Source organism: Paenibacillus sp. YSY-4.3, from assembly GCF_054767475.1.
This window is the reverse complement of sequence record NZ_BAABMC010000009.1, coordinates 115,343-173,013: the sequence shown is the minus strand read 5'-3', so window position 1 is coordinate 173,013 and position 57,671 is coordinate 115,343. Positions and strand designations below refer to the sequence as shown.

The 57,671-nt window shown below is 47.5% G+C and carries 42 protein-coding genes (1 of these 42 cut by a window edge); 38 read left to right on the top strand and 4 right to left on the bottom strand.

Annotated features, from left to right (window positions below; genetic code table 11):
* Positions 1-250: 250 nt before the first annotated feature.
* From murA to ACYUJT_RS22195, 22 genes are all read left to right on the top strand, one after another.
* Complete coding sequence (murA, locus tag ACYUJT_RS22300; protein WP_460326474.1) at positions 251-1,600, top strand: UDP-N-acetylglucosamine 1-carboxyvinyltransferase; 1,350 nt, start codon at positions 251-253, stop codon at positions 1,598-1,600.
* Between the two features lie 697 nt (positions 1,601-2,297).
* Positions 2,298-3,872: a stage II sporulation protein D gene (gene spoIID / locus ACYUJT_RS22295; RefSeq protein WP_460326472.1), complete on the top strand. Its 1,575-nt coding sequence runs from the start codon at positions 2,298-2,300 to the stop codon at positions 3,870-3,872.
* A 76-nt stretch (positions 3,873-3,948) separates the two neighbouring features.
* The gene (locus ACYUJT_RS22290) at positions 3,949-4,692 is read left to right on the top strand and encodes a peptidoglycan DD-metalloendopeptidase family protein (protein WP_460326469.1); all 744 of its coding nucleotides are present in this window, start codon (positions 3,949-3,951) and stop codon (positions 4,690-4,692) included.
* A gap of 185 nt (positions 4,693-4,877) precedes the next feature.
* Positions 4,878-5,162, top strand: coding sequence for a sporulation transcriptional regulator SpoIIID (gene spoIIID / locus ACYUJT_RS22285; protein WP_055106095.1), 285 nt, complete (start codon positions 4,878-4,880; stop codon positions 5,160-5,162).
* A 229-nt stretch (positions 5,163-5,391) separates the two neighbouring features.
* Positions 5,392-6,390, top strand: coding sequence for a rod shape-determining protein MreB (gene mreB, locus ACYUJT_RS22280; protein WP_460326542.1), 999 nt, complete (start codon positions 5,392-5,394; stop codon positions 6,388-6,390).
* 84 nt (positions 6,391-6,474) lie between these two features.
* Positions 6,475-7,356 carry a flagellar hook-basal body protein gene (locus ACYUJT_RS22275; protein ID WP_460326467.1) on the top strand — a complete coding sequence of 294 codons (882 nt, stop codon included), beginning with the start codon at positions 6,475-6,477 and terminating at the stop codon, positions 7,354-7,356.
* A gap of 12 nt (positions 7,357-7,368) precedes the next feature.
* Entirely contained in the window at positions 7,369-8,187 is an 819-nt protein-coding gene (locus tag ACYUJT_RS22270; RefSeq protein WP_460326465.1) for a flagellar hook-basal body protein, read from the top strand.
* Positions 8,188-8,199: 12 nt separating this feature from the next.
* Entirely contained in the window at positions 8,200-8,400 is a 201-nt protein-coding gene (locus ACYUJT_RS22265) for a DNA-directed RNA polymerase subunit beta (protein WP_460326463.1), read from the top strand.
* Between the two features lie 282 nt (positions 8,401-8,682).
* Positions 8,683-9,105, top strand: coding sequence for a 3-hydroxyacyl-ACP dehydratase FabZ (gene fabZ / locus ACYUJT_RS22260; protein ID WP_155612498.1), 423 nt, complete (start codon positions 8,683-8,685; stop codon positions 9,103-9,105).
* Between the two features lie 80 nt (positions 9,106-9,185).
* Positions 9,186-10,904 carry a phospho-sugar mutase gene (locus ACYUJT_RS22255; protein WP_460326460.1) on the top strand — a complete coding sequence of 573 codons (1,719 nt, stop codon included), beginning with the start codon at positions 9,186-9,188 and terminating at the stop codon, positions 10,902-10,904.
* Between the two features lie 192 nt (positions 10,905-11,096).
* The gene (locus tag ACYUJT_RS22250; protein WP_460326458.1) at positions 11,097-13,118 is read left to right on the top strand and encodes a DUF5693 family protein; all 2,022 of its coding nucleotides are present in this window, start codon (positions 11,097-11,099) and stop codon (positions 13,116-13,118) included.
* A complete protein-coding gene (csaB, locus tag ACYUJT_RS22245; RefSeq protein WP_460326455.1) occupies positions 13,091-14,257 on the top strand; it encodes a polysaccharide pyruvyl transferase CsaB in 1,167 nt (388 codons plus the stop codon). Before ACYUJT_RS22250 ends, csaB begins: the two co-directional genes overlap by 28 nt.
* Before the next feature lie 8 nt (positions 14,258-14,265).
* Positions 14,266-15,024 carry a WecB/TagA/CpsF family glycosyltransferase gene (locus ACYUJT_RS22240; RefSeq protein WP_460326453.1) on the top strand — a complete coding sequence of 253 codons (759 nt, stop codon included), beginning with the start codon at positions 14,266-14,268 and terminating at the stop codon, positions 15,022-15,024.
* Positions 15,025-15,138: 114 nt separating this feature from the next.
* Positions 15,139-16,260: a glycosyltransferase family 4 protein gene (locus ACYUJT_RS22235; RefSeq protein WP_460326451.1), complete on the top strand. Its 1,122-nt coding sequence runs from the start codon at positions 15,139-15,141 to the stop codon at positions 16,258-16,260.
* 305 nt (positions 16,261-16,565) lie between these two features.
* Positions 16,566-20,510, top strand: coding sequence for an S-layer homology domain-containing protein (locus ACYUJT_RS22230; protein WP_460326449.1), 3,945 nt, complete (start codon positions 16,566-16,568; stop codon positions 20,508-20,510).
* Positions 20,511-20,647: 137 nt separating this feature from the next.
* The gene (locus ACYUJT_RS22225; protein WP_460326447.1) at positions 20,648-20,989 is read left to right on the top strand and encodes a hypothetical protein; all 342 of its coding nucleotides are present in this window, start codon (positions 20,648-20,650) and stop codon (positions 20,987-20,989) included.
* A 524-nt stretch (positions 20,990-21,513) separates the two neighbouring features.
* Positions 21,514-24,495 carry an S-layer homology domain-containing protein gene (locus tag ACYUJT_RS22220; RefSeq protein ID WP_460326445.1) on the top strand — a complete coding sequence of 994 codons (2,982 nt, stop codon included), beginning with the start codon at positions 21,514-21,516 and terminating at the stop codon, positions 24,493-24,495.
* A gap of 161 nt (positions 24,496-24,656) precedes the next feature.
* Entirely contained in the window at positions 24,657-27,176 is a 2,520-nt protein-coding gene (locus ACYUJT_RS22215) for a hypothetical protein (protein ID WP_460326443.1), read from the top strand.
* A gap of 129 nt (positions 27,177-27,305) precedes the next feature.
* Entirely contained in the window at positions 27,306-27,842 is a 537-nt protein-coding gene (locus ACYUJT_RS22210) for a hypothetical protein (RefSeq protein WP_460326441.1), read from the top strand.
* A gap of 141 nt (positions 27,843-27,983) precedes the next feature.
* A complete protein-coding gene (locus ACYUJT_RS22205; protein WP_460326438.1) occupies positions 27,984-28,259 on the top strand; it encodes a small, acid-soluble spore protein, alpha/beta type in 276 nt (91 codons plus the stop codon).
* Between the two features lie 248 nt (positions 28,260-28,507).
* The gene (metK, locus tag ACYUJT_RS22200) at positions 28,508-29,710 is read left to right on the top strand and encodes a methionine adenosyltransferase (protein WP_460326436.1); all 1,203 of its coding nucleotides are present in this window, start codon (positions 28,508-28,510) and stop codon (positions 29,708-29,710) included.
* 211 nt (positions 29,711-29,921) lie between these two features.
* Complete coding sequence (locus ACYUJT_RS22195; protein WP_460326434.1) at positions 29,922-33,332, top strand: SwmB domain-containing protein; 3,411 nt, start codon at positions 29,922-29,924, stop codon at positions 33,330-33,332.
* Positions 33,333-33,438: 106 nt separating this feature from the next.
* On the opposite strand, the gene ACYUJT_RS22190 is transcribed toward ACYUJT_RS22195, so the two are convergent.
* The 3 genes from ACYUJT_RS22190 to ACYUJT_RS22180 all read right to left on the bottom strand — a co-directional run bounded on the left by ACYUJT_RS22190 (position 33,439) and on the right by ACYUJT_RS22180 (position 38,983).
* On the bottom strand, positions 33,439-34,341 hold the full coding sequence (locus ACYUJT_RS22190) for a TetR/AcrR family transcriptional regulator (RefSeq protein WP_460326432.1): 903 nt from the start codon (positions 34,339-34,341) through the stop codon (positions 33,439-33,441).
* Positions 34,342-34,409: 68 nt separating this feature from the next.
* The gene (locus tag ACYUJT_RS22185) at positions 34,410-37,580 is read right to left on the bottom strand and encodes an efflux RND transporter permease subunit (protein ID WP_460326430.1); all 3,171 of its coding nucleotides are present in this window, start codon (positions 37,578-37,580) and stop codon (positions 34,410-34,412) included.
* Positions 37,577-38,983, bottom strand: a complete 1,407-nt coding sequence (locus tag ACYUJT_RS22180; protein WP_460326428.1) for an efflux RND transporter periplasmic adaptor subunit — start codon at positions 38,981-38,983, stop codon at positions 37,577-37,579. The genes ACYUJT_RS22185 and ACYUJT_RS22180 overlap by 4 nt, the downstream gene beginning before the upstream one ends.
* Positions 38,984-39,193: 210 nt before the next feature.
* Between ACYUJT_RS22180 and ACYUJT_RS22175 the strand changes: the two genes are divergently transcribed.
* The gene (locus ACYUJT_RS22175) at positions 39,194-40,498 is read left to right on the top strand and encodes a TolC family protein (protein ID WP_460326426.1); all 1,305 of its coding nucleotides are present in this window, start codon (positions 39,194-39,196) and stop codon (positions 40,496-40,498) included.
* Positions 40,499-40,917: 419 nt separating this feature from the next.
* Here ACYUJT_RS22175 and ACYUJT_RS22170 read toward each other — a convergent pair whose 3' ends face one another.
* Complete coding sequence (locus ACYUJT_RS22170) at positions 40,918-41,589, bottom strand: hypothetical protein (RefSeq protein WP_460326424.1); 672 nt, start codon at positions 41,587-41,589, stop codon at positions 40,918-40,920.
* 866 nt (positions 41,590-42,455) lie between these two features.
* Between ACYUJT_RS22170 and ACYUJT_RS22165 the strand changes: the two genes are divergently transcribed.
* The 15 genes from ACYUJT_RS22165 to ACYUJT_RS22095 form a co-directional block, all read left to right on the top strand.
* The gene (locus ACYUJT_RS22165) at positions 42,456-45,167 is read left to right on the top strand and encodes a stalk domain-containing protein (RefSeq protein WP_460326422.1); all 2,712 of its coding nucleotides are present in this window, start codon (positions 42,456-42,458) and stop codon (positions 45,165-45,167) included.
* Positions 45,168-45,216: 49 nt separating this feature from the next.
* On the top strand, positions 45,217-46,389 hold the full coding sequence (locus ACYUJT_RS22160; protein WP_460326420.1) for a sensor histidine kinase: 1,173 nt from the start codon (positions 45,217-45,219) through the stop codon (positions 46,387-46,389).
* Positions 46,382-47,110, top strand: a complete 729-nt coding sequence (locus ACYUJT_RS22155; RefSeq protein WP_460326418.1) for a response regulator — start codon at positions 46,382-46,384, stop codon at positions 47,108-47,110. The genes ACYUJT_RS22160 and ACYUJT_RS22155 overlap by 8 nt, the downstream gene beginning before the upstream one ends.
* Positions 47,111-47,384: 274 nt before the next feature.
* Entirely contained in the window at positions 47,385-47,810 is a 426-nt protein-coding gene (locus tag ACYUJT_RS22150) for a glycosyltransferase family A protein (protein WP_460326416.1), read from the top strand.
* A 753-nt stretch (positions 47,811-48,563) separates the two neighbouring features.
* Complete coding sequence (locus tag ACYUJT_RS22145; RefSeq protein WP_460326414.1) at positions 48,564-50,786, top strand: DEAD/DEAH box helicase; 2,223 nt, start codon at positions 48,564-48,566, stop codon at positions 50,784-50,786.
* Positions 50,787-50,855: 69 nt separating this feature from the next.
* Positions 50,856-51,716 (top strand): ComF family protein, encoded by an 861-nt coding sequence (locus tag ACYUJT_RS22140; protein ID WP_460326412.1) that lies wholly within the window; start codon positions 50,856-50,858, stop codon positions 51,714-51,716.
* A gap of 106 nt (positions 51,717-51,822) precedes the next feature.
* On the top strand, positions 51,823-52,239 hold the full coding sequence (locus ACYUJT_RS22135) for a TIGR03826 family flagellar region protein (protein ID WP_460326410.1): 417 nt from the start codon (positions 51,823-51,825) through the stop codon (positions 52,237-52,239).
* A 122-nt stretch (positions 52,240-52,361) separates the two neighbouring features.
* Positions 52,362-52,655 (top strand): flagellar biosynthesis anti-sigma factor FlgM, encoded by a 294-nt coding sequence (flgM, locus tag ACYUJT_RS22130; RefSeq protein WP_460326540.1) that lies wholly within the window; start codon positions 52,362-52,364, stop codon positions 52,653-52,655.
* The gene (locus ACYUJT_RS22125) at positions 52,652-53,152 is read left to right on the top strand and encodes a flagellar protein FlgN (protein ID WP_460326408.1); all 501 of its coding nucleotides are present in this window, start codon (positions 52,652-52,654) and stop codon (positions 53,150-53,152) included. Before flgM ends, ACYUJT_RS22125 begins: the two co-directional genes overlap by 4 nt.
* 23 nt (positions 53,153-53,175) lie before the next feature.
* Positions 53,176-54,741, top strand: a complete 1,566-nt coding sequence (flgK, locus tag ACYUJT_RS22120; protein ID WP_460326406.1) for a flagellar hook-associated protein FlgK — start codon at positions 53,176-53,178, stop codon at positions 54,739-54,741.
* Between the two features lie 11 nt (positions 54,742-54,752).
* Entirely contained in the window at positions 54,753-55,655 is a 903-nt protein-coding gene (flgL, locus tag ACYUJT_RS22115) for a flagellar hook-associated protein FlgL (RefSeq protein ID WP_460326404.1), read from the top strand.
* Between the two features lie 12 nt (positions 55,656-55,667).
* Positions 55,668-56,240, top strand: coding sequence for a DUF6470 family protein (locus tag ACYUJT_RS22110; protein WP_460326402.1), 573 nt, complete (start codon positions 55,668-55,670; stop codon positions 56,238-56,240).
* 79 nt (positions 56,241-56,319) lie between these two features.
* Positions 56,320-56,778: a flagellar assembly protein FliW gene (gene fliW / locus ACYUJT_RS22105; RefSeq protein ID WP_460326537.1), complete on the top strand. Its 459-nt coding sequence runs from the start codon at positions 56,320-56,322 to the stop codon at positions 56,776-56,778.
* On the top strand, positions 56,756-57,001 hold the full coding sequence (gene csrA / locus ACYUJT_RS22100) for a carbon storage regulator CsrA (protein ID WP_460326400.1): 246 nt from the start codon (positions 56,756-56,758) through the stop codon (positions 56,999-57,001). The genes fliW and csrA overlap by 23 nt, the downstream gene beginning before the upstream one ends.
* Positions 57,002-57,157: 156 nt before the next feature.
* Positions 57,158-57,671, top strand: partial view of a flagellin N-terminal helical domain-containing protein gene (locus tag ACYUJT_RS22095; protein WP_460326398.1) — the 5' portion only. It continues 329 nt past the right edge of the window; the window shows 514 of its 843 coding nt (coding positions 1-514); it begins with the start codon at positions 57,158-57,160; the stop codon falls past the right edge of the window.

The following is a 57,671-nucleotide window of genomic DNA, read 5'->3' as shown; positions in this document are numbered from 1 at the left end:
CGCAGCGTGAAGTTTGTCGAATAACATCAAAACATTGTGTCAACAATGGTGAATAAGGATTATGCCAAGGGGAACTAGTGATTGCTTGCAAATAAGACGGAATTCTCTATGATTCGTGTTATTTCTACATGATTAGAGCCTTGTGCGCCTCAAGCTACCGATGATATGATGAAATTTAGGGAAATGAGCGGGATACCTTTATTTTGCATCGAAAATAAGGGTGAAAATGAACGCGCGGAGGGAAACAAAGATGAGCAAATTTATCGTCCGCGGCGGCAATATTTTGTCCGGGAACGTTAAAGTTAGCGGAGCTAAAAATTCAGTGCTGCCGATCATCGCAGCATCGCTATTGGGGGAAAAAGGCGTAAGCGTAATTCGTGATGCCCCGCCGCTAGATGATGTGATGACCATTATAAAAGTATTGGAATCGCTCGGAGCGGCCGTTACATATGATCGTGAAGTAGTTACGGTCAATGCGCAGAAGATCGCGAATTGTGAAGCGCCGTACGAATGGGTACGGAAAATGCGGGCATCTTTTCTCGTCATGGGGCCATTGTTGACTCGCACGGGATACACGCGAATTTCTCTCCCTGGAGGCTGTGCGATCGGTACGAGACCCATTGATCAGCATTTGAAAGGCTTTGAAGCGATGGGTGCCGAGATCAACTTGGGACAGGGCTTCATCGAAGCCAAATCGAATGGACGCCTGCGCGGAGCGAAGATTTATCTGGACGTGGCTAGCGTTGGTGCAACGGAGAATATTATGATGGCGGCTACTCTGGCCGAAGGAACGACGGTAATCGAGAATGCGGCGAAAGAGCCGGAAATCGTTGACCTCGCGAATTACTTGAACGGAATGGGCGCGATCGTCCGCGGTGCAGGAACGGGCGTCATCCGTATCGAAGGCGTGGAGAAGCTGCGCGGTGTCGAGCATACCGTGATCCCTGATCGTATTGAAGCAGGTACGTTTATGATTGCTGCGGCTACGACAGGCGGTAACGTGTTTGTAGAAGGCGCGATTGCGGATCATCTTGGACCTGTCATTGCCAAACTTGAGGAAATGGGCGCAAAGGTTGAAGTACACGAGAATGGTGTGCGGGTCATAGCGGATAAGCCGCTGAAGGCCGTAGACGTCAAAACACTGCCTTATCCAGGCTTCCCGACTGACATGCAGTCGCAAATGATGGCGGTTTTGCTTGTGTCCGAGGGAACGAGCGTCGTGACGGAAACGGTGTTTGAGAATCGTTTTATGCATGTGGAGCAATTTGCACTGATGAACGCAGAAATTAAAGTAGAAGGACGTACTTCCATCATCACGGGCGGAGCTAAGCTGAGCGGGGCCAAAGTATGCGCTACCGATTTGCGTGCCGGGGCTGCACTCATTATTGCCGGGCTCGTTGCTGATGGTACGACTGAAGTAAGCGGAACGCATCATATTGATCGCGGATACGTGAATTTGGCCGAAAAGCTATCTGGCCTAGGGGCAGACATCTGGCGGATAACTCTTGACGAGAAAGAATCCGCTGTCCAAAGCGATCGGGTTCCTGTCAATAAGAAGGATGAGCTCCCGATGCTCAAAGTACAACCGACCTGGGCATGATTGCGAATTAATTTCATAACCTATTGCTGTATTCGAAGACCGTGTTCTAGAGCATGGTCTTTTTTGCGTTTTGCGGCAAAGGGGATGGCGGGGATTTGTTCGGCTTTGCGATTGTGTAACAACGTTCATGCTGGGCGAGGCGGCCGGTGTGGGCACGGTGCGCACTTGGGCGAACAGACCGTAGATCCGTTATTTTACATAAAAGCTGCAAAATCTGGTGCGTATGGACCGTGGTTGCGTTATTCTGCAAAATGACCTCCTATTTATAAGAAAAGAGTGCAAATAAGGGCTTCAGGGTCCGTTAAGTATTTCAAATCAGTCAAATAAGCAGAAATAGTCCGTTAGCAAGGGGTCGCTGTGTTGAGTAGTGCTGAATCAATGCATTGAGTACATGTGCAGTGCATTGATTCAGCACAAATCCAGTCTACTGAGGAGTAAGCACAGAATATTGAGCGACAAGTACAGTTTAATGAGGAGCAGATATTTTAGGTTATGCTGGTGATCATATCAAAACTATGCGTTTCTCATATATTCGGGCAGAGCATCTGCTTCTTCCGGTTCTAGCAGGCGCGTGCGGATCATATCTATAAGTATAGCGAACAAAAAGTATAACGAATTCAATCGCTAGGGTCGCTTTAATTCCTTGCATAGGGAAGCCAGGCGACTGCAGCATGAATCGGGATGGAGGTTGCTTGCTTTGGATATTGATTCTCATAAGGAACCAATGATCGTCAATCTATCGGCTCGTAAAAATAAAAGAGAACGAAGCTGTGCGTCGATCGGGGATAGCTTGGAAAGCAGCAGGGGGCAGAAAGCGGCAGCTGGACAAGAGCAATTTATAGCTGGTGCAGGCGGTTATACGTCCTTGGCGGGAAGGCAGGGAGCGAAACAGATATCGTTGGGAGTGAAGGGTACACCGCATGCAGAAGATGGTGTGAATATGGCGGGAGCGGAGCTTGTATCGGAGCTGCGTAGCGTGCCGGGCGGCATGACGGGCGCAGCGCGGCCTAACGTGCTAGGCGGCCCAGGCCCAGCGCACCAGCTGCTCAACGCGGCATCGGTGCCCGCGCATGGCGCGTCCGGGCCAGGCCGCGTGCCCAGCGCGCCGCGCGCGCTGCGCCCGGTACGCGTGCGCGTCCCTGCCGGCACGCGCGCGTACCGTTCCTTCCGCTACGCCGGAAGGAACGGCGCCAAGCTCGGCGCAGCGCTGGCCTCGCTGGCCGCGGCGGCCGTGCTGCTGGCTGCCCTTGTCGGCAGCCGCAGCGGCGCTGGGCCCGCTCCAGCGCCGCTGCCCAGCGTTTCCGGCCAGCCCGCTGCGCCCGAGCTGGCCAGCGGCGCTGTGGCGGTGCCGCCCGCGGCCCAGATTCCGGCTGTGCCGGCCGCCAGTGAGCTGCCCCCGGTCAGCGTCTACCTGACCAAGACCGGGGGCATCGAGACGCTGCCGCTCGAGCAGTACGTGACCGGTGTACTGGCAGCGGAAATGCCGGCCGACTTCGAGCTCGAGGCGCTGAAGGCGCAGGCGATCGCCGCGCGGACATTCATCGTACGCCGCCTGGCGGAAGCGGATCGCAGCGGCGTACCGGTGCAAGGGGCGGACGTCGTTGATTCGATCGATCATCAAGCCTATCTGTCCAGCAAAGAACTGGACAAGTGGACTGAGCTTCGCAAGAGCGAGCAGCTGGCCAAGCTGCGCCGTGCGGTGGAGCAGACGAAGGGGATTATTATGACCTATAAAGGCAAGCCGATCACCGCTACCTTCTTCTCTGCCAGCGGCGGGTATACCGAGAATTCAGAGGAATACTGGTCGCTAAAGCTGCCTTATCTGCGCAGTGTGGCTAGCCCGTGGGATAAAAGCGTCAATCCATCCTTCAAAGAGACGGTAAGCATTCCGCTGAAGGAGTTGTTCGCCAAACTTGGACTGGAGGCATCTGCGCTGCCTGCAGCGGCTTCCCTAACAGATAAAGCAACGTCGGCACTTTTTCAAATCAAATCCTACACGGCAGGGCATAATGTCAAGACGATGCTCATAGGTGGACAATCCTTTACCGGACGAGAGCTGCGGGAGAAGTTGGGGCTGCGTTCCGCCCAGTTTGCAATGACCTCGGATGGAGACGACGTAAAGATCACGACATACGGCAGCGGACATGGCGTCGGCATGAGCCAGTGGGGAGCTCAAGGGATGGCGAAGCAGGGATACACGACGACGCAAATTCTCAAACACTACTACACCGGTATATCATTTGCGCAGGCCTCTGCATTGTTAGAACGCTAATTATTTTTAAAAATATTACTATAGTGGAAGTATAAAAGAGTCGCCCTCGGTAACACTGGTTATTGAGGTGATACCAATGAATGAACAAAAACCAAAAAATCAACCCCATGAGGAATCTCCCAAAAATATAATGGGCGAACCGGAAGCTCCGGTATCCGCATGGAAAAAAGTATTGTCCAAGAGATGGGTGTATCCGGCAGCATATGTGGCGGCAGCGGCAATTATACTAACCTTAGTGTGGGTCTATCAGGATGCAGGCCGCAAGCCTATGGAATCGACCCCCGCCAGCGTAACGGATACCGTCCAGCTTCCCGATGACGAAATTGTGCGGGACAACGTTTCTGACAAAACGGATGCCGCAAAGACAGCCAACACCGGGGATCTGATCTGGCCTGTAGCTAACGTTACTGAAGTGTCTGTCGTGAAGCCTTTCTATGAGAAGGAAGGTTCGGCGGAGGACCATCAGGCCGCGATGGTCGAGTATAAGGATACATTTACGCCGAATACCGGCATCGATTTGGCTCGCGAGGATGATAAGCCATTTGAGGTCAAAGCCGCGCTCGCCGGAAAAGTAACTCGGGTCGAAGAGCATCCGCTGCTCGGCTATGTCGTGGAAATTACCCATGCGGATAACCTGAAGACCGTGTACGAGAGCCTGACTGACATTAAGGTGAAGCAGGGGGCCGAGGTGAAACAGGGCGATATCCTTGCCAATGCCGGCCGCAATGAGATGGAGAAGGATCTTGGCAACCACTTGCACTTCGCGGTATATGAGAATGGCGAATTGCTCAACCCGGTTAGTGTGCTTCCCAAAAATTAAATTCCGGTCTGCCGGATTTGAAAAAAGGCGGAGAGCTTTACAGCTCCCCGCCTTTTTTTGCCGCTGAGGCTCCCTTTTGCAAAATAAATGGCCTTGTCCGGGCTTGTCAGGCCTTCGAAACCGAGAATATATGGGCACGCCCCTCATATAATGTACCAAACTATCTCGAGTAGGGAGGCGGGAGCGTGCACGATTACATCAAAGAACGGACGATTAAAATAGGGCGCTGCATCGTGGAGACTCGGCACACGGTTCGGACGATTGCCAAGGAATTCGGCGTATCCAAGAGTACGGTGCATAAAGATTTGACCGAGCGTCTTCCGGAAATCAATCCGGATTTGGCAGATCAGGTGAAGCACATTCTCGAATACCATAAGTCGATCCGCCATCTCCGTGGAGGAGAGGCGACCAAGATCAAGTATAAAAAGAAAGGGCAGACGAAACGCGAAGCCATCGGCTCGGCAAAATAACCCGCCTGAAGGTCACGGAACAGCAGGAATAACATTGAACACTTCCCCCAAAGTATGGTATTTTTAAATATGGCATGGAAAAGCAGATTTTTATCTATAAATCCCGAAATATAAAGGAATAGTTGGAGTTTTTGTCGAATAATATCGGAGTAATGAAGGGAAACTTCTACCAAATATTGAACGCATCGTTTTCCATGATTTACAAAATACGCTTTGGGGGAGCATCGGAATAATGGGCAAGGATATCGGTATTGATTTAGGTACGGCAAATGTATTGATTCATGTAAAAGGAAAAGGAGTCGTTCTCGACGAACCGTCCGTCGTAGCGATAGAAAGCGACACGAAGCGGGTGCTAGCCGTTGGCGAGGATGCAAGACGGATGGTAGGACGAACGCCGGGAAATATCGTTGCGATCCGACCGCTAAGAGATGGCGTCATTGCTGATTTTGAAATTACGGAAACGATGCTGAAGCATTTTATCAACCGGGTTGGGGGAAAAAGTTGGTATAGTCATCCCCGTGTTCTCATTTGTGCGCCAACGAACATTACGTCTGTAGAACAAAAGTCGATTCGCGAGGCTGCAGAGCATAGCGGCGCCAGAGATGTATTTCTGGAGGAAGAGCCGAAGGCGGCAGCTATTGGCGCAGGCATGGACATATACGAGCCGAGCGGTAACATGGTGGTCGATATCGGCGGCGGGACGACGGATGTGGCGGTGCTCTCGATGGGGGACATCGTCACGGCTTCGTCTATCAAAGTTGCCGGCGACACTTTTGACACCGCCATTATTAAATATATTAAAGCAAAGTACAAGTTGTTGATCGGAGAACGCACGGCGGAGGATATCAAGATCGCCATCGGTACGGTTCACCCATCAGGAGTGCTGGCCGAGCTGGATATTCGCGGGAGGGACATGGTGTCCGGGCTGCCGCTTACAGTGACGATCACTTCGAAGGAGGTTCAGGAGGCTTTGTCAGATCCTGTCGCATCAATCGTTGCTGCAGCGAAATCGGTGCTGGAACGGACGCCGCCGGAGCTGTCTGCAGACATTATCGACCGGGGGGTAATCCTAACCGGGGGAGGCGCCCTCTTGAACGGATTGGACGAGCTGTTAGCCGAGGAACTGCGGGTTCCGGTGCTTATCGCTGAAGATCCGATGCATTGTGTCGTTAAGGGCACAGGCATGATGCTTGATAATTTGGATAAAGTCATTAAGAAAAAATTCTAATTCGCCGATATATATATGAGAAAAGTCATTTGGGTCTTATAGGAGATCCATGTAGACAAGCTAAACAAGTTTGGAGGTTGTCCCATGTTAAGAGGACTCTACACTGCTGCTTCCGGCATGATCACGGAGCAAAGACGCCACGATACGGTGACGCAAAATATAGCAAATATCAATACACCGGGTTATAAGCAGATGAACAGCGTATCGCGCGCTTTTCCCGAAATGCTTGTTTCCCTCGTAGGCGACAGCACGCTTGGCACACGGCGGATCGGGAAGCTGAACACCGGGGTTTTCGTGGAGGAGAGTCTGCCATCTTATATGCAGGGCGACTTGACGGAGACGGGGAAGAACTCGGATTTCGCCCTCATCTCTAACATTAGTCTGGAAGACCCTGCAACGGGAGAACCTATTCCTTTTGACGCCTCGGGGAAATACGTAACCGAGGACGGCGAGATCATTTATCGCCCATCGGCATTTTTTTCCGTCATGGACGCAGGCGGCAATGTTCGGTATACTCGTGACGGAAGTTTTTATGTCGATCCTGACGGCGCGCTGCGCACCATGCAAGGTTACCAGGTGCTTGATTCGGAAGGAAATGCGATTATTCTCGGCTACGATCAGCCGATCGAGTCGCTGCAGATCGACCCCCAGGGCAACCTGCAAATCAATGGCGAGGCGATTGAAGTTCAGATGGGCATTTCGGTCGTTACCCGGCCGCAGGCGCTATTTCGTGATGGAAACGGCGTGTACCTCGTTCAGGATGAAGAGGCGGCGGGCATCCGGGAACTTCAGGATGGCGATCTCGTACAGGTGCAGCAAGGCTATATAGAGGGCTCCAACGTTAATCTTGCCCAGTCGATGGTCGATATGATGGCTGCGCAGCGGGCGTATGAATCCAATCAGAAAATGATTCAGTTTTACGATAGAAGTCTGGAAAAAGCGGTTAACGAAATCGGCCGTGTATAATAGGAGGGCCACATGAATAACTCAATGATCAGTGCCATGGTATCCATGAACGGAATTCAGCAGCGTCTGGACATGATTGCCGACAATATGGCTAACGTCAATACTGCCGGGTATAAGAGGAAGGAAGCGGCTTTCCAAGATACGCTGAACAGCGTAATGCAGCAGTCTTCCGATTTTCAGCTTGGCGGACGCGCTACTCCGCTTGGATTGAGTATGGGATATGGCTCCCGTATGTCGGAGTTGTCGGTGAACTTTAAACAGGGTACCCTGAAGGAGACCGGCAACATGACAGATCTGGCTATTGAGGGCAATGCCATGTTCCAGGTGCTGACCCTGGATGGAGAAGTCGGATTCACCAGAGCGGGCAACTTCAATGTCCAGCCTAACCCTGAGGATCAGGCCATGGGATATCTCGTCACGAGTCTGGGGCACCCGGTGCTGAATGATGAAGGCGAGTTGATCGAGGTTCCTACCGGCTCGAAGCTGCACATTGACGGGGCTGGGAACATTATCGCTGTGGACGGTGATATTGAAACAGAGGTCGGCCGTATTGGACTGGTGACTCCACTGCGTCCCGATGCGCTGATCCAGAAGGACAGCAGTCTATTTGTACTTCCACCGGGAGTACGGGAAGGCATAATTGCCGCTACTTCCGATCTTCCTGAGGAGGAGCAGGCGACGATTCGGCAGGGTGTCCTTGAGAACTCCAATGTCGATTTGGCAAATGAAATGGCTGAAATGCTAAAGGTGCAACGGGCTTACCAGCTTGCTGCACGAGCGCTAACTTCCAGTGATACGATGATGAATTTGGCCAATAACTTGCGCGGATAGGTGGAGAATTTCATGAGGCAAGACAAGAAACCGGTTAAGAAACGTTCCGGCTGGATTATACTCCTGCGGATCTTTCTCATCCTGCTGTTCCTTGGCCTGGCATTGTTTGGAGGAGCAGTTGTAGGTTATGTCGTACTCGGCAAGCAGGATATCAACAGTGTCCTGGAATGGAGTACATGGAGACATGTGTTTGACTTGGTATTTGCTCCTTAACAAGGTGCTAAATCATGAGATAATTGCAAATAATGACGAAAAGCTCCCGGAAATCGGGAGTTTTCTTTTTTAAAGCGGAAAATGTATAATGATGGGGGTGCTGTATGCCAGAAGAATAATCAAAAGGGCTTGATCGCATTTCCGGCATTATGCCTTTATGGATCAGCCCCTTATCTTAACCCTCGCTTCTGCAGAGGCGAAGGATAATTACAGTTTGGCCGTCCCCTGTCGTTTTTATACGGCAAGGCGAATGAAAATAGAATAATGAAGGGAGCAGTACATATGTTAGACTCGAAGCAAATTCAAGAAATCATTCCGCACCGTCCCCCATTTCTGCTGGTGGACCGGATTATCGAAATGGAGGATGGCAAGCGGGCCGTCGGCATTAAGAACGTGACGGTGAACGAGCCGTTCTTCGCGGGACATTTTCCAGAGTATCCGGTGATGCCGGGCGTGCTTATTACGGAGGCGCTTGCCCAGGTTGGAGCGGCAGCGATTCTTAATGTGGAGAGCAACCGGGGGAAAATTGGTTTTCTTGCCGGGCTTGATGGCTTTCGTTTTCGCGGACAGGTCGTTCCGGGCGACACCTTGCGTCTTGAGGTAGAAATTATCCGCCTTAAAGGCTCCATCGGCAAAGGCCGGGCGGTAGCTTCGGTGGAAGGCAAGGTCGTGGCGGAAGGCGAAATTATGTTTGCGCTCTCCTAAGCAGGAGCTATTTGTTACATTAGTGGCCAGTAAGCGGCTGTATACTTTATAGAGATAAGTTTAAGGAGGAGTTTGTAACCATGGCTGAATTGAGTCATAGCGTTGAAGAGAAAGTGAAGAGTTGGCTGAACGATCCATCTATCGACGAAGCGACGAAAGAGGAGTTGAAAGGATTAACTTCTAATCCTGCGGAACTGGAGGATCGTTTCTATCGGGATCTGGAATTCGGGACCGGTGGGCTGCGCGGCGTCATCGGAGCAGGAAGCAACCGCATGAACCGTTATACAGTCGGGCGTGCGACGCAAGGGTTGGCTCAATATTTGCTTAAGGTGCATGGGAATCAAGAAGGACGTCCGTCGGTCGTCATTGCGCATGACAGCCGTCATTTCTCCCCGGAGTTTGCGCTGGAGGCCGCATTGGTGCTGGCTGGCAACGGAATCGAAGCGAAGCTGTTCCAATCCCTCCGCCCAACGCCGCAGCTATCCTTCACGGTCCGCCATGTCGGAGCAACCGGCGGGATCGTTATTACGGCGAGCCACAATCCGCCGGAATATAACGGCTATAAAGTATACAACGCTAACGGCGGCCAGCTTGTTCCGCATGAAGCGGAGCAGGTCATCGATAATATCAAAGGGCTTACTTCCTTTGAACAAGTACAGCGTCTTACGAAAGAGGAGGCCGAAGCTAAAGGTCTGCTCGTTTGGCTAGGCGAAGCGGAAGACGAAGCATTTTTCGATACGGTGGCTGGCATGAGCTTGAATCCGGAGCTGCTGGCATCGGGCGCTGCCAAAGAAGTTGTCGTTGTATTTACGCCGCTTCATGGAACGGGAAATATTCCTGTGCGCCGAGTGCTGGATAAGCTGGGCTTCACACAGGTCCATATCGTCAAGGAGCAGGAGCAGCCTGATGCGGAGTTCTCGACTGTGAAATCGCCAAACCCGGAAGAACGGGAAGCATTCAAGCTGGCGATTGAACTGGGGGAGCAAGTAGGAGCTGACATCCTGATTGGCACGGATCCAGACGCAGACCGAATGGGTGCCGTCGTTAAAAATACAGCCGGCGAATACGAAGTTCTCACGGGCAATCAATCCGGAGCGATCCTGGTTCATTATATTTTGAGCCAAATGAAAGAAGCTGGAAAACTGCCTGGCAACGGTGCGGTTGTCAAAACGATCGTTACCAGCGAATTCGGCGCGGAAATCGCCCGCCATTACGGGGCCGAGGTGTTCAATACGCTAACCGGATTCAAATATATCGGTGAGAAAATGGATCAATTCGAGCAGTCCGGGGACTACACATATTTGTTTGGTTATGAGGAAAGCTACGGTTACCTGGCTGGAAATTATGCCCGCGACAAGGATGCAATTGTTGCCTCCACACTCATTTGTGAAGCTGCGGCCTATTATAAGCAGCAAGGCAAATCGCTGGTCGATGTCCTGGAGGAATTGTACGCGAAATTCGGTTATTACCGCGAATCGCTGGTGTCCCAGACACTGAAGGGCAAAGACGGTGTGGCGCAAATCGTTGCGTTGATGGAGAAGTTCCGGAGCGAGCCGCCGCAAGTTATCGGGGATATTCGGGTAACCAAGGTAGAGGATTATTCCCTTGGCCTTTACGGGCTGCCGAAGGAGAATGTATTGAAATTTTCTCTTGAGGACGGTTCGTGGTTCTGCCTTCGTCCATCCGGCACGGAACCGAAGATTAAATTTTACTTCGCGGTGCGGGGAACTTCCAGTGCGGATGCCGCCGCTCGGTTGGAGCGCATCCAGGAAGAAGTGCTGAAACGCGTTAATGCCTAAATTTGAGGGTTGATGGCCTTAGGTGTACTGATGCATTATATGTACGGTAGCCTATAGAACTGTGCGTAAGAAATTCGTTTGAAATCAATCGCGATCGCTTCGCGAGATGTTTGATTTTGCCCTTTCCCGGGGAATTCGGCCAAGCGGGATTCAAACTGGGAGGGGCGGGATTCATATTGAGGAGGTACCTTTGTGATCCAAGGTTGGCCGCGGTGGAACAATGCTTCCCGCAAATGGTTATGGATATTAGTCGTAATTGGCATCGTTGCTTCTTTGCCAGTCATTTATCAGCGCATTCAGACGGAAGCGTCGGCGAAGAAGGTAGAGTTTGTATTTAATTATCGCGGATTACTGGAGGTAGCGTCGTATCAGCCGGATCCTACGGCCTTCATGAACGAGCAGCTTGATCGCTTGAAGGGGGCCGGCGTCGGTTCGATGGCCATGTTCGAGACGACTTTGGATGAGCTGTCCAAAGCGCGCCGGATCATGTTGTTTACGGCTGCAGATGTCGCTAAAATGAACCAGGCCGTGATTCCGGAGAATGGCAATTATACGTATATCGCGTTTACAAACGAGGAAAATGACCGTCAGCTCAGACCTTTGATTGAGAAAGGTCTGCGCAATTTGGATATTGCCGTTTCTCCATGGCAGTATGGAGAGCATGGCGGGATGATGATTGCAGCGGGACCGGAGGACGCCGTCCTCAAGCAGCTTCTGGAGACGGATCCCATCGCTTTTGCGATGCTGCGGGACAAAGGCTTCAACATCGTTCCACGACTTAGCGATAATGTGCCGTTTAATGAAGAAGATGTAGATAAGCTGCTGTCTTTTTATAAAGATAACGGAGTAAAACGGATTATGCTCGACGGTGAAGGCGTTAAAGGCTACCGTGAGGATGAGGAGAAGAACAGCGTCGAGACGATGGCAGCGCTGCTGAATAAGCATGAACTCGGCATCGTCGTGATCGAAAATATGAAGGCGCAGCCCAAGGGCTTTCAAAAGACCGCTTATTTGACCGATTACAATGCCGTCCGCCTGTTCTCGCTGTCCGATACCGACGTGAATTTGGATAGGATGATCGTTGCCGACAAGATCGCGCTTGCGACTAAAGACCGCAACATCCGTATGATTTATTTCAATGCCGCTCCAAGCAAAGATTTGCAGAAGGGTGCGGTAACGAACCCGCTCGACAATATCGTTCATACGCTTCTTGAGCCGGGGGATGCCGTGCAACGAGTATATGATAACGGATTTGAATTGGGACAGGCGGAAGCTTTTCAAGTCGTGGACAGCTCCTGGCAAACCTACTTGAAAGCCGTCGTCGTCGTAGGCGGCGTAGCGTTTGTGGCTCTTCTGGTATCCATCTTCGCCCCATCGCTGGCGTTAGGCTCATTCTTGCTCGGATTGGTCGGCTCGGCAGGATTATACGTCTTGAAGCCTACCTTGTTGGAGCAGGCTCTCGCTCTATTTGTGGCGATTAGTGCACCGACAATTGCGATGATTCTAGCTATCCGCAAGGTCAGAGACCTGGGTCAGACGATCCCGAACATGTCTGCGGGGCGCAGGCTGTCGCATTCACTGGTGCTGTATTTCAAAACGGCGGTGATATCGTTGTCTGCGGTGCCATTTGTCATTGCCCTGCTTAACAATATTACGTACAGCTTGGTGCTCAATCAGTTCCGGGGTGTCAGTCTGCTTCATTTAGCTCCGATCTTTTTGGTTGCTGTTTATATCATGTTGTATAAGGGTACTAACTTGGTGCAGGAGTTGCGGGCATGGGTGCGCATGCCGATCACTCTCGTGATGGTGGTGGGAGCTGTCGTGCTCGGCGCAGCCGCGTTCTATTATTTGTCGCGTACAGGGAACGCAGGTACTCCGCTTCCGGGAGAAGCGGCATTCCGGTCAATGCTGGAGAATACATTTGGCGTAAGACCGCGGAATAAAGAGTTTTTATTTGCCCATCCATTGTTCATAGTAGGTATCTTTGCGGCGTTCCGTTATCGCTGGGCTCTGTATACGATGATTATTGCGGTCATCGGTCAGCTGTCGATGGTGGATACCTTTGCTCATATTCATACGCCGGCCGTTCTTTCGCTGATTCGCGGCGTGCTCGGACTAGGCCTCGGCTTGATCTTTGGACTGTTGGCCTTGTTGGTTTGGTATATCCTTGAAAGGTGCTGGGAGAAATGGTCGCCACGTCTTCTCAAACCATAGTTATTTCTGGTTACTACGGTTTTCGGAATATCGGGGACGAAGCGGTGCTGCAATCGATTCTGGCTGCTCTTCGGGAAGAGAGCGAGGCGGCGGGGATCAGAGTCGAGCCCGTCGTCTTGTCGATCGATCCGGAGTGGACGGCCCGGACTTATGGAGTCAAGGCCGTACACCGGATGAAATTTGGTGAAGTAAGGAACGCTATCAAGAACAGCAGCGGCCTTATTAGTGGTGGGGGGAGCCTGCTGCAGGACGCGACGGGCTTGAAGACGATTCCCTATTATTTAGGCGTCGTCAAGCTGGCGCAGTGGCTCCGGAAGCCGACCTTCATTTATGCCCAAGGTATTGGACCGGTGAATCAGAAAATGTTCCGCCCCTTGATCGCTTCGGTATTTCGCCGCTGCGAGTACGTTTCCGTTCGCGATGTCGAATCTTCGGCATTGTTGCGCGATACCGGTGTTCCCAAGAACATGATTGAAATCGTCCCGGATCCGGTCATGGGATTATCCCTGCCTGGAGCAAATTCAGGGGAAGCAGCGAACACCGGTGAGGCGGCGTTACGTGGAGAAGTGGGAGTCGCCTCCGGGAAGCAAAAACTTCCCGTACTCGGCGTCTCTGTCCGCTTCTGGAACCCGCAGCGAACAGAGCTGATGAAGTTGGCTGAAGGTTTGAATGCGCTGATGAGCAGAATGGCTTTGCACATTCGGTTCCTGCCGTTTCATTATCCGGGCGATGATGAAGCTTCCCGCTTCGTGATGAACATGTTAAGTCATGCCGAGGATCATGGCAGTGAAATCAGCATCGCGCCTCAGAGCGAGACTCCGCTGGAGATGCTGGAGGAAGTAAGCCGGTGTGACCTGCTGATTGGGATGAGGCTTCATAGTCTCATATATGCAGCTTCGCAAAATGTGCCGATGCTGGGCATCTCGTATGACCCCAAAATCGACCATTTCCTCGGCCGGCTCGGCAGTGTGCCTGTAGGAAGCAGCGCTGATCTCGATCATCGCATTGTGGCCGCTGAGAGCGAGCGGCTGCTGTTCGACCGGGAAGGCTGGCTCGCATCGCATGCGGCACAGCTCGAGGCATTGCGGCGGGAGGCGCAGCTTCCGGCAAAACGAATCGTGGAATATCTACGAAAGTAAGGGAGAGCATGGGCGTGGAAGGCGATAACAACATCGTAACGATTTTTGGGATTCCTTTTTCCAAATGGGGGATGCAGGAGACCGTTCAATATTTGGCCGGGGCGATTTCCGACCGTAAACCGCATCAAGTCATCACCGCGAATCCGATTATGGTCATGGCTGCTCTAGAGAACCCATCCTATAAGAAGATGATGCAGCAAGCGGAGCTGATCGTGCCTGATGGCTCGGGTGTAGTGTGGGCTTCACAGGTCGGCGGTGATCCGGTCGTGGAACGGGTAGCGGGCTTTGACCTTCTGCATGAGCTGATGAAGGAAGGGGAGCGCCGTCGCTGGAAGGTCTATTTGCTCGGAGCGAGCCAGGAGGTTGTGCAGGAGACGGCGAATCGGCTCAAAACGCAATATCCGGGAGCGGAAATCGCAGGATATCGCGACGGATTTTTCGGTCCGGAGCAGGACGATGAGGTTATAGAGGAAATACGCAGGACCAGCCCGGATCTCCTGTTCATTGCCCGTGGGGCTGAAACGCAGGAGCCGTGGATCGCTAAATACAAGCAACGTCTTGCCGTGCCTGTCATGATGGGCGTGGGGGGCAGCTTCGATGTCATATCCGGCCGGACCAAACGGGCCCCAAAGGTGTTCCAGAAGCTTCGGCTTGAATGGTTATACCGCTTGATAAAGGAACCAACCCGGTTCCGTAGAATGCTTGCGCTGCCGAAATTCGCAGTACGCGTGCTGCGTGAGAGAGAAAATCTTACGAAAACGCGGTAAACAAGTGACTTTTGGAGGAAATAGGCGCTATATTGCTCTTTTACGGACTTGGTGATTTGCTTTTAAACAGAGTATAATTCATTCCGGGTATAACAATTGGGGGTTGAATTTTACATGTGGCTTATATACATCATCGGGTTTGTCATGTCGCTCGGCCTTGCGCTGGGTTTGACGCCGCTCGTAAAGAAGTTTGCTTTTAAAACGGGAACGGTAGACGTCCCTAATGCGCGGAAAGTGCATACAAAAGTCATGCCGAGATTGGGCGGGCTGGGAATATATTTGGCATTTATTGTTGCTTTTTTTATCGTATTTCCGTTTATTCCGGATGCTTTCACCGTACGTGAAGCGAACTTTATTAAAGCGTTTCTTGTTGGCGGGACGATGATTCTGCTGCTTGGCGCGCTGGACGATCGCTTCGATCTGTCGGCCAAATTGAAATTTCTTGTGCAAATTGCTACGGCGTGCGTCGTCGTATTTGGTTTTGATATCAAGCTGGAATTCGCCAATATTCCGTTTCATTCGTATTCTTCGGTCGAGAGCTGGATCGCAATCCCGTTCACCATTCTCTGGATCGTGGGCGTGACGAACGCCATTAACTTGATCGATGGCCTGGACGGCTTGGCGGCAGGGGTGTCAGCGATTGCTATCGGCACGATTGCGGTCATGGCCTTCCTTATGGGCAATGACGTTGTGGCGCTGCTGTGCCTGCTGCTTCTTGGCAGTATTATGGGATTTCTGTATTTCAATTTTCATCCGGCCAAAATATTCATGGGCGATTCGGGCGCGCTCTTCTTAGGATTCAGTCTGGCGCTGCTCTCGCTCCTCGGCTTTAAGCAGATTGCGATCGTGTCGTTCTTGACGCCGCTCATCTTGATCGGTGTGCCCTTGTCCGATACGCTGTTTGCCATCGTGCGCCGCTGGGTGCAGAAGAAGCCGATATTCTCACCGGACAAAGGCCACTTGCATCATTGCCTTCGCGAGCTTGGATTTTCCCATCGTCAGACGGTGTTAATCATCTACGGTATCGCGGCTTTTTTCGGTGTGCTGGCCGTTATTCAATCGTCGGCAGCTATGTACAACGCGAACTGGGTGACGTTCGTGGTCATCTGCATTATGGTCTTCTTCTTGCAAATCGGCGCCGAAGTTATCGGGCTGATCGGCAAGACCAAGCGCCCGCTGCTTGATTTCTTTGCCCGCCTTCGCATGAAGGCGAACGCAGAGCGAGGCTCGAAGTGACGAGGGAATTGCTATTTTCGAGGCAATAGAAATTATATATCGATAAACGATTATTGATTGGACAACCTTGCACATGCAATGACGCATGGAAAGGTTGTCTTTTTTTATTGTGAATTATGTTCTTGGAGACTTCTTCTATGGCCGTAGAGTGGATAATTTGTAGAAATGAGAGAAAGTGTAAAATACTTTTTGCCTATTTTCTAAATATTTAAGTGATAGACACCGATAATTAAAATATGTGATGAATAGGGGCGATTCCAGCACTATTTACAAATGCAAAACCAAAGCAAAGGAGAGATTAATGAATGCAGCGCTTTAAAAAGCCATTCGTGTGGCTGGCCTTAATGTCTTTAATCATCGGACTTGTTCCGGTAGGCCTGACACAAACTGTGGAGGCGGCGACGCCACCATCCTACTTTATTCCAGATGACCTTAAGCTTCAAAGCACGAACTCGCTAGATTTGAACAGTACTGACCCGGTACTCGGATTAAGCAGACAAAGTGTCCGCGTTTCTTCTACCGAAAACTTTTTAGTAGATGGGACTTATAATCAGGTAAGCGCCGACCTGGAGGTAACGGTTCAACAATTGAACTCGACGACTTCCGGCGGTTGGGCTCCTGACAGCACGCGGATCATTACGGATAGAATTACGGATAACGGGAATAACCGTTTCTCGGTTAACCTCCGTCTATTCTCTGGATACAACAAGGTTACATTCTCCGGGAGCCAGGGCAATAATAAACGTTCCGATACGTTCTATGTTTTATATGACCGGGTTCCAACTTTGGTGAGTGCCAATGTCTTGTATCCGGGCGGCGGCTCCGCTCCGGTTAGCTTGAATGAAGATGCAAGAGCGGTCGTCTCTAACAGCCGGATTATCGTAAGAGGTAATTATGAAAATGCTACGAAGATCACACTTGACATCGGCGATGGCAATGGCGGTCAACAAGCGACGCTGATCGATAGCCAAAAGGAGTTTTTCTCCAGCTATATAGATCTTAAACCAGGGCTGAATACGTTAACGATTGCTGTCGAGAACGAGACGAGTAAAGTTACGGTAACTAGAGAGCTGTATTTCTTTGACGAGAATCAGCCTTTTGTAGAGCTCGGTTTGAGCCACTCAGCTTATGCTAGCCCGATTGACCTGTTGAGCCAGACTATCCCTACGGTTGCCCAGGCACCAGATAGCTCAGCCCTGACCGGTCAAGTGCTGATTCCATATAAGTCTGTTCCGTTTAACGGAAACAATGAATTGATTGTGGAAGTAAACGGGACCGCCTCAGTTTCTTTGACGGCAACGGCTTCGGAGGATTTAATCATTCCAGGCCCAGATGGGCAAACGCCAACTTATCGCTTGGTCACGTTTACGACAAACGGTGATTTTCAGTTTGACGGAACAGGCCTGCAAAATATTGAAGTAGCAATTACTTACGGGCCTTCTCCAGCGGACAGATATGAAGCGAGCAAACGGGCTTCATTTAAATATCTGCCAGGACAAATGATCATTAAGAACATGTATTTGCTGGAAGGCTATGATGGCAATACTGCAAACTATGGGATGGCTACCAAGAAGCCGCTTAACAATTCCCAGGTAAGTTCTTCCGAGTTCTACATTCTGGTTGAAAGCGATGCGCCGATTGGAAGCACGCCGGCACTGAAGGGAACTTATCTTCCACTAAGCACGAGAGATGTCACTTTAACTTATGCAGCTCAACCAGGCGGTTTGACTAACCAGGCTGTTTATAGGGTGTCAGGCTTCTCGAGCGGTACACAGCAAGTACGCTTTTATTTTGACGGTTCTGTAGATGCTTACTACAACGCATATATTTCCTATGTTTCAAGAAGCAGAATTTACGTGACAGATTTGCTTGACGGCCAGACGATTCAACTGGATTCAAGCTCGTCTACAGGCAGAGTCATTTCGTTAAACGGTCAGTATATCGGTTTTGGAAATGACGGGACATCTGCACATAACTTCTACAACCAGGTCTTTGTTAACGGCGTGGAACAACGGCCAAACAATCAAGGAGGCTGGCTTCAAAATTCGGGTCAGTTTACGCTTGATTTTAATGTAGATAATAACGGGCCGCTTTATTATGGTCAGAACACTATTGTGCTAAAAGGTAAAACGACGGGAGCGAACCCTACAGGAACTACCCCAACGGAAATTACCGAGACGATCCGCTTCTTTATTATCGATACGAACGTCTCCACGATAGAGAAATTTATCCCTGTTGCCGCTCCAGTGGTCAGCTCGGATCGTCCTGTATTCTATGAAAATTTCGGCAGCAACAATTTAAGCAAAATTTTTGAGCAGGCTACGGACTTTACGCCAACGGATGAAGGATTTGCCACAGGCAGAACGAGCTATGATTTAGTTCTTCATGGAGGCGGCGCTGACAGAGTCGAGCTTTATAATGGGTCGACGCTCATGTTCAGCTTTGATATTGATACGAATCAAGCTAACAATCACCATGTTGGTTCTACTTATGGCAGCAACGGCTTGATTTACGACTTCTCCGGTGACCAGAACAACTTTATTTTCCGGATCCGGGACATCAAGTTTGATAAGGATATTTCGGCAGCGCATATTTACAACTTGGATTTGATTAACAGAACAGGCTCGCGCACGTCACAAAAGCTGGAAGTAAAACGCGAAGTATCAGCGTTCCGTATTCTGGCGCCTCAACCTACCGTAGGCAATGATGTTATCGTGAATCGCAACTTCGTTCGCTTTGATATCGAGGCAGAGGGTGCGACGAGTGTGAAAATCGGCAAGGAACAAGCGATGAAGCGCACAGATTTGCCAGCTGATGCAACTAGCCGTTTTGTCCTGGATTATGTAGGCTTGAAGAAAGACGGCTGGACCACGATTAAAATTGAGATTGATCGTAGCGGCGTTAAGTCAAGCACGAACGTTAGGGTCTATTACGCAAGTGCTGTTGCCGTAGATTCGCAGTTTATGGCCGAGAAGGTAAGCAATAAATACAGTGTCTTTAATAAAAAATTGGAACTGTCTTTCCCTAAAGGAACAGTGCTTCAAAATGCTGTGATACCAAAAAATACGGTTGTGAAGTTCTACCCAGACAACAAGCTGTTGTTCGGAATCGCAGATCCGACTGACGGCGTTGTCGAAAGAAGGAACGACTACGGCAACGTGATCTTCGACCCGCTCAGCGGAGAGGATAGCGGATACCGCAAAATCGGTAAGCCTGATTATGAAGTAAGCTTGTTTAACATGAATGCAAATACGTTCAACTTTATCAGAGTATCCGATATTTATTGGATCAGCGGCGGAATCGGCGAGCAGGGCAATTCTCCTTCGATGAACGGATTGCCTCCATACTCCTCATGGTATTCATATCCATCAACGGATAGCCATGAACCGATCAGCTTCATGGGGGTAGATGCAACCCGTAGATTGAAGCCGTCTCAACGTGGTCAACTGACTCTAGCGTTCGATCCTAACGTAGTTGATGCTGCCGGTACTGCTATTACTGTTTTCCGTTTGTCGGACGGCGGTATATGGGAGAATATCGGAGGTGAAGTTGATACGAAGAAAGGAACGATCACCGTTCCATTCGATCAATTTGGCTACTATAAAGTCATGAAGCTTAGAAGCAGTTACAAGGATATTACTAACCATGGCTGGGCGCGTGAAGTATTGAATGCCCTGTACTCCAAAGGGATCATGATGAACAATGGATTGCGTTCCGATTCGTTTGGTACGGACGATACGATTAAACGCGGCGAATTCGCTACGCTGTTGGTTAAGGGATTGAATCTTCCACTGAACTATGATGACAATCAAACGTTCTTTGACGTCGTTCCAGCGGCGAAGACGAATACTTGGTCTTATGCCTATATTGAGACGGCTGCAAGAGCGGGAATCATCTCCGGCCTTGGCGAGGGATATTTCGGTGTAGATGAAGACCTGACTAGAGAGCAGGCAGCGATTATGATTGCCAGAGCACTGAGACTGAAGCTTGACGCTAATGACACGAAGCTGCAGTCGTCCCTGGCGAAGACATTTATGGATTCGTCGAGAATCGACGTTTACGCACGCCCGGCAGTACAGGCTGTTTATAAAGCCAAAATTATGACGGGGACACCGGTCACGGTTCCAGGACAGAAGAAGAATTCGCTTAACTTCAATCCTAAGAGCCCGATGACTCGTGCTGAAGCCGGGAAGATTACGGTAGAGCTTCTTAAGAAGAGCACGAACATTTTCCCTAAGAACTTAAGCTAGTTATTTAAAGAGCCTTGCCCGTGATAAGCGGGAAGGCTCTCTTTTTTCCAATTACAACATTTTGTAATTTGTTGGGGATTACGATACAATAGCAAATGAAGTAGTAGACATTTTAGCAAAAGGGTGAATATGGACAGATGAAACCGATCCTATCGAAGGCTCAGCTAGGCTATATGAAAGCAAAGACAAAATTCGAGGATAAATCGAAAGTTTTGGAGAAAAGAATCGAAGAAACGGCTAAAGTCCAAGAGGTAACTCAGGAAGTGATGGAAACGCTAGTAGTAGAAACCGGATTCCATGAAGCATTCAACGCGCTGCGCAATGCTGAGAATGAGCTGATCGATTGGTCGCATATGACGATGAAGCATGAGAAGAGCTACAAAGATAACAAGAAGGCGATTGAAGATATGTACTCCAAGCTGGGTACAGACCCTCAAATGCGGGCCCGGATTATCCAACTGGCTATGAAGGTTAGATAATAACTTTATAATGGAATAATCTCTCTATTCTTAAAAGAATAAGGCGTCCAATTGGACGTCTTATTTGCGCTGACTCAGCATAGGATAATGATAATGGACATTGGAAAATGTTGCTTAATGACTGGGATAAACAGGTATGTTATACTAATTTCCGTCAGACGGTAAGGGAAGAAATAAGATGTAAATGAGGATAAGCTTAGAAAGGTAACAAAATTGCAAATTTTTTTTAAAAGGGCGCAACTTTTTGAATTCTGATGCGTTTAAGATGTAGAGCATTTACAATGATGACCAATTCGTGCGACGAAATTAGACAACCAAGATGTACCTTATGGGGAAACTTGTCTATCTATTAGAAAAATTAGCTTTACGGTTGCTGGTATACATTGTATAATGTCTAGGTAGGATTAGGTAACTCGTCTATTTCTACGTTTATTTGTTTGCTTAGTTTACAAGTTTCTGCGGCCAACCGCAGACCTAATTTATAGGAACTCGCTCAAGACTCTGGAAAGGAGGTGCAATGGCTAATGAGTAACACGAGCTATTCATTTAAAGAAAACTCTTATATGAAGGATATTCAAGGAGGAGAAAAAAAGGTTATGAAGAAAATTTTATCCGTAGCTTTGTCTACAGCAATGGCATTCTCCATGTTTGCTTCCGTAGCATTCGGTGCCGATGCAAAGCTGACTCCGCAACAACAATTTGACGCTCTGAAAGCAGCTGGTATCGTAACTGGATACCCAGATGGAACATCAGGTCTTGACAAAACAATTACTCGCGCTGAATTGGCAACAATCATCGTTAAAGCGATCGATCTTGAGCCTGTTCCTGGCGTAGCTACTTACAAAGATCAAAACTACAGTGTTAACCACTGGGCAGCTAAGTACATCGAAGCAGCTACTGAAGCTGGCATCCTGACAGGTAAAGACGCTGTTAAACAACTGTTTGGACCAAACGACAACCTGACAGTTCAAGAGTTGGCAGTAGTTTTGGTTAAAGCTTTGAAACTGGAAGTTCCAGCTGAGACTAACAACACTGCAACTGAGTGGGCTAAAGGCTACGTTCAAGCTGCACTTGACAAAGGCTTGCTCGAGTCCGGTATCAACTACCAAGCAAACGCTACTCGCTCCCAAGTAGTTGTAGCATCCCATGCAATCTATGAAGCTAACCAAGTTCCTACTGTAGCTTCCTACACAGTATCTGAAGCTGGTAAAGTTGTTGAGTTCAAACTCTCCAACGACGAAGTTGTGAAAGTGACTTTGGAAGCAGCTCTTGCGCCTAACAAAGAAACTGAAGTGAAATTCTCTCACAACGGTCATGACTACACTCACAAAGTAACTTATGTTACTACTGTGGCTCAAAAAGTTGATTCTGTTAAAGCTGACAACTTGAAAGAAATCGTTGTTACTTTTGACGGTACTGTAGATAAAGCATCTGCAGAACAAAAGAGCAATTATAAAATCAAAAATGTAGACGTTGATTCCGCTAAATTGTCCAGCGACAAAACTAAAGTAACATTGTTGTTGACACAATCCGGCAGAAGCCTTGAGAACAAAGACGAGACTACTCTTACAATCTCCAACGTGAAAAACGAAGACGGTACTGTAACATTTGATACAGATGTTAAGTTCACACCTGTAGACGTTACTGCACCGACTGTGAAAGAGGTTGTTGGACTAGGTACTAAAGCGTTCAAAATCGTATTTAGTGAGCCAGTTCAAGCAGCTGATGCAGCGCTTTCCAGCAACTACGAAATCGATGGCGGTACTATTGGTGGATCGGTAACTTATGTATACCCTAACACTGTCATTGTGAATGCAAGCCTGCCAGTTGGCGAGCATACAGTAGCTGTGAGCAGCGTAAGAGACTTCTCTGGTCTGAGAATTGCTCCTGTTGATAACAAATTTGATGTTGCAGAAGACACTGCAGCACCTGAAATCGTATCTGTTGAAACAAATGATTTGGAAGAACTGACAATCAAATTCAACGAAACGATTAAAGACATCGAAGATATCTATGTAAACACTACTTCGAATAGTGCTTTGAGCTATGATATCAAGGACGACGAGGTTAAAGTTTACCTTAAAGATCCTATGAACTACAACGATAACACAGTTTATGTTAAAGGCGTTAGAGACTACAGCGATAACAAAGCTGATCGTGACGCTAAAGTAACTCCAACACTGGACACAATCCGTCCAACGATCATCAAACATAAAGTCGAGAAGAAAGCTGGCGACTATATCGTAACGTTGACGTTCAGTGAAAAAGTAAGAGAAAATGATGCTAAAGATCTCGAGAACTATGTTCTGAAAAACAGCGATGGCAAAATTGCTGACATCGACTGGATCGATAGCAAAGGTCATCCAGAATTAGCTGTTGATGTTGATAAGCTTGAAACTGACAATCAAGTCAAAGTTAACCTTGGTAACGATCTTGGCGATAGCAAAGAGTACACACTTGAAGTAGCTGGTATTGGTGACAGAGCATACGTGAAAAACACAATGCTTCCTCAATCCATCAAAATCAACACTGCCAACTTGGGTGATAACACACTTGAGCGTGCATGGTTGAGCGATAACGGCAACTATCTGTATCTTCAATTCTCTACTGATCTTGCAACAAGCGGAACTGGAAGTGCTCTTCTAGCTGACAAGTACGCTGTAGTTCATAACGGTAAGAGATATGTTTACGAAGGAAAAGTAAATATCTACAACTCTGATAGTGTTCGTCTTGATGCACGTGACTTCGCTGATGATATCGTAGCTGTTGTTAACGATACAATTGAAGTCCACTATGTTGCTGATAAAGAGGGCAATATCATTAAAGATGGTAACGACTCTTCTGTACTGACTAAAAATATCGACTCTGCTACAAGTCAATTCACTGTTAAAGCTGGGGATTCCGAAGCTGTATCCACTGAAAAAGTTGAAATTAAATTCGACTCTAAAGTGAACAGCTACAGCAGAACTGGATTCAAAGTAAATGACCAAACTCCAAGCAGTGCAGAGTTGAGCAGTGACAAAAAGACGTTGATCCTGAAATTCACAGGTTCCAACAAGCTTTCCGAAGCTGGTCCTTACTCTGTAGACATTGAAGAAGGTGCTGCTTCTGATGTGTTTGGCAACAAAGTTGCTAGACAAACAGTAGCATTGAAAGACAAAATTGCTCCTAAGAAAAAGGACAGCACAGTTGCTGTAGGTCCTGGTTCTGTAACAAATGCTGTGTACTTTGACTTCAACATGACTGAGAATATCAGAGTGAACCAAGGTACTAAGTACTCTGCTACATTTATCAATGATCTGTTCGAAGTTAAAGTTGGCGATACTAAGTACACTATTCTGAGTGTATCTGCTAACGGAACTAAATTGCGCGTAGAGGTAGCTGGACCATTCACTGCTGGTGACAGAATCCGCATTGAATTCAAAGGTGGTAAAGGTGCTATCACAGACGATATCGCTGGCGATGGAAACAGCGCTGAAGTATTCACAGCTAACACAACTTATTAATAAGTAGAAAAAGCGAGCCAATTGGCTCGCTTTTTTTTTGCTTCTTTTAAAAGGAAATAAAGAATTTAATCAAAATAGAAACATTTTGCATTCTTTTTTGAACCTTTTTTAATTTAATGCGTATATACTATATATGACTTTTTAAATTAGGAGGTTTAATCTTGAATAGGACGAAAATGGTTGTAGCTTCACTGGCTGTAGCTGCCTTAATGACCCAGAGTGCCGCTGGAGCTGCAGATGCAGCAGTGAATGCGCAAAATAATACGGCAGCCGCTGCGCAAGCAGTTAAGACACTAGGCAACTTAAACGGAGTTAAAGTTTCAGGTAAGAGTACTGTGAAGTTAAGTAATGTGAATATTTTATCTCAGGGCGATGGGAACATACTGACGTATACCCTTACGTATCAGAACAATGACAGCAAGACTTTATCATTAATCGATTACTGGACGAAGGTAAAGACAAAATCGGGTACCGTATACAGTGTAAGTGTAGTAGGAGCGGATAAGGAGAAGAAGAAGGTTGTACCAGGTTCTTCGGTTAACGTTACCTATACGACAAAAATAGCTAAACATTTGAAGTATAGTGATCTGAATTTCCAAATCGTAAAATGGGATTTCAGTGTTGCAGGCTATGAGCAAGTATTAGGAAGCATAAATATTCCCTCTACATATGCTGTAGCTACTCCTGTGAATACAACTAGGAAGTTAACCTTAAATGATTTTTCAGCAAATGCGAAAGTTATGTCTGTTAACGTTTTGGGATCAGGTGATTCTAATTATGTAAATATCGCTTTGTACCTTCAGAATACGGGGTCAAGCACCATAGACAATCCAAGCCTTAAGTATGTCATTCAGACACCTAGTGGAACTGCTTTTGCCGTGACGCCGGATACAGCTAGTACGAATATTAAGATTTATCCCCAAGAGAATAAGACGTTAAATTTGATTGCCAAAATTCCTAAAAACGTAAATTTGAATAACTTGCAGTTGGTGCTGGTTCAAAATGACGAGACAGCGAAAAGTGATATACCTGTAGCTTCTATGGGTCTTGGAACTACACAGGGACAATCTTCTAAAACAGCAGCTAATAAAGAGAGACTGTTGAAAATTGATAGTATGAATATCGCAACAAAAGTAGTTAGTATTGCTAGAAATCAAAGCTTTGGGAAAAGTGACCTTTCGATTCAATTTTCTCTTGTGAATAAGGGAGATAAGACTGTTACTATTCCTAATTATTCTTTCGATATTCAAGTTGGCGGGAAATCATACCCGCTTGTTGCCAGTGGCCTGGAAGGTATGATCATAGAACCAAACGAGGAACAAATCATTTCGGTAGACGGGACAATACCGGTCATTGCTAATGAAGATCAGATCGATCTGATTATGAAAACGCCAACCGGCAGCTCGCAGGGATCGGGAGAGGAACCATCACCTTCGCAGACGAATAGTTATCCAGTGGCAATATATAACTTGCCAGACTATACGGAAATGCAGTATGCCCAGGGTCAAGAGCGGACTATTAAAAATAATGATGGTGTATTCGGCGTTACGCTTGATGCGATTCAAAAGCTTCCATGGAATGATGGCAATATGCTAGCTACAAAAATTACAATTGTTAACAAAGGAACAAAAGCAGCCAAGTTGCCAGAATTTGCTGGAGCCTACAAAATGGATCTAACGGCTTTAAGCAGCACCGTCCATTTGGTAAATACGAATACTACTCAAATTCTCGGAGCAGGTGAGAAGACAAGCGTATATGTAGTGGCCAATATCCCATCAAGCTTGAAATTTTCCCAACTACAGGTACAATTGCTGCAGAAGACGGGTGCGGACAAAACGAGTAACTGGGTTATGTTCTCTAACTACGGTAACACCAGTGGCCTAAAACAGATTGCTGAAGGATCATATTTCAATCTGGACACAGCAGGCAAAAAATCCGATCTAAAAACACGGAAGACATATTTGTATAAGGGCAGCACAAGCGATATTATCTACACAGAGCTAATAATGAGAAACCTTGAAAACAAACAAACAAATCTATCTCAGTTGATGGGTTATTTCTTGACAGATGATGGACAATATTACAAAGCAGATGTGAATCAAGTCAAACATGCGGTAGGACCAGAATCGTCAGGTTTGGTTACATTCTCCGCAAAGGTTCCTAAAGGAACAACGGTATCCAATTGGAACCTGGTTCTAGGTGAGAGTATCTCCGAGGATAAGTTCACTGAAGCTGAAGGCAAACCAACAGGATATGTAAATGCTTCCTCCATGGAGTTGAATTTGGACAGTAGAAGTATTAAAGATACGCTCAAAGATGTTGAATTGTTCCCGTATACATTAACAATCAACGAGATTGAGGGACGTACGAATTCTTCCGGCTTGGAAGTGAAGATGAAGTACGACCTGAAGCGTGATTTGACATATGATATGGGCGAATTCCAGCATAAATTTATTCTTGAAGTGACTGATTCCAGTGGGGCAAGATTTGAAAAAGAAATTGAACTGGAAAAAGACTTCATTGTAGGCAACAATAAGAACTTCTCATTTGTAATCAATGATCTAATTTTTGCAACGACAAGATCTGGTGGCTTCCAGTTCTCCATCTATGATTCTTATCAAGGGGAGAAAACGAAGATTGCTACGAAGGCTGCTTACTTTGTAAATGAAGACTTGTATTAATACTATGATCAAACAAAGATCCCTCTAAGAGGGATTTTTGCTTGTTTCCATCCTTTAAACCTATTATTATGAAAGAGATTAATAGGCAGGAAGATTATGAAAAATGTAATTCCTAATAGGAGGTTCATCATGAAGACTACATGGAAAGTGCTAGCGGCAGCCGTACTGATTAGTGGAGGAGTATGGGCCGGTTCATTATTGAACGAAAAAGTAGAAGGGGCTGGAGTAACGAATCAACCAGGGACTGCTGACGATCCCGTTGTGACAAAAAGCTATGTGGATCAACAAATTCAACAGGCTTTGAAAGGGGCGGGCAGCAGTTCATCATCCCAGGGAAGCACTGATTCAAGCTCAAGTGCCCAAGCAGGCAACAATACTGCAGCATCTTCCTCGGATGAAGTTAAAATTGTCGAAGTGAAACCTGGCCAGAAGCTAATAGCTGCTGCAGGCGCAGAGTTTATTGTGCGCGCTGGAAAAGCTGTTATTTACAGCGAGGATCAAAATGGCGTAGCAGACCTTACCGATGGCAAGGATATTACGAATGGTGGTATTGTCTCGAACAATCATTTGTTATCTTTCCCAAGAGCAGGCCGGGGGATTCAGCATCAGGAGGGCCAGACTCATCCACTGACTGTTATGGTTCGCGGCGGTTATTCCATTCAATAACGCTGTGCATCTGATGCATACATGGGGCATTATTCCATGGAGATGTAGCCCCAATAGTAACAAATATTGAGACGGCTAGTCTTTATGGTCTTGAATCATACTACTTCTGAAAGCAGGATTTAATCAGGAGGTGTATCGAATATGGCCAGAAGCAATCGAAAACTTATCCCAGAAAGCCATCAGGTACTGCACCAATGGAAATATGAGATTGCTGAGGAATTCGGGTTGCCGGTCAGCAGCTCCGGAGGAGCGCTTGGTTCAGCTGATACAGAATTTGCAGGGGAGCTTGGCACGAGCGGAGCAACTACCGGATATTCGAGTTATTGGGGTCATCTGACCTCCCGAGAGAATGGCTCGGTCGGCGGGGAAATCACAAAAAGACTAATCGCGCATGCCCAAAGGGACTTAGTGGAATAATTTTTCTTGAAAATTGCTTTTTTTTATTTTGACATGACCTGGCAAATGCGTTAATATGACTTTTAAGGATTGTCAAATCAACCTTTTCCGCTACGGAAAAGGTTCATTTTTTGCTGTTAGCTTAATTTTGGGAATCCTCACAATGTGGCAGGGTAGCCCATTCAAACTATGAAGCGCATTGTACAATATTTTTTAGTATTGGATACTTAGGCAAATGCCATACTATCCACATGGGGAGGCTGATTGATATGTCCATCAAAGGACGCCATTTATTTACATCTGAGTCCGTAACTGAGGGTCATCCGGATAAGATTTGCGACCAGATCTCTGATGCGGTGCTTGACGCTTTTCTTAAAGAAGATCCTTATGCACGCGTTGCGTGTGAAGTGTCCGTAGCTACCGGTCTTGTACTTGTCATTGGCGAAATTAGTACCAAATCGGAATACGTGGATATTCCCGCGCTTGTGCGGAAGACAATTAGAGAAATTGGTTATACCCGTGCAAAATACGGCTTCGACTCCAATACGTGCGCTGTATTGACATCATTGAATGAGCAGTCTGCCGATATCGCTCAAGGTGTAAACGCGGCTCTCGAGCATCGTGATCCGGCGCAAGTAGACAAGGAAACAGAAAATATTGGCGCTGGGGACCAAGGATTGATGTTCGGTTTTGCGACGAATGAAACCCCTGAGCTCATGCCGCTGCCGATTGCTTTGTCCCACCGCATTGCTCGTCGTTTGGCTGAAGTGCGTAAGGACGGTACATTGAGCTATCTTCGTCCTGACGGTAAAACCCAAGTGACGATTGAGTATGTAGATGGCAAAGCCCTTCGTGTAGATACCATTGTCGTATCCACTCAACATGCCGAGGAAATTACGCTGGAGCAAATTCAAAAGGATATTAAAGAAAAAGTTATCCTTCCTGTCGTTCCTGCGGAGCTGCTCGATGAGCAAACGAAATATTTCATCAACCCTACAGGCCGCTTTGTCATTGGCGGACCGCAAGGTGACGCTGGCCTTACCGGACGTAAAATCATCGTAGATACGTATGGCGGCTATGCTCGCCATGGCGGTGGTGCATTCTCAGGTAAGGATCCGACAAAAGTAGACCGCTCCGCAGCCTATGCCGCACGTTATGTTGCTAAGAACCTGGTAGCTGCTGGTCTGGCAGATAAACTCGAAATTCAGCTTGCTTACGCTATTGGCGTGGCGACTCCTGTCTCCATCAACGTTGATACGTACGGAACAGGCAAAATTCCGGAGGAGAAACTCGTTGAGCTCATCCGTGAGAACTTTGACCTTCGTCCTGCAGGCATCATTAACATGCTGGATCTTCGGCGTCCGATTTACCGTCAGACAGCAGCTTACGGACATTTTGGCCGTACGGATCTTGATCTGCCATGGGAACGCCTAGACAAAGTTGAGACGTTGAAAGCCCAAGCAGGTATTTAAGAACGATGCATGCATAAATTATAAAACGGATATTCTGATTGCAGCTAAGCAATCGAGTATCCGTTTTTTGTTTGAGTCGATAAATTTTATGCTGTTTGTTCTAAACTTGGGGGGGGCATTTGCCGTTAATATACATAGGTGTGTATTTGGCAGCCGTGAAAAAGCGGTGTTATATACAGAATGATGGACCGGATGGAAAGGAGAACGTGAAATGCAAAGGAAGATCTCGATTCTGATTATTACAGTGTTGATGATGAACATGTTACTGGGCGCGACTGCAGGAGCTGTCGGCAATAATCGTCAAAACATAGGTGAATCGGCAGTAACAGCTTCAAATTCACTGAACCTAGGAAATATGCTGCTTAGCAAAGGGTTGCTGGCGGCGATTAGCAGCACTCCCACAACCTATAGTCCTACAGGTACGGGAGTACCTGTAACTACTAAATTAGAAGTAAAGTTCGGCAGCAACAAGGTACGAACGAATGGCCAAAAAACATTTACGATTTCTAGGGAAGTTTCTGGTTATACTGAAAAAATGGACGTTACCGTAACTCAGGCAACTTATGCGAATTCTATGATCTTAACCCCGCCAACGAATTTGCAATACGGAAGCAAATACACCATTACAATCCCAGCGGGAACATTTATTGTCGGAGAAACTAATGGTGTGAATTCATCAGCGATCAGCTGGTCTTTTACGACAGCAAATACAACAGCAACGGCATTGACCGCTACGTTCAACCCGGCAAACGGCAGTAACAGCGCCAACGTAAATACAAAGCCGGTTATCACATTTAATCGCAATGTGAACATCAATCGTAGCGTGACCAATGGGGGAATTACGCTTAAAAAGTCATCCAATAATGCTTCTATTCCCATTACGGTAACCGCTAGCGGAAACCAAGTGACGATCACTCCAAGCAGTTTGTTGGAATCAGGCACGAGCTACTACATTGAAGTCCCAAGCAATAGCATCTACGATGCTCAGAATTCCTCCATATATTATGCTGGCCTTTCCGGCACGAGTAGATGGACATTTCAGACTGGCGCGGTAGATAAAACGCCCCCAGTCTTACAGACCGCTACCATGCAATCGAATACAACGATCAGGCTATTGTACAACGAAAGACTGGATACTTCTTATAGTTTGTATACCTCCAGCTTTAAGGTGACCGTCAATGGTGAAGAGCGTCGTATAAGCAGTGCATACACCTCTGGTGACAGTGTATATGTATATTTAGAAACAGGAGTAGCGGTAGGGCAAAATATCCGCATAAGTTATACAAGCGGCAGTGTCCGACCTATCCAGGATTTAGCTGGAAATGTGGCCGCGGCTTTTTCTGATAAAGAAGTTACGAACGGTATTGATTCTGTGCTGCCGAAGCCGGAAGAGGGCTATATATCTGGCAGCACATTGACACTGCGTTTCAGTGAAAGTTTGAAGGATGTATCTACCAATGCTTATCAGCAATTTACGGTAACTGCAGGGAATCAAACTAAAGGAATTAATAGAATTAGTAGAAGCGGAGCTTATGTATATTTATATTTAACTAGCGGTGTATCGAATGGCGACGTTGTTAAAGTATCTTATACGCCGGGATCTTATCCGCTACAGGATTATCGCGGCCAAAATATCGCTGCATTCAGTAATTATTTTGTTCGGAATTACAACGATAATAAAGCACCGGAATTAACAAAAGTTGAGGGTTCCGGGTCCAAAATCATAATTACCTATAACGAGGCGCTGAGAAGCACGAGCATCCCGATGAAGAGTCAGTACTCTGTTTTAGTCAACAATTCTCCGGTATATGTGACGGGGATTGAGGTTGTGACTAACCAGGTCATTCTTACGCTTGCTTCCTCTTACTCAAAAGATCAGAACGTAACCTTATCTTATGTCTCGGCTGCAGGGGGGATTGCTGATTTGAATGGCAATCTTGCAGGGTATATTAACCTGGAACCTGTGAGTTATAACATGGTGGCGGAAGGTATTCGCTCCGCAGTCATTCGCGGCGATACAATTACTATCACTTACAATGTTCCATTGAGATCGGGCAGTTCTGCATCGGCCAATCAATTTAGCGTGAATGTGGATCAATCGAACCGGACAGTTCAATCGGCGAGCATTAGCGGCGACACGATTACTCTTAAATTAAGCGCATCAGTGAACGCAGGTCAGGTTGTCGATCTTTCTTACATGCCAGGATCTGCGCCGCTGTATGACAGCAGCGGAAAGGCGCTGCAAGCCTACAGCCGCATTTCCGTACAGAATCTTACTGCTGGAAGTCCGGGTGCTTCCACAGGAAATGCGAGCTTGCCATCGTCTATGACGGTATTTCCATCATCGGATTTTGATATGAGTGGATATTTGCTTAATTTGAATACCGCGCAAGTCCGGGAGGGCATATCTTTAAACAAACAGCAGAATATCAGAAGATATGTTATTGATGAACCTAAATTGCAGGAAGCTTTTCAGTTCCTCATTAATGGTAATGCCCTAAATAAGAAGCTAGTATTCGAAGTTCCCAATACGGAAAAAGTGGCAGAGGTTTCATGGCCATTGAGCGCAATCGTGAATATGTACGGTCTTGGCAAGACAGGTTCCATAGCTGTACGTCATCAAAATGTGATGTATGAGCTTCCAATCGAAAAGATACCGTATCCGGAAATCTCACGTTCCTTGCTCGTTAATAATTTAAATTCTGCGTATATTACGATTCAAATCGAACCGGTGGATAGAGTTCAACTGCCGACTCAGAATTACAGCAACGGTGTGACGGTCACGCCAAGCGGAGATCCTTTCCAAATAAGCGTATATGCTTATAATGGAACTTCTAATCAAGATGCAGTAGATGTCAGCCACTCAGGCCGTGTGCATTTCCGGGTAGTGAATCAAGGTGCGGCCAACCCTATTGCGGAGACTCAGATATCCCTTGTTAAATACAATCTATCGTCACGCAATTCTTCCTTCGTTCCTGCTAAGGTGACGAATAGTGGTAATTATATTATTTTCAATGGTAAAATAGAGGGGAACATTATCGTTGGCCCAGCTCTAGGATATAGTTACTTTAGTGATACGAGGAATCATTGGGCTAGCGCGAACATCAACAACCTAGCCGGCAAGCTCATCATTGACGGCCGCCAGGGCAGTCAGTTCGCGCCAAATAGCAATATTACCCGAGCGGAATTTGCCGTCTTCATTGCTAAAGGCTTAGGCCTTGAAGGAGACGAAGCTAGCGCCCGCCGCTTCCCGGATGTTCCGTCAGGTACTACGGGAGCTTATATCGGGGCAGCTGCCAAAGCAGGCATCATTGCCGGTAATATGGATGGCACCTTTAAGCCGAACAGTTATATTACGCGCGAGCAAATGTCTCTAATGATGGTTCGTGCGATGGCTTATGCGGGACAAGATATTTCCTTAGACGGACTCACCTCCGCGCAACTGCTAGGCCGCTTCAAGGATAATGGCAAAATTCAATCCAAGGAGACCGTGGCCAAAGCAGTGAAGGAAGGAATTATCCAGGGAGTCTCAATAGACACATTCCAGCCCCAAGGCAACGCTACTCGCGCTCAAGCAGCCGTCATGCTGAAGCGGGTATTGGAGAAGTTGAATTATATATAGATGTCCCCCTGACGTGATCATAATGAGAAATGAGCCTAAGGCGAACGCCTTAGGCTCATTTCTTTTACCCTACAAATGATTTGGATGGTATCAATGGTCTGATTAACTACTTCATTAAAACTCGCAGTTCCGTACAAGCTTCCCTTAATGATTCTACTTGCTCTAAATATAGAACTAGCGCATCTAAAACCACATTGTTTTTTGAGGACTCAAAAGATTCCTCCCGTATTTTCTTCAGAGCCTCACCATAGCTCGCTTTCTCTGTGTCAGTTAGTAAAGGGTTATTTCTAATACGGTTTTCTAATTCTTCGAACACCTCATGTAACCGGCGGATTTCCCAAATGGCATTCTTGACTTGGCAATTCCTCTTTTTTTTCAAAGGGGAAGAGTCGAATAGAGAAACATTGTACATTTCAGGAGTATTAAACCCTTCGACTAGAATGTGGATAATGCGCCCGACATATATGGCAAGGGTCCGGCATTGTTGGTCGGGGACATCGGAACCTATAAGCCGGAAATATTCCAACAAAATGCTGCCGGCGATAAAGATGATGTCCATAGCATGCTTCTCAATATCTTTTCCAAACATATCCGTGATGCAAACTTCAAACCAATGATAGAACTGCTCCTCTAAATCTGTCCATGCTTTTCGAATTTTCTCGTCGCTTGAATTTTTTAACGCAGGCATGTTGAACATGTTGAACATCAATGTTTGGAAGTTATGATTCAAGACAACCTTCAAATAGGTTGACATAAGCTCAACAAGACGTTCGTCGGGAGAAAGCTCTACGTTACGATACAGCTTGGTAACCTCTCTATCCAATGATTCGCTCAAATTGGAGATGCTCTCTAACAGCAATGTCTCTTTGCTGTCGAAATACTTATATAAAGATGGTTTGGTCATCCCGCTTTCTTTGGCGATTTCATCAACTGTGGTCAGAGCAAATCCTTTTTCGCCAAAAAGCCGCAGAGCATTTTGTAAAATAATTCCCTTTTTATCCTTATTCATTTAAGGGTTCCTTTCATTACAGTAAGTAGCGGTGGCCTCACGTGCAAATCTGCAAGCGAGGCCGCCGATTACATAGAGACGCTCTCTGTAGCTGTAGAGATAGATTGATCTGGAGTCCGTTTGCGGTTACGCCGGTTGTCCTTCCAATTCGCGACTACCATGTATATAGAAGGCACTACGACCAGCGTTAGAACTGTCGAGAACATCAATCCAAAAATAATAGTGTAAGCCATAGGTCTAAACAAGATGCTTCCTGTAATCGCCAATGGCAGCATTCCGATCATTGCCGTAAACGAAGTGAGAACGATAGGACGGAAACGAGCGCTTGCTGCTGAGATGACCGCTTCGTACAGACCGATTCCTTCCCGCCGCGCATCCTCAATAAATTCGAGGAAGACAATCCCGTTACGTACGACAATACCCGCTAGTGAAATTATCCCCATTATACTCATGAAGCCAATGGATGATCCAGAGACAAAGATTCCAATGATTCCGCCGGCGGCAGCCAGATATACCGTGGTCATAATAATAATCGGTGCCGACAGGGAGTAGAACTGGATCGTGATCATAATAAAGATTAAGAAAATGACGACTACGAAAAGCATAGCCAAATCCCCGAAGATATCCGCTTGGTCTGAAGTTTCGCCGCCAAATGCAATCGAATATCCTTCTGGAATGACCATGTCATTCAGAATATCGCGCACTTCGGCGTTTAGCTCAGATGCCGTCTTTCCGATCGCATTTGCTTCCACCGTGATCATACGTTCAAGGTTGTAATGCTGAATTTTTTGCGTTGTAAATGACGCCTTCATTTCAGCCAGCTGTGCTAGAGGAACTTGGATCCCTTGTTTATTGGTAATAAAAATTTGCTGGAACAATTCATTAGGACTTGCTCCTTGACTCGAAGCTTGAAAATTGATATCGACAATTTGCTTGCCCGTATCAAAATCGCCGATGTCGAGTCCATCACCCATTAGGCGCAGCGTTTGCGTCAGTGTACTGTAATCAATCATGTATTCGTCCATAGCACGATTGTTAACTTCAAACTCTAGCGTATAGCTTTGGTTCCCGAAATTGTCTTTGATTCCAGTGGCGCCGTCTAATTTGGAAATTCTCTCTTTTAACTGTTGTGACAGCTTTTGCAGCGTACCCAGATCTTCACCGGCAATCCGAACGGATACCGCAGAACCCACAGGGATTCCGAGCCTGGGGACGTGGGTCGATATCGTGGCGCCTGGGAATTGCTTCTTCAGCTCCGCTTCCCAAGCAGAGACGGTTGTATCTAATTTAAATAAACCCGGCTTGCCAATAACAGAAACCTGTCCGACAGAAGTTGAAGAGGGAAGCGCATTTGTAATGTCAGAATATAATTGGGGAGCCTTGCCGCCCACGCCTACGCTGACAACCTCAGTCTCAGGCTGCGATTCTACCCACTTGGTTATATTGTTCACCATACGATTAGTTTCCTGGAAGGACGTACCTACAGGCATTTCTATATTGATGCTGACATAAGGATCCTCAGATTCAGGGAACAAATCGACCGGCGTAATCAAAGCTAAACTGAAGGAGGCTGTTCCAATCAGAAGGCCTATGCCTGCGTACAATTTAGGCTTTTTAAGTACTTTCGGAATCAAAGTGCCGGAGTACCATACGGTTAAGGACTGAATTTGTTTGCCGAGCAAGCCAGCAGGCTTTGTCTCCTCTGAAGAAGGAATATTTCGCTTATCATTGGCTTCATCACCAACAGTTCTGCTTTTGGCTGCTCGTTGCCTGCGCCGATTCTCATGCCACTGACGGAAGATCGGTATAATGGTCAGCGACATAATCATGGAAGCGAACATGGAGCAGGAAATCACAATAGGAAGCGGCTTAATAAAGGAACCGATATCCCCGGTTAAAAATAGCAATGGTGCAAAAGCAAAAATGGTTGATAGGGTGGCAGTCAGGATAGATACGGATACTTCCTTTGCCCCCTTGATTGAAGCGACTTCAGGACTTTCCCCCAGCACGCTTAATCTGCGTTCGATATTGTCGTTGACAACGACGGCATCGTCGACCAGAATCCCTAGTACAATAATCAAAGCTACGATAGAAATTTCATTAATTGTAATTCCCGTGAAGGGCATCACGATCATTCCTATCGCTATGGAAATCGGTATGGCCGCAGCCACGATCAACGAGGTCATTAGATTAAGCCCTAATGTACAGACCAAAATTACAGCAGTGATAGCGACCAGCATCTCCTGCAGCAGCTCGCTGAACATTTTACTGACGACTTCCTTCTGACCAAAGGCAGGAGAAAAGTGTGCGCCGCTGGGTAAACTTCCCTTAAGCTCATCCAGCTTATCAGTAATCAATTTATCCATGGTCAGCACATCCGAGCCGGTCTGTGCGGAGACATTGATTGAGATGGCAGGCTGTCCGTTGTAATAAGCAAGATAGGCTGGCTTCTTATCCACCAACTGAACCTGACCGACATCTTTTAAATATACCGGAGACCCGCTCTGAGTTCTGCTGATGAGTACTTCATTCAGTTCTTTGGCATCTGAAATTTCAGATACGACTAAATCATAGCTGCGAGAGTCATAACTCAGCGAGCCCAATGGTGTGCGGTTGTTCATATTGGTTACAGCCTGCACAACCTGCTCCCAAACAATGCCGTATTGCTCTAGTTTTTGCAGATCGACCTTAATGCTCACTTCTTTGTCAGGAATACCTTCGATCTTTACATCTGCAACACCGCTCACCTGACGTATCTTATCCCGCCATTCGATCATGAGATCACTGAGAGCATACAATGTATCTGGATTATCGGCAGAGATAACATAGGAGCCGATGAAGGAGGAGATCAGGTCGTCGTTAACAATAGGTTTATGAACGCCATTCGGCAAATCGGCGGTGGCATCCTCCACCTTTTTTCGCAATTGATCCCATGTTGCAGCAGCGTCTGCATCAGGATAAGCGTATACCATAATGGAGGAAACGCCGCTTGAACTGGTCGATTCAATCGTTTCGATGGTCTCAACCTGCTTGATCGTCTGTTCCAAAATTTTAGTGACCGACTGCTCCACCCGCTCTGGCGTAGCTCCCGGGAAAACAGTTATGACTGCAGCTTGCTTCAATACGACGTCAGGCATATCCTGACGAGGGAGAGTAGTCGCGCTAAAAATACCAAATACAATCAAAATGAGAAATAATAATATCGTAATTTTTCTTTTTCGTATGGAATATTCAATCATTCTGCATTATCCTCCACGATCGTGATCGTGTCTCCGTCAAACAAGCTGTCTGCTCCGATGCTGACAACGACATCGCCTTCATGAAGCCCCGAGGCGATATTTAAGCGGTTATCCTCACTGATACCAGCTCCTAATTCGACTGCTGTTTTAACGGCTTTGTCGTTGATATATTTGAAGACATAGGGTTCCTGGCCATTACTAATGACCGCTCCGGCTGGAACAAAGATACCTTCCTTGCCGATGGAGGATAGGCCTACACGAACCACTTGACCTGGAATCCAATCCTGCTTAGGATTGGGGACGCTCACTTCCACGGTTAATGTTCCTGTTCCTTGATTGGTTGCAGGAGAGACTCTCACGACAGTACCTTGCCGTTTGCTCCCGTTCTGTTCAAGTGCTACCACTTGTCCTGGTTTCCACTGGTCCGCTTGCTCGCTTGGAACGGCGATCGGAACCATCAGTGTGTCGATCGTACCAATGACAAAGGCTTCTGCTCCAGCAGGGGCCATTTGGCCAACGACTGCCCTTTTACTCAAAATAACGCCGTCGATCGGAGCGGTCAGTTTTGTTTTGCTTAATGCCAGTTGAGCTTGCTCCAGTTGGATCGTCGCCTGGTCGTATGCCGCTTGTACTTGCATTTGCCCACCTTTGGCTTGCTCTACGGCTGCCTCGGCTGCGCTCTTGCCGGCTTTGGCCTGTTCAACTCCTGCCTGCGCCGACTTGCGCTGCTCTGTGGTAGCGCCTTCGGTCAACTCAGATAGCGATTGCTTGGCGTTCTCTAGTGAAGTTTCGGCATCTTTAAGCTGCAGTTGAAATTTTTCGTAATCATCCAGCGATATTAGACCAGCAGAATAAAGATTCGAATAACGCTCTTCATCTGCCAGGAATTTGTCATAGGCACTCTGCGCCATAGCGACCATATTTTGAGTCTGAGCAAGTTTCTGGGCGGATGCTCCTTTCTCCACGGCAGTAAAGCTTGCCTCGGCCGTATCCAGCTGCGCTTTGGCCACCTTGGCCTGGGCCTGCGCTGCTTCTACCCCTGCTTTAGCGGCGCTGAGCTGACCAGCAGCTTGAGCTACGCCGTTCTGTGCTTGTTTCAGTTGCAATTGCGCATTCTCATCATCAATGACAGCAAGTACATCCCCCGATTTGATATGATCGCCTGCTTCCACTAGCGTCTGTTGAATCTGTCCCGAAACTTGAAAGGAGATGCTTGCTTCCTGTTCCGGCTTCAGCGTTCCTGAGAAATTGTACTCCGCATTCAAAGGTTCTTTCTTAATTGTAATGACCTGTACGGCTGTCGCTACATCTCCGGATGCCGCCCCGTTATCAGCTGAACCGCATGCTGATGTTATCATAATCATTGAAATGGCTAAAAATAGAGCCGACCAACGTCCTTTCATCCAGTTCCTCTCCTCCTGAGTTTATCCCTTAGTAAATTTTTTAACTTTAAAGTAACCCAGTCGTGGCGCGCTTGTCAAGCGAGGCTCAAAAGTTGATTTCTAAATTTTCTGGTGATATTATGGGAGCGATATGATTAGTCTGATTTGGGAGAGAGAGGTAAATTTTTTATGAAAAAATGTCTATCGGCAATGATATCGTCACTGCTATGTTTGAGTCTTTTATCAGCGGGGCCGGTAGCAGTCCATGCCGCCAGTGCGGACGAAGACAACACGATTCGTACCGGGAAGGAAGCGACTCTCAAAGAGGTATTAAAGGATTCCTTTATTGATTCGGGCACTCTGCTGCCTATAAAGCGACTAGATCTTGATACTGTACTGAAGTTATCGTTGGATCATTCACTGAATTACAGACTATTAACTTTAAAATTGACAGCAGTAAAATTAAATGAAGGAAGTCTTAAAGAACAGAAAGAAGAGCTTGATAGTGCCAGCGGAGGGGCGGGCAGCTCTTATACATTACCGGAATCCATTGAGGAGATTCAGGAGAAATATGGCGAGATTCCGGAGGAGATGCTGCCATCCTTGTATCCAACGCTAGAAACTAATATGGTTGTGAATCAGTTATTGAATGGTGTTGGCAATATTGCCGATGCCATGAACAAGCAGCTGCAGGGGCAACGCGACCAGCTGATTCTTGCTTTGAAGCAGATTGAGATGGAGCAGTCCAATACGGTTCTTGATTTGGAGGAAGCTCGCATAGGAATTAAGCTGCAAGTGACTTCGCAATATGCGGAACTGCTTTCGTTAAACAAACAACGGACTGTGGCTGAAAAGTACTTAGAAATCCTGAAGGCCGACTTGAGGAAAGCCGAACTGATGCAGGAAATGGGCATGACTTCAGCAGTCAAAGTTACCGAAGCGCAAAGGGAAGTTCAAAAGCAGGAGCAGCAGATGGAGGGGCTAAAGAACAAATATGAATTGGCATTAGTCCAGTTTAGCTTCGATCTTGGCATCGTCTATGACCCCAATATCGAGCTGGCAGACCTGCCGGATTTCACCCCGCAGCCAATCAGCCCCTTGAAGCGGGAGCGTATATTGGAAAAGTCATTTGAAATGAAGCGGCAATGGAACTCCATCATTTTGGCAAAACATCAAGAGAGTCATACTCGAGCTACCAATGACGATCAGGAAGATTTGCTGGAGCTAAATGTGCTTATTGCAGAGCAGCAGGCTGAGAAAACACGGATCGAGCTTAACAAAAAAATCGATGAACTATACAGTAATGCGGAAATGGCTTACAAGGCTTACGAAAATGCAGTCAACGATTATAATAACGCGAAGCAAGATGATATACACATGACAAAGCGATACGACAACGGATTAATCTCTCGCCATGATTATGACAAGTCAACCTTCATTTTGACGCAGCAGGAGCTTGTGAAGGAGCTGACTCGAATTCAGCTTTACGTAGTGGAACGTTCCGTAGAGGTGCTTGAGGAAGGCTTCATTATGTAAGGATCCATGATGGATCGCTGGGGTTTTCGTTTGGGTCTTATCCTACAGGCTATTCCCGTCAAGGTAAGCAGTCGGGCATGTAAAACGTTCTTCCATTTTAAAATGGAGGAACGTTTTTTCGTGTACGTCGCCGAATGAGAGAATGATTTTGCACAAATTAGCTGGATTCTCTGTATGTAAAAGTTGCACTTTAATGCGGAGTGTGTGATTAGCTGGAATTCCTGTAGTTAATATGAGTTGGATTGGGAAGTAAGACTAGAAAACAATGTGGTAGATACACGAAATCCAGCTATTTTAAATAGGTTATGAATTAAAGCTAAAATAGATACAAGAAATCCATCTAAATTTAACATTTTGATTGCGGAAGTAGGCCAAGTTGGTTCAATCGACGTTTCATAAGGGTTAGGCAGACATAAGAGTTAGTTTATTAAATCCCAAGCGTTACTAATGAGTTCATACTGATGTACGCGCAATCCTGCTCCGGAGTAAATGGGACGAAGCCAGCCTTTTTGAGTTAGTGAATGTAAAATTCGAATGGCCGTGCGATGATCCATGCAAAGATGAGTGGCTACTTGTTTGGGGCGGATGGGCTGCATAGAGCTTAGGCACAGGCGAATAACTTCTGCTTCTTCCAGAGCGCCTGGCTTAAGAGGAGGTTGTTGTGTTAGGTAACGGTTGAAAAGTAACTGCAGCAAATTGCGGCATATTTCGGGCCTATTGGCAACGTCATCGTATGCTAGTGATATTACTCGGTAGCCCAGTGTTTGTAAGTAAAGCTCGCGGTTCAATTCATTACTGTATTTGGTCCGATCCATCTCGGTGACATGCGGGCCATAGCCTTTAATTTCAAGTATGATTCTTAAATGCCCAGGTAAGAAGGCGAAATCACCAAAATAGGAGCGCCCGCGCCAGTCTGGGACCTCGTACTCGGGATGAAGATGATCGAGGTTTCTATACAGGGGCCACCAGACATTTTTCAGGAAAAGTGTTTCTCCGTGACCGTGACCTCTCTCAAGGCGAGCTCTACGTTCTCCCTTACGACGCAAAATGTGACTGTTAATAAACTGCCTGTGGGCTTTTTCGAATTCCATGTTTACCTGCCTCCCAATAGAGTTTGATGGGTATACAAAAACGCCCTGCCCATTAAAATGTGGACAGGACGTTCTTCGTCATGTATATCACCATTATACGAATATGTATCTCATTTAGCTAGCGGTATAAGTATTGATTAGACTATCTTTTGCAGGAGATAGGAATTAGTTAGGAGGGGAGAGAGCGGTATAACGGTAGCATAGCGGCATAACGGGAATGTAAATGGATTTCTTGCAGTTAATTCAACTAAATTTCATGGTAGGCTGAATTTAGCTGGATTTGGAGTATTTAAAACAGTTTAAAAATGTAAAAGCTACTATCGCGACTAATTTAAACACCATGAATCCAATTATTTCCCTTTAATAGAGTCTCTTATTAAAAATAGATACAGTAAATCCACTTGTCATCAATCTATGATAAGTTTCCGATCTCTCATACCCGTGTTCATCCGCCACTATGATGAGGACATTATAATTCATTTCCATCCACTGAAATCCGCATCACTAATCACTTCACCCCATTACATTCCGTTAATTTCTGCTATAGTCAACCCCGTTCATCCATTCATTCTGCTCCGCTTCATTACGTGCAACCTCAATTCCACCATTAATATAGCCTCGAATATAGCCCTACCCGCCGACGGCTTCCTATCGTCGAACCACCTATCCTCTAACACGACACACTCCAACACGACACACACCATCCCTCCCGACCCAAATTTCTTTTCCGATTTCTCAATCTTGTTACTTTTGCGTAACTTTTCCGTCTAAAAGTAGTCTATTATTTATGTACTAGATTCCCGTAATGGAAGAATAGGGATCGATTTTTGGCATAAAGCATACAGATGGGAGAGTAATAAATTACAATGGTAGTTCGCAAAGACACGAAATTGGTTCGGTTTGCTGTCAGAAACGGGAAGAAGCTCATTCTTGTTACGCTGGCCGGTATGATATGGATTCAGCCTGTGTTGGATGTTGGGACAGAATGGTTTGGGCCTGCCTCATCGGCTCATGCAGCTTCAGAGCAGGCGGTCAAGTTAAGTGAAGATTACATTACGTCTGGCGCCAAGCTATTAAAATATCAATATACGACAACGAGATCCGGCAAGTCGGTGAAGGTGCTCGCCGATGTCATTCAAGTAGATTTGACGAATCCTTACGTCCATCTTGATGTCATGACAGGGAAGGAGGCGCAAGTAACTACTAGGCAGTCCGTTCAGGGAATGGCAAGAGAGACTGGCGCAGTAGCCGGCATTAACGGCGATTTCTTCTCGACCACAGGGCAAGGTGTTGCGCTCGGTGGCGCGGTATCCCAAGGTACGCTCGTAACGAGCCCTTCGCAGCTGACGGGGATGTATGCTTTTGCCGTACGGAATGACGGGACGCCGATGATCGATCGGTTTGAGTTCCAAGGAAGCGTCATGACAGAGAACGGCCTGACCTTTCCCCTATCCGGCATAAATCAGGAGGCGTACATCACAGAACCTGACAAATCCTACAGCCACGCTAATAAGATGTATATATACACAAGCGCCTGGAAGTCCGAGGATCGTCCTAAAGACAGTTCTACGACGCCTACAGAGGTGCTCGTTCAAGGCGGAGTAGTACAACAAATATCGATTAAAGCGCCTATACCGGGCACGGTGCCTTCAGATGGCTACATATTGCGGGCTCACGGCACGGCTGCTGAATTCGTGGCGGCCAACCTATACGTAGGGCAGCGGCTAGATACGAACTACCGGCTTCGTTCCATTGCCAGCGGCCAAGAGCTGAATCCTGCTGACATAAAAATGATGATCGGGGGACATACGCTGCTTGTGGATCAGGGGAAACCATCCTCCTTTACCCGCTCCGTGACCAGCATTAGCGGCAGCAGCGCGGTAGCCCGCACCGCTGTTGGCTATTCCCAGGACGGCAAATACGCCTACCTGATCGCTGCGGAGAAGAACAATAGCAGCTCCGGTATGACACTGGCCGAATTGCAGAAGTTCATGGCTGCGATCGGCATATGGAAGGGGCTCAATCTGGACGGGGGAGGCTCGACGACGATGGTTGACCGTCCGTTGGCCGAGAACGAGGTGACCCTGACCTTTACGACATCCAATGGAGACGGCTCTCAACGTGCGGTGGCCAATGGGCTGGGCGTATATACTACAGCTCCCCAAGGAACACTGAAAGGACTTAAGGTCAGCGGAACATCTTCGCTTCTGATCGGACAGTCGGCGGCGTATTCGCTGAAAGGGTACGACACCTACTATAACCCGGTGGATGCCTCGGGCATTCAGGCGACCTGGAAGGCGGATAACGGCAATGTAAGCTGGACGGGAACGGACTTTAAGGGTGTGAAGGTAGGTACATCGCAAATTACGGCGGTTAGCGGCGATGCGAAGGCAAGTATGAAAGTGACCGTCCTGGGCGGCAGCGACTTGGACAGCCTCTCTTCAACGACGACTTATGCGCCGCTTGAGGCGGGCACAAGCGTATCGGTGCCGATGTCGGCTAAACTGAAGGATGGGCGAACTATAGAGGTGCCGGCTGAATCCCTGACCTGGGAATTCAAAGGGATGAAGGCAGCGGTGTCCGGCGGTGTATTAACGGTGCAATCCGTGAATCCAGGCGCTAAAGTGGCGTATGCAACAGCGAAGTATGATGGATTTAGTTCTACACCAATCGTTCTGTCGACCTCGGCGGAGCAAATCTGGGAGAATTTTGAGAACACGGCTTACCCACTTTCCTTTAAAGGACTTCCTGCCGAAGCGGCGGGAACGGCTACAATCGTACAAGGAACAGGAGAACGCCAGAACTCTAAAGTCCTTAAGCTTGACTATGACTTGACGAACGGAACAGGAAATAAATTCGCCTATGCGGAGTTCAACGGAACGGCAGGAAGAAGCATTCCTGATGGATCGACGGCGATGTCGCTAGATGTACTGGGCGATTCAAGCCTGAATTGGCTGCGGGCTGAATTTGAAAATCCGGATGGCAAGGCAGTGTATGTGGATCTGGCCAAGCCGCTTAATTTCTCAGGCTGGAAGACGCTGACCGTTGATTTGAGCGCAGCAGGCTTGAAGCCGTCCGCGAAGCTGAAGCGCCTATACCTCGTTAACCTGGAGGAGGGGCAGGACGAGCGTGCATTAACCGGCAGCGTGTCTTTTGATAATATTAAATTCACATCGCCTGTTATGGATGGAGATACCGGCCTGCCTAGCGCAAAGGTAGTGATGACTGTAGGCCAGAAATCCCTGACCGTTAACGGCAAGAAGCAAGGCATCGACGTCGCTCCGCTGCTGCAAAACGATACGACGTATGTACCGATTAGATATGTGCTCGATCATTTTGGCGGACAGTCGGAATGGAACGCTACGTCCAAGAAAGTTACCGTGCTGTCGGGGAGCACTGTCATGGAGCTGACTGTAGGAAAGAAGGAATTTACGCTGAACGGAGCAAGGAAGCAATCGGCGGTTTCACCGATTATTGTGGATGGAAGGACTTTGGTCCCATTAAGGTTAGTGTCGGAAGCACTTGGTATCGATGTAAAATGGGAAAAGAAAACCAAATCCATTACCCTTGAATCATGATATGATTAAATATGGCATATATGGATACAAGGAAATGGAGAAGGTGTAATTGGACTTTCAAGCCGATGCTATAGATAAAGTTATTAAGAACGCCATAAGCGTTATGGAGAACAGCAAACTGCAAATGCTGGAAATATTGGATTCGGCACGAAATGAGCTGAAAACGTTGAATTACGAGCTTCAGCAGGTCATGAAGGAAACGGCGGAAACCGTGGAGAAGGTCGACCAGCTTGAAGTAAACTATCGGCGTTCTCGCATCCGGCTGACGGAAGTCAGCCGGGATTTCGTGCGCTATAAGGAAGAGGATATCAAGCAGGCTTACGAGAGGGCGACACAGTTGCAGCTCGACCTGCTTATTTATCGTGAAAAGGAAATGTATCTGAAGGCCCGGCGGGATGAATTGCAAAAGAGGGCTCGCAACGTGGATAAATCCGTCGAACGGGCCGAGACCATCGGCACGCAGATGGGAGTTGTGTTAGAATACTTGTCAGGGGAGCTGGGACAAGTTACACGGATTCTGGAATCCGCCAAAAACCGCCAGATCATCGGCTTAAAAATAATATTAGCGCAGGAAGAGGAGCGCAAGAGGATCTCACGAGAGATTCATGATGGCCCCGCACAACTACTCGCAAATCTAGTACTTAGGACGGAAATTGTAGAAAGAATGCTAGCTAGGCAGGAATTTAAGATGGTCCAGGACGAAATAATAGATTTGAAGGGACAAGTGCGCTCCAGCTTAGAAGAAATGCGAAAAGTCATCTTTAATCTTAGACCGATGGCTCTGGATGATTTGGGACTCATTCCGACATTGCGCAAATATGTGCATGATTATGAAGAGAAGACCAAAATCCGGACAACCTTTGAGACAAGGGGCAAGGAATACCGTCTGAGCTCGGCCATGGAGGCAGCGGTTTTCAGATTGGTCCAAGAAGCGCTCACCAATGCGGCAAAGCACGCCTTTCCTACGTATGTCGTCGTAGAAATTACGTATCAGGCCCAGATGGTTAAAATTATGGTTCAAGATAACGGACTGGGGTTCAAGGTGGATCAACTGGAGCTAAAGAACAAAGAGCATACCCATTTTGGATTAATCGGCATGCGGGAAAGAGTGGAATTGCTGGAAGGAAGAATGGAAATAGAATCAACGGCGAATTTGGGCACCAAAATCGTCATCCATATCCCGACAAACGCAGAGAAGAGGAAGGAGTTACAGGATGGATAATCTCAATTCTAACACTAGACAAACAATCAAAGTTCTCTTGGCAGATGATCATCAACTTTTTCGTGAAGGGCTTAAACGCATTCTAAACATGGAGGAAGATATCGAGGTCGTCGGCGAATGCGGCGACGGGTCCCAAGTTTTAGAAGCGTGCCAGCAGTTTTTTCCCGAAATCGTTTTGATGGATATTAATATGCCGCAATTGAACGGAGTGGACGCGACGGCGGAGCTTCGCGATGCCCTGCCTGAAGTAAAGGTAATTATTTTATCTATACATGATGATGAGAGCTATGTATTTGAGACGCTTCGCAAAGGAGCTACCGGCTATTTGCTTAAGGATATGGAGGCAGAGTCGCTTGTCAACGCTATTCGTACCGTAGCCGAGGGCAACGCCTTTATTCATCCGAAAGTGACGGGCAAACTGATTCAGCAGCTGCGCCGAATGGAGTATTTAAGTGAGACTGGGGCTATTGCAGAAGACAGTGCTATTCGCGAGGCTGGAGTGAAATTCGTAGCCGGCGATGACAACCCACTGACGAGACGTGAAGCGGAGGTACTTCGTTTGATGGCGGAGGGCCGCAGCAATAAGATGATTGGTGAACACTTGTTCATCAGTGAGAAGACGGTCAAGAACCATGTCAGCAGCATTTTGCAAAAGATGGATGTAGACGATCGGACGCAGGCGGTTATCAACGCGATCAAATTCGGTTGGGTAACTTTATAAAAGGAAGGAACTTGCTATTCGCCGGAATGGCATCAGCAAGGATCTTTCACGCTCGTCATTTTCCAATATTTTCTTTAAATTGAAAAGTGAGGTCGCATCTGTTCTTTTTTGGACAAGGATACAATGCAGCGGTTTGGCCTGTACATACAGCTAGGCAGCATGATTCTAATGCGACGAATTACAACTATACGTCTTATCAGAGGATATGAAGTGAAAGCCCAGTAACCGACCTACTTCCGGCGGCATATATTGTCGCATAGGGAGGTTGAGTCGTATGATTCCTTACATGGCCTGGATATTGTTTAGTTATGGCGTTGCTGGAGCGTTGGTGCACTTTGTTTACAGCAGGCATTTAAAGTATGAAACGAGCTCTCGAAAGCAGGTTCATTATGTTCTGGTGGCTCATAACCATGAGAACCAGATGGAGTGGTATTTGCGGGCGCTTATGTGGTACAGCTGCCTGAGGGCACAATCGCTTAGGGTTACGATACTGGACGATGGTTCACAGGATGAAACGCTGGCGATTATCGAGCGAATGAAATATGCCAATGAAATGAACCTGACCGTAATCGGCCAGGCCAAGATTCAGGACGAACATGATATTATCCGGCACAATGCCCCTAATGATGGGGAGCAATTGAAATTTATCGATCTCCGGGTGCCGCACGAAGCGGCGAAAATACCGTATGTTCAGGCATAGCTGCAGTCAATTGAATATGTTGGTGATACGTAAGATGTGAAGCACACTCTTAGGCCATGGCCGAGGGGTGTGCTTTTTTGCGTTTGGAATGGAATGGGTAAGACTGGGAGGGGGTTAAAGATTAGCCCGATTCTGAGGTAGGAAGGGCTATCGCAGCATTCGATGCGAGGCATGAAGGTTGGGGGGGCGATTCGATGGATGAACTAATGTACTAACATATAAAGCGAATAACTGATGGACCAATTGATGTGGACCAATTGATGAACCGGCGAGGAACTAATTGGATTTGTTACATTTAAAAACTCCGTTCTGCGACAAAATGCGTAATTAGCTGGATTTCCTGTATTTAAAATGAGTTTCAACTGGGGGGAGTCAAAAAGATAAGGTTTTAGATGCATGAAATACAGGTAGTCCGCCTAATCTTTCGCATAAGAACAAATTAGGTACACGAAATACATTTACACCTGTTTACAGTTGTAACTCAAGCAAGCCAAGTTAGGTTGATTAAGCGCCAAAGTGTCGTGCAGTTCTCATTGAGAAGGTTCTTTTAAATATCAGAATGTAATAAAGGTTAGTATTAGGCTGGGCTGGCGCTGAAAGGGCTGTCTCGATATGGATATTATAATGCCCCAGGACAAGGGATGTTATCGCGGGGAGGACTGACTCTTGCGGTAATTGCTTCTATCGGTGTCGTGTATTTTAGTAGGCTGCAAGGTTGGTTTGAAATAAAGATTGATAGAGGGAGGGGATCGGTTGAAAGTCTGTTTGTATGCGGTCAGATGCGAAGCAGAATGGGAGGTAAGAGTCAGCATGGATTTTGCCGTTGATCTGGAATGGTGGATCCAGGAAGGGCAGGTGGATAGCGAATGGAGAGGTATGAAGCGAAGCGGTATAGGTGAGCAATACATAGTGGAGGAAGAGGGCGGGGAACACGGCACAGAGTTAGTTGAGCGGGAGACTAAAGCTAGGGAGGCGAAGGTTCTCCTGCTTCTGGCTGATGAGCTGCCATTAGGCTTGGCTATAGGCCTGCGGGATGGGTTTATACACCATGCTCGTATGGACGAGTGGGGGGCCAGGGAGTGGAACAGATATTTGCGGGAAGAATTGGTACGGCGATATAAGGCTGATTTGGTGCGTGATAAGTACCTTCTAGAAGAGTTAGAATCTGCACGGCTTATATGGACAAGGGAGAAAGGAATGACGCCCGAGGGACGAGCTATACAAGAGAAAATAGAAATGACGACGGTGCAGTGGGAAGGGTCGAAAGCGGGACAGGGTGAGGAGCTAACGGCGGAACAGGGGGCGGAAGTGGCTAGAGGTGGATTGGATAGATGCGGTTTGGAGTTGCGGGTGATCGCGGGGAGCGCGTCGCGGCTTGCAGACGCGCTGGCGGGGCGTTCGCTGCTGGCGGCGGAGCTCCAGCAGCTCCTGGCGGAGCGCCTGCCGGAGCTGGCGCCGGCGTGGCGCTCCGCCGCCCAGTACGCGCACCTGCAGGGGCGCGTACAGCTCACCGCGGGCGTGGCTCCGGCCGCCGCCCGCCACAGTCGTGCCCCGCTGCGCGGCCGGGCACGGCTTCCCCGCTGCCGCCGCTGCGGCAGCGGGGCCCTTCGCCGCACGCCCTGCGGGTCGTGCGGCCTGAGCAGCTGCGCCTACTGCGAGGCCTGCCTCGCGCTGGGGCGCAGCCGCTCTTGTGCGCTGCTGCTTCGCGGCAGCGCATGTGGTGCCGTGCCACCGCCTAGCCCTTTGGGCGGCGGGGGCACGGCAGGGGCGCCCCCCACCGGGTCCTTGCTGGACCGGTGGGGGCTTAGCCCCGCGCAGCGCGCAGCTGCGGGGGAGGCGCTGCGCTTCCTGGCGGAGCCGGAAGCGGGAGGGCGCGGCAGCCTGCGGGTGCAGCTGCCGTTGCGCGGAGCCGTGCCGCATAGCGCCGGCCCTCCTTCGCCCAGGGCTACGGTACAGGCACGCATTCCGCGCTTTCTGCTCTGGGCGGTGACCGGGGCAGGGAAGACGGAAATGATATTTCCTTTGATTCAATATGCGCTTGATCGCGGAGGCGCGGTGCTGGTAGCTACGCCGAGACGGGACGTTGTTCTAGAGCTGGCTCCCCGGATCGCTAAAGCTTTTCCCGATGAACCAGCGGCAGTTCTCTATGGAGGCAGCGCTCAGCGCTGGGCGCGAGCGCGTCTCTATTTGGCAACGACGCATCAACTGCTAAGGTTCCATCGGGCATTCGATCTTGTCATTATCGACGAGCTTGATGCCTTTCCCTATCATAACGATCCTATGCTGGCTTTTGCGGCCGAGGCTTCTTGTAAACCCGGCGGGCGCTTCATCTATTTGTCGGCGACGCCCCCGTTATCTTTGCAGCGCGAGATCGGCCAAGGGAAGCTGCCGCACGCAAAAGTTCCCGCAAGATTCCACGGCTATCCGCTGCCTGTGCCGCGGCGGGCTGCCATGAGTGCTGTAGAGGAGGCTGTACGGCGTCAGCGGCTGCCGGGTTCGCTGCTGCAGCCTTTAAACGAGTCGATTCGGCGAGGGGCGCAAATTTTTATGTTCGTATCCCGCATCCGGCATATTGATCCCTTTGTAGCTATACTGCGGCGCAGGTTTCCTGCTCTTTCGATAGAGGGAACATCTTCCCAGGACGGCCAGCGTTCCGATAAAGTACTCGGCTTTCGCTCGGGTGAAATTCGTATTCTCGTAACGACGACCATTCTGGAACGAGGCGTGACCGTGCCGAAAAGCGATGTGTATATTTTGGATGCCGATAGCGAGCTGTTTGACGAGGCTTCACTCGTTCAAATGTCCGGCAGAGCCGGCCGCTCCAAAGATGACCCTGCGGGGATCGTCGTCTTCGCCTCCCCGGAGTGGACAAAGTCTCAACGCGCAGCTGTGAGGCAGATCAAGACGATGAACAAAATCGCACTTAAAAAGGGTTTTCTGCGGACTGCTGATTCGAAGGCAAAGAAGGAGGTCTGACCGCGTTTTTGCGTAGGCGCAAGCATGGAGTCCGTTGGAGCCATGTTTTTTAGGAAAGGAGGAATTAGCATGAAATCTGCTGACTCCCTGTACTTACATTCAGAACGCCTGGAGCGATTCTTGTCGGGCATATTGAAGCCGATGCATCAATTGCTGAGCCCGGCAGGAAGTTCTTGTTTGGCTTGTGGCAGCAGGATATCCGTACAGGTTCCCGGGTATCGTGAATTATGCCTGTCATGCTATTCGAGCATCCCTTGGATCATACAGCCCCGTTGTCCGGCTTGCGGCCGGCAAGTCGGGTGTCCCGATTGCAGCCGGATCGGAGGAACGCCGCGTAGTTTTGCAGTGAATCGCAGTAGTGTGGCCTATAACGCTTCGATGCGTCAATGGCTAGCCCAGTATAAATACCGCGGTCATGAAGCGTATGGTGCTGTTTTAGCGAGGATGATGGGACGGGCTGTGGAGCAAATGAAGAATGAGTTTGGAATTCAGAAAACTTATTTCGATGCGGTTACGTTTGTGCCCTTAAGCGAAGAAAGATGGGTCGAACGCGGATTCAATCAAGCGGAAGAGCTGGCTAGGGGAGCCGCTTTAGCCGGAGGGCGGACCGGAAGCGGCCTGCCTTTGTTAAATTTGTTGATGCGTACCCGGCATACCGACAAACAAAGCTTTAAGAGCAGATATGAAAGGCTTAAAAATATGCAGGGGGTATTTCAGGCTCTGCCCAATGCACCTGAACGACTGGCAAGAGCGATTTCGCAGTCTCGTAGGCTCTGTTATGACTATGCCGGGCCCATTCGTCTACTCCTTGTGGATGATGTCTATACGACGGGAAGTACCGTAAATGCTTGCGCTGCTGTGTTGCAAAACATTTGTGCAGGGCTTGGATCCAGCGGGGAAATATACAGTTTAACTTGGGCAAGATCTTAAATATAGCAAAATTCAGTATTTTTCTACGAAATAATGGACGAACACCCCTAAAATAAGGTAATCTATCATAAACAGCTTTATGATTGGACAAGTAGGGGGAATGGTTATGAATTTGGGAAATTGTCCGCGCTGCGGCAAACTGTTCGCCAATAATTTTAGGGACATCTGTCCATCCTGTATTAAGGATATCGAGAAAGAGTACGAGATGTGTCTTGAATACTTGCGTGAAGAGAAACTGGCTACGATCCAGCAGGTCCATGAAGCGACAGGGGTCCCCGTCAAGCAAATAACAAAGTTCATTAAAGAGGGAAGGATCACTGTAGCCAATAACCCGAATATGATGTACCCTTGTGAAGTATGCGGCGTTCTTATTCGTGAGAATAACATGTGCGATTCCTGCCGTACTCGTCTGACGCGTGATTTGACTGCCGCTGTCAGAGAAGAAGGCGGAGCCAGACAAGGCCATGATGATCGTAACCACAGCGGGGCATATAGCGCGGTCGACAAATTCCGCAACCAATAATGCCAAAATAACCTATAATATTATTGAAATTCCTAAACTTCGCTATTAACAATGTTTAAACCTACGCCGATAAACTTAGTAAAGATTATCGGTTTTTTTTATTTGAAACGAGGTGAATGAATTTGAAAATCAATGAGACAGGTCGAATTAGCGGGGTCAATCCGTATCAACGAAACGTTGAGAATCGGGATACTCAAGTAGATAAGAAGAAGCAAAGGGATCAGCTATCGATTTCCTCGGAGGCCAGAATCATGCTTGAAGAGCAAAATCAAGTTCAAGACCCTAATCGCATGGAGCGGATCGCCCAGCTGAAGAAGGCGGTATCCACAGGGACATATCATGTTGAAGCCGACAAGCTGGCGGAGAAACTGGCACCTTACTTCAAATCATTTGTTGATCCGGGGGATTCCAAGTGAGCGTACAGAACGTGATCGATGTTTTGCACCATACGGACGAAATATATCGGAAGGTCATTGAATTAGGCAAGGAAAAGCAGCAGGCTATTATGGATAACGATGTCGCTCTTTTGACAAAGTTGATGAACCAAGAGGCTCGTCTGCTCAAGCAAACTGAGGAGCTTGACGAGCTTCGTGAACAAGCCGCACAGCAATTTCTGCAGGAAAAAGGGATCCGCTCCCAGCTCAAATTAACGATAACTGAAATGACTCGTCTCGTATTCGACGTTACGGAGAAGCAGCAGCTGTTAGCAGCTCAGGGCCAGTTGTCGAATACGCTAAGAGAGCTTAAACGCCTAAACGGGATAAACAAGGAACTGGTCGAACAGTCCTTAACATTTATAGATTACAGTATCAATTTGTTTGTGAGCGAGCCGGAGGATGAAATGATGTACCGTGATCCTTCGAAACAGCATGTTGCGCAGAAGCCGCGCAGTTTTTTTGACACGAAAGCTTAAAGGGATAGGAGTGAAATGACAAAATGAGATCTACTTTTCATACACTTGAAGTTGGTAAACGGGGAGTAGTTGCCCAACAAACAGCGTTGGCCACGACGGGCCACAATATTACGAACGCTAATGCACCAGGTTATTCTCGTCAAGTAGCCAAGATGGCCGCAGCTAGACCGATTGAATTTCCAGGGATGACCCGTTCGACGAACCCGAACCAGCTTGGGATGGGCGTCGAAGTTACTAGCATTAAACGGATTCGCGATTTCCTGCTGGATATCGAATATCGGAATCAAAACTCTGATTTGTCAACCTGGATTGTGAAGCAAGAGACGCTATCCAACGTTGAGGGGATTTTTAACGAACCCTCGGAGAATAGTATTGCTACGAGTATTTCGGAATTCTGGAATGCTTGGCAGTTGCTTAGTAAGAATCCGAGCAGCACCGACTTGTCTGCGCGAACGGTAGTTCAGCAGAAGGCGCTCGCTCTTACAGAGACCTTTAACCATATCGCCTCTCAGCTGAACACGCTGCAAAATAACCTGACTCAACGGATTGACGTAAAGGTTGCGGAAGTGAATAATACCGTCCAGCAAATCTCGGATTTGACGATCATGATTAATCGGGTGGAAGGGCTTGGCGATAATGCTAACGACCTGCGAGACCAGCGCGATTTGCTGATTGACCAGTTGTCCACGCTTGGGAACTTGCAAGTGATAGAAACTGATGACAACTACCAGGTGATCTTCGGTGATGTTATGGTTGTAGATGGCATTCAGCCTCCTACAGAGTTTGCTTTAGCTAACGTCAATGCTCTTACAAGAGGGGAAATTGCCGGTTATGTAGAATCTCGCGACATTCATGTTCAAAACTATATTAATCAGATGAATGTGATGGCCAACACGCTTGCTACTGGAAAAATTGAGGTCACTCTGCCAGCGGGGTCAATTTTGCCTCCTGGAGTCACTATACCAGGTGCGGTGATGGATCCAACAAATCCAAGAAAACTCGCTCAGGATACTAAGCATACCGTAGATGGGTTGAATGGCCTACATAAGCTTGGTTATACCCTTCAAGAGCCAGCAACGCCGGGTCAAGACTTTTTTGTTGCCTTAGGAGGTGGCCCAATCACAGCCGCAAATATGCGCGTGAATCCGGGGATTATCGACAACTTGGCTAATATCGCGGCTGCCATGCGAGTTGAACAGGTCACCCAGAATGGGGTTACTACAGAGAAGGTACTGCAGGGTAACGGGGATCTGGCATTATTGATCGCTTCGTTAGCAGAAGGCAAGTTTGATTATCGGGGCCAGAATGGCGCGATTACTAATGAAGGAACCTTTGCTGGTTATTTGCAATCGGTCATTGCCCAGCTAGGGACAGATTCGGATGATGCCTATCGGATGGTACAGAACGGTACCTTGTTATCTGACCATGCGGATAGGTTGCGTCAAGCGGTAAGCAGTGTCTCACTGGATGAGGAAATGGCGGATATGATCAGGTTCCAGCATGCCTACAGTGCTTCCGCCCGCGTAATGACAACGATTGATGAAATGCTCGATAAATTGATTAACGGCACGGGAATTGTCGGTAGATAGGAGATGAGTACATGCGTATCACTCAGTCTATGATGAGTAGATCGATGATGAGCAATTTACAGAACAATTTCAAACGGCTGGACAAATACCAGGAACAGCTGATGACGAATCGGCGGCTTAACCGTCCATCCGATGATCCGGCTGGCGTTGCAAGCGCATTGCAATACCGCGGCGAAATTAGCTCAACGACTCAATTTGAGGAAAATGTATCGGATGCGGACTCCTGGATGTTATTTACGGATACTGTTCTGACGGAAGCAACCAATATTATTCAGCGGCTCGCTGAATTGGCAGTACAAACTGGAACGGATACGGTTCCAGCGGATGCTAGAAACAATGCTAAGCAAGAGGTAGATCAACTGTACGAACAGCTTGTTTTATTAGGAAACTCGCAATTCAAAGGAAAGTACGTATTTAATGGACAGCGGGTAAATGAACCGCCTTATCCAAGTGATCCGGCAAATATGGCTTATAGTTTGGATCAAGGTGTGGTTCAATACCAAATTGGCGCGGGTGTTTATATTCCGGTAAATTTGCTTGGTGACAAAGTATTTGGAGCCTTTGACGATAATACGGGACTATTTAAAGTGCTGGATGATTTCAAAAATGCTTTGACAGATACCAGTCCTGCAGGAACAAACGCGATTCAACAAATGATTTCCGCGCTGCAAGGGAATTTGGAAAGGGTGATTACAGCCCAAGCGGAAGTTGGAGGCAAACAGAATCGTCTTGAATTCTCGATGAGCCGCCTAAATGATTTGAATTTAAATTATGTATCTCTTCAGTCCTTAATCGAAGATGCTGACATGCCGGCAGTAATTACTGAACTCAAGACAGCAGAGAGTATTTATCAGGCTTCGCTTGACACTATGGCACGGATTATCCGGCCTAGTTTGCTAGATTTTCTGCGATAGGGGGGGATGTAAATGCAGATTCCCCGCATACAAATTAATCAGGGTTATAGTAAGTTGGGTATAGAAACTACGAGGGGCCAGTTTAGCATTGAGCAGCCTAGACCTTCATTGAATTTACATCAAGAGCCGGGTAAACTTGAGATGGAACAAGCGAGGCCTACTTTAGAAATAGATTCAAGGAAAGCCTGGTCTGCACTAGGGATGGCTAAGTTCGCTGAGTTCACAGATCGAATAGCACAAAGCTCCTTAGAGTCATCTATGCGAAATATTGCAGAAATTGCTCAGGCAGGTGACCGGATGATGGCATTCCATCAACCCGGAAATGCATTTGCGGAAATTGCCCGCCAAAATGTATTAAAAGACCGCCCTATTGAATTTATGGGTCCTGCAGGTTACGATAATGTCGATGTTACGTTTACGCCAGGATCTTTATCTATGAATTACTTGCCTGGCAAGGTAAGTGCTGATCCAGTCATTCGCAAACCTGTCGTTGATTATTATCCAGGCAAAGTTAATCCGTATTTGATCCAGAAAAATTTTATATTTATGACGGCTACGAGTCGCAATTTGGATGAGGTCGTTTAATTAACTAGTAATATAGCTACAATGAATGACCTATTCCTTCATGTAGCTATTTTTTTTATTAAAGGAGGAGCTGCCTGTGATGATCGTAAACACAGCTAGATTCGGGGAAATAGAGGTTAATCGCGATAGTTCATGGACTTTTTTAGTTCCACTCTTAGGATTTGAAGACTACCGGAACTTCGTAAATATATCTGATAACAATAGTCCTTTTGAATTTATTCAATCACTGGAAGAAGAGAACCTAACTTTTGTATTGACTGATCCATTTCTGTTCTGTCCAGAGTATGAATTTACACTTGAACAGCGTTGGCTCGATCTGCTCCGTATCGAACAAGCAGATCAGGTCATTGTACGCTCTGTGGTAACTGTAAGGTCTCCTTCTGATATTTCTATGAACTTAAAAGCTCCTATCATTATGAATTCTATAACGAGAGAAGCTGCTCAAATTATTCTTGACCGGCCGGAATACAGCGCTCGCTATTTGCTTACAGAGTCTGCAGAGCAGGAGGGAAACCATGCTGATTCTATCCAGAAATAAAGGTCAGAAAATTATGATAAACCATGACATTGTTATTTCAGTCATAGATGTTGCGGGTGATCAAGTTCGTATTGGGATCGAAGCACCTTCGCATGTCAGCATTTATAGGGAGGAAATCTATGACGCGATACAGGAGCAGAATAAGGAAGCGGTACTTCGAGAGTTGAATGTACAAGAATTGCTATTGAACGTAACCTCACAAAATAAAATTAAAAAAAATTAATAAAATATTGCAAAAGCTATAAACAATAGTGTGAGTTAACCGATATATATATCATGGGACGAGATCATGGCGTTAGCGGCCGCAAGTCATGAGTCCGGCCACATAGGGTGAAGCAAGGATGCTAATCACCAAAACATTCCAGGGAGGAATTTTATTATGCGTATTAACCACAATATCAGCTCTTACAACACTCAGCGTCAATTGGCTTTCAACAACCTTAACTCTTCCAAAAACTTGGAAAAACTTTCTTCCGGTTACCGCATTAACCGTGCAGCAGACGATGCAGCAGGTTTGGCTATTTCCGAGAAAATGCGTAACCAAGTTCGCGGTTTGGAGCAAGCTAGCCGCAACGCTTTGGATGGTATTTCCATGATTCAAGTAGCTGAGGGTGCTTTGAATGAAACTCACTCCATGCTGCAACGTATGGGTGAACTTTATACTCAAGCTGCCAACGAAACATTGACTACTTCCGATGCTAAGAAAATTCAAGATGAGATTACTCAATTGACTGCTCAAATCGACAGCATTGCTGAGCAAACGAAGTTCAACGGCAGAGAGCTGTTGACAGATGGTGTAGACGGTAAGCCTTTGGATTTCCAAGTAGGTGCTAACGAAGGCGACATTATTACGCTGACATTGAAATCAGCGAAGGTAGGCGATCTTTCTATTA

Excerpts from the sequence above, each read along its gene's own strand:
- ACYUJT_RS22240 (WP_460326453.1), top strand. The coding sequence starts at position 14,266 with ATGGGCGTGGAAGGCGATAACAACATCGTAACGATTTTTGGGATTCCT.
- flgK (WP_460326406.1), top strand. The coding sequence starts at position 53,176 with ATGAGATCTACTTTTCATACACTTGAAGTTGGTAAACGGGGAGTAGTT.
- ACYUJT_RS22275 (WP_460326467.1), top strand. The coding sequence starts at position 6,475 with ATGTTAAGAGGACTCTACACTGCTGCTTCCGGCATGATCACGGAGCAA.
- ACYUJT_RS22210 (WP_460326441.1), top strand. The coding sequence starts at position 27,306 with ATGAAGACTACATGGAAAGTGCTAGCGGCAGCCGTACTGATTAGTGGA.
- ACYUJT_RS22205 (WP_460326438.1), top strand. The coding sequence starts at position 27,984 with ATGGCCAGAAGCAATCGAAAACTTATCCCAGAAAGCCATCAGGTACTG.
- ACYUJT_RS22290 (WP_460326469.1), top strand. The coding sequence starts at position 3,949 with ATGAATGAACAAAAACCAAAAAATCAACCCCATGAGGAATCTCCCAAA.
- fabZ (WP_155612498.1), top strand. The coding sequence starts at position 8,683 with ATGTTAGACTCGAAGCAAATTCAAGAAATCATTCCGCACCGTCCCCCA.
- csaB (WP_460326455.1), top strand. The coding sequence starts at position 13,091 with ATGGTCGCCACGTCTTCTCAAACCATAGTTATTTCTGGTTACTACGGT.
- ACYUJT_RS22270 (WP_460326465.1), top strand. The coding sequence starts at position 7,369 with ATGAATAACTCAATGATCAGTGCCATGGTATCCATGAACGGAATTCAG.
- ACYUJT_RS22140 (WP_460326412.1), top strand. The coding sequence starts at position 50,856 with ATGAAATCTGCTGACTCCCTGTACTTACATTCAGAACGCCTGGAGCGA.
- ACYUJT_RS22265 (WP_460326463.1), top strand. The coding sequence starts at position 8,200 with ATGAGGCAAGACAAGAAACCGGTTAAGAAACGTTCCGGCTGGATTATA.
- ACYUJT_RS22235 (WP_460326451.1), top strand. The coding sequence starts at position 15,139 with ATGTGGCTTATATACATCATCGGGTTTGTCATGTCGCTCGGCCTTGCG.
- csrA (WP_460326400.1), top strand. The coding sequence starts at position 56,756 with ATGCTGATTCTATCCAGAAATAAAGGTCAGAAAATTATGATAAACCAT.
- ACYUJT_RS22150 (WP_460326416.1), top strand. The coding sequence starts at position 47,385 with ATGATTCCTTACATGGCCTGGATATTGTTTAGTTATGGCGTTGCTGGA.
- ACYUJT_RS22195 (WP_460326434.1), top strand. The coding sequence starts at position 29,922 with ATGCAAAGGAAGATCTCGATTCTGATTATTACAGTGTTGATGATGAAC.
- ACYUJT_RS22255 (WP_460326460.1), top strand. The coding sequence starts at position 9,186 with ATGGCTGAATTGAGTCATAGCGTTGAAGAGAAAGTGAAGAGTTGGCTG.
- ACYUJT_RS22170 (WP_460326424.1), bottom strand. The coding sequence starts at position 41,589 with ATGGAATTCGAAAAAGCCCACAGGCAGTTTATTAACAGTCACATTTTG.
- ACYUJT_RS22225 (WP_460326447.1), top strand. The coding sequence starts at position 20,648 with ATGAAACCGATCCTATCGAAGGCTCAGCTAGGCTATATGAAAGCAAAG.
- ACYUJT_RS22155 (WP_460326418.1), top strand. The coding sequence starts at position 46,382 with ATGGATAATCTCAATTCTAACACTAGACAAACAATCAAAGTTCTCTTG.
- fliW (WP_460326537.1), top strand. The coding sequence starts at position 56,320 with ATGATCGTAAACACAGCTAGATTCGGGGAAATAGAGGTTAATCGCGAT.
- ACYUJT_RS22230 (WP_460326449.1), top strand. The coding sequence starts at position 16,566 with ATGCAGCGCTTTAAAAAGCCATTCGTGTGGCTGGCCTTAATGTCTTTA.
- ACYUJT_RS22165 (WP_460326422.1), top strand. The coding sequence starts at position 42,456 with ATGGTAGTTCGCAAAGACACGAAATTGGTTCGGTTTGCTGTCAGAAAC.
- ACYUJT_RS22110 (WP_460326402.1), top strand. The coding sequence starts at position 55,668 with ATGCAGATTCCCCGCATACAAATTAATCAGGGTTATAGTAAGTTGGGT.
- ACYUJT_RS22190 (WP_460326432.1), bottom strand. The coding sequence starts at position 34,341 with ATGAATAAGGATAAAAAGGGAATTATTTTACAAAATGCTCTGCGGCTT.
- flgL (WP_460326404.1), top strand. The coding sequence starts at position 54,753 with ATGCGTATCACTCAGTCTATGATGAGTAGATCGATGATGAGCAATTTA.
- metK (WP_460326436.1), top strand. The coding sequence starts at position 28,508 with ATGTCCATCAAAGGACGCCATTTATTTACATCTGAGTCCGTAACTGAG.
- ACYUJT_RS22180 (WP_460326428.1), bottom strand. The coding sequence starts at position 38,983 with ATGAAAGGACGTTGGTCGGCTCTATTTTTAGCCATTTCAATGATTATG.
- ACYUJT_RS22185 (WP_460326430.1), bottom strand. The coding sequence starts at position 37,580 with ATGATTGAATATTCCATACGAAAAAGAAAAATTACGATATTATTATTT.
- murA (WP_460326474.1), top strand. The coding sequence starts at position 251 with ATGAGCAAATTTATCGTCCGCGGCGGCAATATTTTGTCCGGGAACGTT.
- ACYUJT_RS22135 (WP_460326410.1), top strand. The coding sequence starts at position 51,823 with ATGAATTTGGGAAATTGTCCGCGCTGCGGCAAACTGTTCGCCAATAAT.
- ACYUJT_RS22220 (WP_460326445.1), top strand. The coding sequence starts at position 21,514 with ATGAGTAACACGAGCTATTCATTTAAAGAAAACTCTTATATGAAGGAT.